Origin of the sequence: Robiginitalea sp. SC105 (assembly GCF_014243345.1) — a bacterium.
Taxonomy (GTDB): domain Bacteria; phylum Bacteroidota; class Bacteroidia; order Flavobacteriales; family Flavobacteriaceae; genus Robiginitalea.
Genome location: NZ_JACLZF010000002.1, coordinates 1,431,266 through 1,487,181, shown reverse-complemented (window position 1 = coordinate 1,487,181; position 55,916 = coordinate 1,431,266). Strand labels below are relative to the sequence as shown.

General features: G+C 55.0%; 59 protein-coding genes and 1 other RNA gene (2 of these 60 running past the window's edge). 30 read left to right on the top strand and 30 right to left on the bottom strand.

All coding sequences use genetic code 11. The features are described 5' to 3' along the window. Together mltG and H7F20_RS15700 are read left to right on the top strand one after the other, a co-directional pair. Positions 1–830: the 3' portion of an endolytic transglycosylase MltG gene (gene mltG, locus H7F20_RS15705; protein ID WP_185787110.1), read on the top strand. 214 nt of this gene lie to the left of the window's left edge; the window shows 830 of its 1,044 coding nt (coding positions 215–1,044); its start codon lies off the left edge, out of view; it ends in the stop codon at positions 828–830. Positions 831–1,017: 187 nt separating this feature from the next. Continuing rightward, entirely contained in the window at positions 1,018–1,623 is a 606-nt protein-coding gene (locus H7F20_RS15700; RefSeq protein WP_255444129.1) for a hypothetical protein, read from the top strand. A gap of 72 nt (positions 1,624–1,695) precedes the next feature. On the opposite strand, the gene H7F20_RS15695 is transcribed toward H7F20_RS15700, so the two are convergent. From H7F20_RS15695 to dnaA, 3 genes are read right to left on the bottom strand one after another with little or no spacing between them, the layout of a single operon-like run. Continuing rightward, positions 1,696–2,421 carry an SAM-dependent methyltransferase gene (locus tag H7F20_RS15695; RefSeq protein WP_185787108.1) on the bottom strand — a complete coding sequence of 242 codons (726 nt, stop codon included), beginning with the start codon at positions 2,419–2,421 and terminating at the stop codon, positions 1,696–1,698. A 5-nt stretch (positions 2,422–2,426) separates the two neighbouring features. Continuing rightward, complete coding sequence (locus H7F20_RS15690) at positions 2,427–2,882, bottom strand: low molecular weight protein-tyrosine-phosphatase (protein ID WP_185787107.1); 456 nt, start codon at positions 2,880–2,882, stop codon at positions 2,427–2,429. Positions 2,883–2,887: 5 nt separating this feature from the next. After that, positions 2,888–4,312 carry a chromosomal replication initiator protein DnaA gene (gene dnaA / locus H7F20_RS15685; protein ID WP_185787106.1) on the bottom strand — a complete coding sequence of 475 codons (1,425 nt, stop codon included), beginning with the start codon at positions 4,310–4,312 and terminating at the stop codon, positions 2,888–2,890. A gap of 202 nt (positions 4,313–4,514) precedes the next feature. On the opposite strand from dnaA, the gene H7F20_RS15680 reads away from it, so the two are divergent. Beyond that, a complete protein-coding gene (locus tag H7F20_RS15680) occupies positions 4,515–4,910 on the top strand; it encodes a thioesterase family protein (RefSeq protein WP_185787105.1) in 396 nt (131 codons plus the stop codon). A 13-nt stretch (positions 4,911–4,923) separates the two neighbouring features. Here the strand turns inward: H7F20_RS15680 and H7F20_RS15675 are convergent, their stop codons facing one another. From H7F20_RS15675 to ribD, 4 genes are read right to left on the bottom strand one after another with little or no spacing between them, the layout of a single operon-like run. Continuing rightward, positions 4,924–5,538, bottom strand: coding sequence for a YigZ family protein (locus H7F20_RS15675; RefSeq protein ID WP_185787104.1), 615 nt, complete (start codon positions 5,536–5,538; stop codon positions 4,924–4,926). A 3-nt stretch (positions 5,539–5,541) separates the two neighbouring features. Next, positions 5,542–6,402, bottom strand: coding sequence for a DMT family transporter (locus tag H7F20_RS15670; RefSeq protein ID WP_185787103.1), 861 nt, complete (start codon positions 6,400–6,402; stop codon positions 5,542–5,544). A gap of 1 nt (position 6,403) precedes the next feature. Further along, positions 6,404–7,006 carry an HAD family phosphatase gene (locus H7F20_RS15665; protein WP_185787102.1) on the bottom strand — a complete coding sequence of 201 codons (603 nt, stop codon included), beginning with the start codon at positions 7,004–7,006 and terminating at the stop codon, positions 6,404–6,406. Continuing rightward, on the bottom strand, positions 6,999–8,069 hold the full coding sequence (gene ribD, locus H7F20_RS15660; protein ID WP_221898788.1) for a bifunctional diaminohydroxyphosphoribosylaminopyrimidine deaminase/5-amino-6-(5-phosphoribosylamino)uracil reductase RibD: 1,071 nt from the start codon (positions 8,067–8,069) through the stop codon (positions 6,999–7,001). Before ribD ends, H7F20_RS15665 begins: the two co-directional genes overlap by 8 nt. Before the next feature lie 5 nt (positions 8,070–8,074). Between ribD and H7F20_RS15655 the strand changes: the two genes are divergently transcribed. From H7F20_RS15655 to H7F20_RS15630, 6 genes are all read left to right on the top strand, one after another. Next, positions 8,075–8,566 (top strand): GNAT family N-acetyltransferase, encoded by a 492-nt coding sequence (locus H7F20_RS15655; RefSeq protein WP_185787101.1) that lies wholly within the window; start codon positions 8,075–8,077, stop codon positions 8,564–8,566. A 4-nt stretch (positions 8,567–8,570) separates the two neighbouring features. Next, the gene (gene prmC / locus H7F20_RS15650) at positions 8,571–9,434 is read left to right on the top strand and encodes a peptide chain release factor N(5)-glutamine methyltransferase (RefSeq protein WP_185787100.1); all 864 of its coding nucleotides are present in this window, start codon (positions 8,571–8,573) and stop codon (positions 9,432–9,434) included. After that, a complete protein-coding gene (gene ligA, locus H7F20_RS15645; RefSeq protein ID WP_185787099.1) occupies positions 9,431–11,434 on the top strand; it encodes an NAD-dependent DNA ligase LigA in 2,004 nt (667 codons plus the stop codon). The genes prmC and ligA overlap by 4 nt, the downstream gene beginning before the upstream one ends. A 49-nt stretch (positions 11,435–11,483) precedes the next feature. Continuing rightward, the gene (locus tag H7F20_RS15640) at positions 11,484–11,786 is read left to right on the top strand and encodes a hypothetical protein (protein ID WP_185787098.1); all 303 of its coding nucleotides are present in this window, start codon (positions 11,484–11,486) and stop codon (positions 11,784–11,786) included. A 169-nt stretch (positions 11,787–11,955) separates the two neighbouring features. Then, the gene (locus tag H7F20_RS15635; RefSeq protein ID WP_185787097.1) at positions 11,956–13,554 is read left to right on the top strand and encodes a solute:sodium symporter family transporter; all 1,599 of its coding nucleotides are present in this window, start codon (positions 11,956–11,958) and stop codon (positions 13,552–13,554) included. A 1-nt stretch (position 13,555) separates the two neighbouring features. After that, positions 13,556–14,365, top strand: a complete 810-nt coding sequence (locus H7F20_RS15630) for an inositol oxygenase (protein WP_255444127.1) — start codon at positions 13,556–13,558, stop codon at positions 14,363–14,365. 105 nt (positions 14,366–14,470) lie between these two features. Here the strand turns inward: H7F20_RS15630 and H7F20_RS15625 are convergent, their stop codons facing one another. Both H7F20_RS15625 and H7F20_RS15620 read right to left on the bottom strand, forming a co-directional pair. Beyond that, positions 14,471–15,382, bottom strand: a complete 912-nt coding sequence (locus tag H7F20_RS15625) for a bifunctional UDP-sugar hydrolase/5'-nucleotidase (RefSeq protein WP_185787095.1) — start codon at positions 15,380–15,382, stop codon at positions 14,471–14,473. After that, positions 15,379–16,137: a 5'-nucleotidase C-terminal domain-containing protein gene (locus H7F20_RS15620; protein ID WP_255444126.1), complete on the bottom strand. Its 759-nt coding sequence runs from the start codon at positions 16,135–16,137 to the stop codon at positions 15,379–15,381. Before H7F20_RS15620 ends, H7F20_RS15625 begins: the two co-directional genes overlap by 4 nt. 121 nt (positions 16,138–16,258) lie before the next feature. Here H7F20_RS15620 and H7F20_RS15615 point away from each other — a divergent pair, with 121 nt between their 5' ends. From H7F20_RS15615 to H7F20_RS15555, 13 genes are all read left to right on the top strand, one after another. Next, positions 16,259–16,750 carry a hypothetical protein gene (locus H7F20_RS15615; RefSeq protein ID WP_370588520.1) on the top strand — a complete coding sequence of 164 codons (492 nt, stop codon included), beginning with the start codon at positions 16,259–16,261 and terminating at the stop codon, positions 16,748–16,750. Beyond that, the gene (gene dapA / locus H7F20_RS15610; protein ID WP_185787093.1) at positions 16,747–17,640 is read left to right on the top strand and encodes a 4-hydroxy-tetrahydrodipicolinate synthase; all 894 of its coding nucleotides are present in this window, start codon (positions 16,747–16,749) and stop codon (positions 17,638–17,640) included. The genes H7F20_RS15615 and dapA overlap by 4 nt, the downstream gene beginning before the upstream one ends. Positions 17,641–17,741: 101 nt before the next feature. After that, positions 17,742–18,584: an outer membrane protein assembly factor BamD gene (locus H7F20_RS15605; RefSeq protein WP_185787092.1), complete on the top strand. Its 843-nt coding sequence runs from the start codon at positions 17,742–17,744 to the stop codon at positions 18,582–18,584. 2 nt (positions 18,585–18,586) lie between these two features. Beyond that, positions 18,587–18,916, top strand: coding sequence for a DNA-directed RNA polymerase subunit omega (locus H7F20_RS15600; RefSeq protein WP_255444125.1), 330 nt, complete (start codon positions 18,587–18,589; stop codon positions 18,914–18,916). Position 18,917: 1 nt separating this feature from the next. Further along, entirely contained in the window at positions 18,918–20,123 is a 1,206-nt protein-coding gene (gene coaBC, locus H7F20_RS15595) for a bifunctional phosphopantothenoylcysteine decarboxylase/phosphopantothenate--cysteine ligase CoaBC (protein WP_185787090.1), read from the top strand. Then, on the top strand, positions 20,101–21,009 hold the full coding sequence (locus H7F20_RS15590; protein ID WP_370588519.1) for a DUF4835 family protein: 909 nt from the start codon (positions 20,101–20,103) through the stop codon (positions 21,007–21,009). Before coaBC ends, H7F20_RS15590 begins: the two co-directional genes overlap by 23 nt. 56 nt (positions 21,010–21,065) lie before the next feature. Beyond that, positions 21,066–22,721, top strand: coding sequence for a DNA repair protein RecN (recN, locus tag H7F20_RS15585; protein WP_185787088.1), 1,656 nt, complete (start codon positions 21,066–21,068; stop codon positions 22,719–22,721). 101 nt (positions 22,722–22,822) lie between these two features. Then, on the top strand, positions 22,823–23,635 hold the full coding sequence (locus H7F20_RS15580) for an enoyl-ACP reductase (protein ID WP_185787087.1): 813 nt from the start codon (positions 22,823–22,825) through the stop codon (positions 23,633–23,635). Between the two features lie 61 nt (positions 23,636–23,696). After that, positions 23,697–24,713 carry a glycosyltransferase family 2 protein gene (locus tag H7F20_RS15575; protein WP_185787086.1) on the top strand — a complete coding sequence of 339 codons (1,017 nt, stop codon included), beginning with the start codon at positions 23,697–23,699 and terminating at the stop codon, positions 24,711–24,713. A 3-nt stretch (positions 24,714–24,716) separates the two neighbouring features. Continuing rightward, on the top strand, positions 24,717–25,670 hold the full coding sequence (locus H7F20_RS15570; RefSeq protein ID WP_185787085.1) for a CdaR family protein: 954 nt from the start codon (positions 24,717–24,719) through the stop codon (positions 25,668–25,670). Next, positions 25,667–26,269, top strand: a complete 603-nt coding sequence (gene coaE / locus H7F20_RS15565; RefSeq protein WP_185787084.1) for a dephospho-CoA kinase — start codon at positions 25,667–25,669, stop codon at positions 26,267–26,269. Before H7F20_RS15570 ends, coaE begins: the two co-directional genes overlap by 4 nt. 61 nt (positions 26,270–26,330) lie before the next feature. Next, entirely contained in the window at positions 26,331–27,911 is a 1,581-nt protein-coding gene (locus H7F20_RS15560; protein WP_185787083.1) for a sensor histidine kinase KdpD, read from the top strand. A gap of 7 nt (positions 27,912–27,918) precedes the next feature. After that, positions 27,919–28,641, top strand: coding sequence for a response regulator transcription factor (locus H7F20_RS15555; protein ID WP_015755157.1), 723 nt, complete (start codon positions 27,919–27,921; stop codon positions 28,639–28,641). A 31-nt stretch (positions 28,642–28,672) separates the two neighbouring features. Here the strand turns inward: H7F20_RS15555 and H7F20_RS15550 are convergent, their stop codons facing one another. From H7F20_RS15550 to H7F20_RS15515, 8 genes are read right to left on the bottom strand one after another with little or no spacing between them, the layout of a single operon-like run. After that, positions 28,673–29,182, bottom strand: coding sequence for a gluconokinase (locus H7F20_RS15550; protein ID WP_185787082.1), 510 nt, complete (start codon positions 29,180–29,182; stop codon positions 28,673–28,675). Then, positions 29,172–30,095: a tRNA (adenosine(37)-N6)-dimethylallyltransferase MiaA gene (gene miaA / locus H7F20_RS15545; RefSeq protein WP_185787081.1), complete on the bottom strand. Its 924-nt coding sequence runs from the start codon at positions 30,093–30,095 to the stop codon at positions 29,172–29,174. The genes H7F20_RS15550 and miaA overlap by 11 nt, the downstream gene beginning before the upstream one ends. After that, positions 30,095–30,949: an ion transporter gene (locus H7F20_RS15540; RefSeq protein WP_185787080.1), complete on the bottom strand. Its 855-nt coding sequence runs from the start codon at positions 30,947–30,949 to the stop codon at positions 30,095–30,097. The genes miaA and H7F20_RS15540 overlap by 1 nt, the downstream gene beginning before the upstream one ends. Continuing rightward, the gene (locus H7F20_RS15535; RefSeq protein ID WP_185787079.1) at positions 30,946–32,070 is read right to left on the bottom strand and encodes an exonuclease domain-containing protein; all 1,125 of its coding nucleotides are present in this window, start codon (positions 32,068–32,070) and stop codon (positions 30,946–30,948) included. Before H7F20_RS15535 ends, H7F20_RS15540 begins: the two co-directional genes overlap by 4 nt. Positions 32,071–32,092: 22 nt before the next feature. Continuing rightward, complete coding sequence (locus tag H7F20_RS15530) at positions 32,093–32,746, bottom strand: YggS family pyridoxal phosphate-dependent enzyme (RefSeq protein WP_185787078.1); 654 nt, start codon at positions 32,744–32,746, stop codon at positions 32,093–32,095. 22 nt (positions 32,747–32,768) lie between these two features. Beyond that, complete coding sequence (locus tag H7F20_RS15525; protein WP_185787077.1) at positions 32,769–34,004, bottom strand: DUF1015 domain-containing protein; 1,236 nt, start codon at positions 34,002–34,004, stop codon at positions 32,769–32,771. Between the two features lie 5 nt (positions 34,005–34,009). Continuing rightward, a complete protein-coding gene (locus tag H7F20_RS15520) occupies positions 34,010–34,897 on the bottom strand; it encodes a 3-hydroxyacyl-CoA dehydrogenase family protein (protein ID WP_185787076.1) in 888 nt (295 codons plus the stop codon). 20 nt (positions 34,898–34,917) lie between these two features. Next, positions 34,918–35,895: a Gfo/Idh/MocA family protein gene (locus tag H7F20_RS15515; RefSeq protein WP_185787075.1), complete on the bottom strand. Its 978-nt coding sequence runs from the start codon at positions 35,893–35,895 to the stop codon at positions 34,918–34,920. Between the two features lie 89 nt (positions 35,896–35,984). Here H7F20_RS15515 and H7F20_RS15510 point away from each other — a divergent pair, with 89 nt between their 5' ends. After that, positions 35,985–36,626 (top strand): protein-L-isoaspartate(D-aspartate) O-methyltransferase, encoded by a 642-nt coding sequence (locus H7F20_RS15510; protein WP_185787074.1) that lies wholly within the window; start codon positions 35,985–35,987, stop codon positions 36,624–36,626. Here the strand turns inward: H7F20_RS15510 and smpB are convergent, their stop codons facing one another. Next, positions 36,627–37,088 carry an SsrA-binding protein SmpB gene (gene smpB / locus H7F20_RS15505; RefSeq protein WP_185787073.1) on the bottom strand — a complete coding sequence of 154 codons (462 nt, stop codon included), beginning with the start codon at positions 37,086–37,088 and terminating at the stop codon, positions 36,627–36,629. Between the two features lie 106 nt (positions 37,089–37,194). Between smpB and H7F20_RS15500 the strand changes: the two genes are divergently transcribed. Continuing rightward, a complete protein-coding gene (locus H7F20_RS15500) occupies positions 37,195–37,947 on the top strand; it encodes a DUF6503 family protein (RefSeq protein ID WP_185787072.1) in 753 nt (250 codons plus the stop codon). Here the strand turns inward: H7F20_RS15500 and H7F20_RS15495 are convergent. Then, positions 37,925–38,473: a histidine phosphatase family protein gene (locus H7F20_RS15495; RefSeq protein ID WP_185787071.1), complete on the bottom strand. Its 549-nt coding sequence runs from the start codon at positions 38,471–38,473 to the stop codon at positions 37,925–37,927. The two genes, H7F20_RS15500 and H7F20_RS15495, sit on opposite strands and share 23 nt — an antisense overlap. A 92-nt stretch (positions 38,474–38,565) precedes the next feature. On the opposite strand from H7F20_RS15495, the gene H7F20_RS15490 reads away from it, so the two are divergent. After that, positions 38,566–40,059 carry a PorP/SprF family type IX secretion system membrane protein gene (locus H7F20_RS15490; RefSeq protein ID WP_185787070.1) on the top strand — a complete coding sequence of 498 codons (1,494 nt, stop codon included), beginning with the start codon at positions 38,566–38,568 and terminating at the stop codon, positions 40,057–40,059. A 90-nt stretch (positions 40,060–40,149) separates the two neighbouring features. On the opposite strand, the gene H7F20_RS15485 is transcribed toward H7F20_RS15490, so the two are convergent. Further along, positions 40,150–40,746, bottom strand: coding sequence for a TetR/AcrR family transcriptional regulator (locus H7F20_RS15485; protein WP_185787069.1), 597 nt, complete (start codon positions 40,744–40,746; stop codon positions 40,150–40,152). Between the two features lie 115 nt (positions 40,747–40,861). Further along, positions 40,862–43,462 (bottom strand): ATP-dependent chaperone ClpB, encoded by a 2,601-nt coding sequence (gene clpB, locus H7F20_RS15480; RefSeq protein ID WP_185787068.1) that lies wholly within the window; start codon positions 43,460–43,462, stop codon positions 40,862–40,864. A gap of 110 nt (positions 43,463–43,572) precedes the next feature. Here clpB and ytxJ point away from each other — a divergent pair, with 110 nt between their 5' ends. Next, positions 43,573–43,974: a bacillithiol system redox-active protein YtxJ gene (gene ytxJ / locus H7F20_RS15475; protein WP_185787067.1), complete on the top strand. Its 402-nt coding sequence runs from the start codon at positions 43,573–43,575 to the stop codon at positions 43,972–43,974. Between the two features lie 46 nt (positions 43,975–44,020). Here the strand turns inward: ytxJ and H7F20_RS15470 are convergent, their stop codons facing one another. Together H7F20_RS15470 and fahA are read right to left on the bottom strand one after the other, a co-directional pair. Next, entirely contained in the window at positions 44,021–45,208 is a 1,188-nt protein-coding gene (locus H7F20_RS15470; RefSeq protein ID WP_185787066.1) for a hypothetical protein, read from the bottom strand. Positions 45,209–45,317: 109 nt separating this feature from the next. Next, positions 45,318–46,607 carry a fumarylacetoacetase gene (fahA, locus tag H7F20_RS15465; RefSeq protein WP_185787065.1) on the bottom strand — a complete coding sequence of 430 codons (1,290 nt, stop codon included), beginning with the start codon at positions 46,605–46,607 and terminating at the stop codon, positions 45,318–45,320. A gap of 190 nt (positions 46,608–46,797) precedes the next feature. Here fahA and glyA point away from each other — a divergent pair, with 190 nt between their 5' ends. After that, on the top strand, positions 46,798–48,072 hold the full coding sequence (gene glyA, locus H7F20_RS15460) for a serine hydroxymethyltransferase (protein ID WP_185787064.1): 1,275 nt from the start codon (positions 46,798–46,800) through the stop codon (positions 48,070–48,072). 54 nt (positions 48,073–48,126) lie between these two features. Here the strand turns inward: glyA and H7F20_RS15455 are convergent, their stop codons facing one another. From H7F20_RS15455 to H7F20_RS15425, 7 genes are all read right to left on the bottom strand, one after another. Then, positions 48,127–48,741, bottom strand: coding sequence for a hypothetical protein (locus tag H7F20_RS15455; protein WP_185787063.1), 615 nt, complete (start codon positions 48,739–48,741; stop codon positions 48,127–48,129). A gap of 186 nt (positions 48,742–48,927) precedes the next feature. Continuing rightward, positions 48,928–49,596 carry a response regulator transcription factor gene (locus H7F20_RS15450; RefSeq protein WP_185787062.1) on the bottom strand — a complete coding sequence of 223 codons (669 nt, stop codon included), beginning with the start codon at positions 49,594–49,596 and terminating at the stop codon, positions 48,928–48,930. A 30-nt stretch (positions 49,597–49,626) separates the two neighbouring features. Beyond that, entirely contained in the window at positions 49,627–51,522 is a 1,896-nt protein-coding gene (locus H7F20_RS15445; RefSeq protein WP_221898787.1) for an ATP-binding protein, read from the bottom strand. A gap of 284 nt (positions 51,523–51,806) precedes the next feature. Then, complete coding sequence (locus tag H7F20_RS15440) at positions 51,807–52,070, bottom strand: hypothetical protein (RefSeq protein WP_185787060.1); 264 nt, start codon at positions 52,068–52,070, stop codon at positions 51,807–51,809. Positions 52,071–52,211: 141 nt separating this feature from the next. Next, positions 52,212–52,943: a LytTR family DNA-binding domain-containing protein gene (locus tag H7F20_RS15435; RefSeq protein ID WP_185787059.1), complete on the bottom strand. Its 732-nt coding sequence runs from the start codon at positions 52,941–52,943 to the stop codon at positions 52,212–52,214. Between the two features lie 208 nt (positions 52,944–53,151). Further along, positions 53,152–53,538 (bottom strand): thioesterase family protein, encoded by a 387-nt coding sequence (locus H7F20_RS15430; RefSeq protein ID WP_185787058.1) that lies wholly within the window; start codon positions 53,536–53,538, stop codon positions 53,152–53,154. Continuing rightward, positions 53,535–54,578, bottom strand: a complete 1,044-nt coding sequence (locus H7F20_RS15425; protein ID WP_255444124.1) for a glutaminyl-peptide cyclotransferase — start codon at positions 54,576–54,578, stop codon at positions 53,535–53,537. Before H7F20_RS15425 ends, H7F20_RS15430 begins: the two co-directional genes overlap by 4 nt. Before the next feature lie 104 nt (positions 54,579–54,682). Between H7F20_RS15425 and ffs the strand changes: the two genes are divergently transcribed. From ffs to fsa, 3 genes are all read left to right on the top strand, one after another. After that, positions 54,683–54,781: signal recognition particle sRNA small type (gene ffs, locus H7F20_RS15420), an RNA gene on the top strand. Positions 54,782–54,855: 74 nt separating this feature from the next. After that, positions 54,856–55,668 carry an SDR family oxidoreductase gene (locus H7F20_RS15415; protein WP_185787056.1) on the top strand — a complete coding sequence of 271 codons (813 nt, stop codon included), beginning with the start codon at positions 54,856–54,858 and terminating at the stop codon, positions 55,666–55,668. Between the two features lie 48 nt (positions 55,669–55,716). After that, positions 55,717–55,916: the start of a fructose-6-phosphate aldolase gene (gene fsa / locus H7F20_RS15410; protein ID WP_185787055.1), read on the top strand. It continues 460 nt past the right edge of the window; only the first 200 of its 660 coding nucleotides appear in the window; the start codon lies at positions 55,717–55,719; its stop codon lies off the right edge, out of view.

Sequence of the window (55,916 nt, the reverse complement as noted above, 5' to 3'; positions counted from 1 at the left end):
CCCGCCAGAAAAAATACCCCGGAAATATCCGCCCGGGAAAATATCCCGTCCGAAAAGGGATGAACAACAATGAAATTGTCAATTCGCTACGATCCGCCAATACCCCGGTGCGCGTATCCTTCAACAACCAGGAAACCCCGGCCTCCCTGGCGGGGCGCATAGCGGACCAGATCGAAGCCGACAGCGCCGGGCTCCTCGCCGCTTTTACGGACCCGTCCTTTCTCGGGGCCCATGGCTGGACCCAGGACCAGGCCCTCCTGCCGTATATACCGAACAGTTATGAGTTTTTCTGGAATACCGGGGCAGAGGAATTCAGGCAGCGGATGCTGCAGGAATACGAGCGATTCTGGAGTGCGGAACGGCTTGCCAAAGCCAGGGAAATTGGGCTGGAACCAGAAGAGGTTATCGCCCTGGCATCCATCGTCCACAAGGAAACGGCCAAACCGGAGGAGCGGCCCCGGGTTGCCGGTCTCTACCTCAACCGGCTCCGTCAGGGTATGGCCCTGCAGGCGGACCCCACGGTGATCTATGCCATCAAGAAGACCAGCGGCAACTTCGATACGATTATCAAGAGGGTATTGTACCGGGACCTGGAACTGGATTCCCCCTACAACACCTACAAATACGGCGGTGTGCCCCCGGGGCCAATTTTCATGCCGGATATTTCCGCCATCGACGCTGTCCTCAACCCGGAGTCCCATGAATATCTCTACATGGTGGCCGACACCGAGAACTTTGGCTACCACCAGTTTGCGAAAACTCTTGCACAACACAACCGAAATAAAGAGCAGTACATCCGCTGGATCAATTCGATGAATATCCGCCGGTAGGTCATTCCCCGATCTTTTTAAACGTTTTAACCAGTTTTTGGCTCATTTTATGAAAATCTTGGGTTGTGGCTGGGGTGCCGGGCGTATCTTTGCCTAGAGAAATTTAAGCAGGAACCCATGCTGGTTCCGGAAGTCTTAAGAAAGCACTAGTATGAAAAGATGGATTGGTTTCATTAGTCCTCTTGTCATGATCTTTGTTTTAGCGAGTTTTGATGCGGATTCAGCCAGTGAGGACGTCCGCGTACCGGAATCCCTGGTGGTGACCGAATCAGAACCGTTCAGCTACCCGGAACAGGAAGTATCGATTCCGGCCCTATACCCTCGAATCCCCTATGCAGGCACCAGTTTTATAGGCTTCAGGGAGGCGCTTGCCTTTAAGGAGTCCGGAGGGGATTACTTCACCACCAACACCCTTGGCTATCTAGGAAAGTATCAGTTCGGCATCGGCACCCTGCAGCTCATGGGGGTATACAATGCCACCAAATTCCTGGAAACGCCGGAATTGCAGGAGAAGGCCTTTGCCACCAACCTCGCCCGCAACAAGTGGATCCTTCGCAGGGATATCCCCAGGTTTGTCGGAAAACGGATCAATGGGGTGGAGGTAACCGAATCGGGGATCCTCGCCGCCGCGCACCTTGCAGGAGCAGGAAACGTCAAGAAATACCTGCGGAGCTGGGGATCCATGGATGTCGTGGATGCCTATGGCACCAGCATCACCTACTACCTCCGCAAATTCAAGGGCTACGATATGTCGGAAATCCTGGCCGAACAGAACCCCAAGGTCCTTTTCTGAGCCCATTCAAAAGAGTTTGGCGCGCTGCATAGCGCAAATTTCCTTCTCCAGGATAGGGTGTTCAGGGTGTGACTATGCCGCGTGGATACCGAAAATTGCCGGCCTTTTGTTGAGTTCAGGCAAATGCCCTTTCCAGTCTGCGACCCGGCACGTCTTCACGAATTCGCTGCCCAGGGTCAGATCGGCGGCAATGCATAACCGCGTGTCCCCGCGGAGGGTCCTGAGCAAGTCTTCCACAAGTTTTTCATTCCGGTAGGGGGTTTCCATGAAAAACTGGGACTGCCCCAGCTCTGCCGACCTTTTTTCAAGGGCCTTCAGGGCCCGGCGCCTTTCTGCCGGATCTATAGGCAAATACCCGTTAAACGAAAAGTTCTGGCCATTCAGGCCGCTGGCCATCAACGCCAGCAGGATGGAGGAAGGCCCCACCAGGGGAACTACCTGAATCCCCTTGTCGTGGGCCAGGGATACAATTTCAGACCCCGGGTCGGCAATGGCCGGGCACCCGGCCTCGGAGAGGAGCCCCATGGGGACCCCCTGCAGGCAGGGTTCCAGGTACTGCGGGATGGCGGCCGGTTCCGTGTATTTGTTGAGCGGATAAATTTTGAGGGAATCCTGGGATTTACGGGGGGTGATTTTTTTGATAAACCTCCGGGCTGACCGTTCGTTCTCCACGATAAAATGGCTCAGCTGTTCCACCGTTTGTTTCACGGTCAGCGGCAACACCACCAGGGGCTCGTTATCGCCCAGCAGGGTGGGGATAAGGTAGAGTTTTCCGTATGGTGTTTGGTCCGTTTCCAATTTGGTCAGGTAAGGTATTCCCTAAGGATGTGATCACAGGCGGTATCGATCATCCGGTAGACTTTTTCAAATCCGTCCTTCCCGCCGTAATAAGGGTCGGGAACTTCCCGTTTTCCCTGTCCTCCCGCCTGGAGCAACAGGCTCACTTTTGCCAGATCCCGATCGTCCCGCGCCAGATTGCGGATGTTTGCCAGGTTTTCAAGGTCCATGGCAAATATATGGTCAAAATAGTCAAAATCGTCAACCGTAAAGCGCCGGCAGCGCTGTCCGCTGATGTCGATCCCATGGCGGGCCGCAACTTCCACGGACCGCGGATCAGGGGGGTTGCCCACGTGATAACCGGCGGTGCCGGCGGAATCTACCTTAAAATGTGTGGGGGATGCCTTGGACGCGAAGATCCCTTCGGCCAGGGGGGACCGGCAGATATTGCCCAGGCAGACCATCAGTATCCGGGCCGGCATGGCGGTCAGGAGAATTTCTTGGTGAGGTCTTCGATGTATTTGCGGAACTGCTTATCGGTTTCCGCCAGGTTATCGACCGTTTTGCAGGCGTGCAATACGGTGGCGTGGTCACGTTTTCCAATTTGGGAACCGATACTGGCCAGGGAAGCCTTGGTGAATTTCTTGGCAAAGAACATGGCAAGTTGCCGGGCCTGTACAATATGGCGCTTCCGTGTTTTGGACTGCAGCGTGGCAACATCCATCTCAAAGTAATCCGAAACGACCTTCTGTATATAATCGATGGACACTTCCCGTTTGGTGTTCTTGACAAACTTCTCGACGACTTGCTGGGCCAGGTCAAGGGTCACTTCCTTCTTGTTAAAGGAAGACTGGGCAATCAGGGAGATGATGGCGCCTTCCAGTTCCCGGATGTTCGTTTTGATGTGCTTGGCGACGTAATCCACGATTTCCTCGGGCATTTCCACCCCGTCCCGGTATAATTTGTTCTTCAGGATACATACCCGGGTTTCATAGTCGGGACTCTGCAATTCCGCAGATAAGCCCCATTTGAACCGGGACAGCAAACGCTGCTCGATGTCCTGCATGTCTACCGGTGCCTTGTCCGAGGTAAGGATAACCTGTTTGCCGTTCTGATGCAGGTGGTTGAAAATATGGAAAAAGACATCCTGCGTACCGGATTTACCGGAAAGGAACTGCACGTCATCGATGATCAGCACATCGATCAGCTGATAGAAATGGATGAAATCGTTCCGGGTATTTTTTTTGACGGACTCGATGTATTGCTGGGTAAATTTTTCGGCCGAGATGTAGAGTACGGTCCGCTCCGGGTATTTATCCTTGATTTCGACCCCTATGGCATGTGCCAGGTGGGTTTTTCCCAGACCCACCCCCCCGAAAACGAGCAACGGGTTGAACGAGGTCCCCCCCGGTTTGTTGGCAACCGCCATGCCCGCAGACCGCGCAAGCCGGTTGGAATCTCCTTCCAGGAAATTCTCAAAGTTGTAGCTCGGGTTCAGCTGGGACTCGATTTTGATATTCCGGATACCTGGAATCACGAAGGGATTCTTCAATTCCGGGTTCTTGGATTTTATCGGCACGTCCATCTCCTGGGGCGTCATTTGTCCTCTGTTGGCGCTGGGTATTTTTTCGGTGAATGGCTCCCGGTTCCCATAGGTATTCTCCATTCGGATCACATAGACCAGTTTGGCGCCCTCCCCCAGTTCCCGGGTCAGGGCTACCTTAAGCAGTTTGACGTAGTGCTCCTCGAGCCATTCGTAGAAAAATTTACTGGGTACCTGGATGCTCAGGGCCTTCTCGGAGAGCTTGACCGGCTTGATCGGAACAAACCAGGTTTTGAATGCCTGCGGTTGGATGTTGTCTTCTATGAAAGCCAAACAATTCTTCCATACGGAATTCGCAGTAACACTCATTGTTAAGGTTGTCTTAAGCCGGTTAGATGCTGGTTAGTTGGTACGAAAAAGGACAGCGTTCCTGCCCTTCAAGAATGAGACAAATATGTGAACAAAAAACCTAAAAAAAAAATGGCATGTGCCTTGAATTTAATGTTTTTTTTTCGCAAGTTCTCACCCCTTCAGGCACCCTTTTAAATATATAATTTTTCACCGGACTTTTATGCAGGAACACCAGATTTCTTTCCGCGTCCGATATGGCGAAACCGATCAGATGGGAATCGTCTATCACGGGAATTACCCGCAATATATGGAAATGGGACGGGTTGAGTGGCTGAGGTCCCTAGGAATTTCTTACAAGGACATGGAAAAAAACGGCTGTATGTTGCCGGTAATTTCCCTAGCGGTCAAATATAAAAAACCGGCCGTTTATGACGATCTCATTACGGTGGTAACCAGACTGAAAAATATACCTACCGTTCGTATCCATTTTGAGTACGAAATCCGTTCCGAAAAGGGGGAAATTCTGGCCCTTGCCGAGACCGAATTGGCCTTCCTCGATACCGCTACCCGAAAACCTATCCGTTGTCCGGCCTACCTGATGGAAAAACTCGTCTGACCTGCCCTTTTGTTTAACCTTTGTCATTGATGGTCACCCCGGGAACCGGACCAAAGGCATTCCGCACCCTTTCCGTCTCTTCCACGGGGACCTCCAGGTCGATCCGGCAACTGAGGGCCATTTCCCTGCGGACTACGTTGAACCGGTTCTGGTCAATGATGCGGAGCACGGCATCCAGATCTGCATAGGTAAAACCGAGGCTGAGGACCGCTTTCGGTATCCTGGTGACAATCCGCCCGTGCTCCAGACACCTCCTGGCAGCATCCCGGTACGCCTGGATCAGGCCGCCAACCCCCAGCTTGGTGCCCCCATAGTACCGGATAACGCAAACCAATACATCCATGAGATCAAAGGATTCTATCTGCCCAAAAATAGGTGCACCGGCCGAATGGGAGGGTTCCCCGTCGTCATTCATGCGGATTTCGGGCAGGTCGGACCCGATCCGGTAGGCATAGCAGATGTGCGTGGCATCCGGGAATTCCTGCCACAAGGCGGCAACCTGTTCGCGGGCCTGTTCCGTACTGTCCACCGGATAGGCAACCCCCAGGAACTTGCTCTTCCGCTCCCTGAATTCCACGGGCCCTGAAGGCGCTGTCAGTGTCCGGAACGTTTTTCCCCCGCTTTCCATGGGTTACAAACTGATGATCGCGATGCTTACCACGGCCAGGATGACTCCCAGCCAGTTCCGGGCAGCGAGTTTCTCTTCAAAAAGGGCAATGCCGAGCAGGGTTGTGAGCAGTACGATCCCCACATTGTTCAGGGTAAAAATGGATGCGCTGTTCAGTCCCGGGAACTGCAGCGCCCTGAGAAGGAAGAACACCGAAAAAAAATTGGGGATGCCCAGCGCCACTCCACCCAGGAGGTTCTTCGGGCGCCAGGCAAAGAGCGCCTGCGGGGTCCGGAACAACGTGATCACCGCACCTGTGGTCCCTGCTGCGCCAAAAACACAGGCCGAAAACAGGGGGTATTCCGAATCGGGGATATGGTTTTCCTCCAGGTATTTAATGCTGGTATCGATGATCCCTGACCCCAGGAACACCAGGCCAGGCAGGTAGAGAAGGCGCGGGTTCCAGGACACCCGGTGCGCCTTTACAGAAGCCAGGTAAACGGCGACCAGCGCCAGGGCAATGCCGAAAACCCGGAATGCACCAAGTTTTTCGCCGTACAAAACCATCCCGGCAATTACCGGGATTACCAGGGACATTTTAGTGGCCACCGATGCGACGGAAACACCCAGCTGCTGGGACGTCCGCGCCATCAGGTTGAAAATCAGAATAAACAGCAGCCCGAGGGATACCGCCGGAAGGAACCAGGGCTTCGCCGGCAGCTGGGCGAGGGGTACGCTCCTCGGGAAAAACAGTATGCCCACCAAAAATGCGGTAAAGTAATTTCCGATGATGGCATAAAAGGTTGCCACCCGGAAGCGGCTGTACAACTTAAAAACCACAAAGATCAGGCTGGAGGACGCTACACTGCCTATCAGATCCCACATATCAGATGCGATTAAGGAGTTCCCTTACATCCTCTTTGCCCGGCTGCAGGTGCCAGGTGGCAATCCCCGTAGAGGCAGCCCCCAGGGTATGTTCCAGGGTGTCATCGATAAACAGGGTTTCGGTGGGCTGCAGCCTGTTTTCCCGAAGGACATATTCAAATATTTCTGGGTCCGGTTTCCGCAGGCCCAGTTCGTAGGAGAGGTAAAAGCCTTCGAAACAGGCTTTGAGCCTATTGTACCCCGCCGGGCCGAGTTCCCGGGCGACAAATTCCATATGGAGCGCATTTGTATTGCTCAGCAGGAACATCCGGTAGCGATTCGAATCCCTGAGTTGTTCCAGGAACTCCAGGCGCCCTTCTGGCAACGGCCCGATCAGGGAATTCCAGTGCCGGGTGATGGTTTCCCGGTCTGTATTGCCAAACAATTGCGACAGGCGTAACAGAAAAGTGTCGGTATCGATCTGCCCGGTTTCATATTCCCGGCTGGCCGCCCGCAAGGCGGGATGCTCAGGGGAAATCCCGTAGGCGCTGATCGCCCCGTAAATGGCCTTCCAGTTCAGGTCGATGACGACATCCCCGAAATCGAATATCAGATTTTTAACCATTTCTCCAGATGTCGAGCCGGTCCCCGCCGGATTTGGTCGATTCCATGAGTCTCCCGGTTATTTGAGGCGCCCGCAGGCCATCTCCGAGCGGTGCCGGACCAGTAAATACCCGGGCTTCGTCCCAGAGGCCTTCGTCCAGGAAGGAATTCAGGGTATGGGCCCCTCCCTCGACGATCAGGCTCAGTACCCCCCGGTTGAAGAGTTCCTTGCTCAACCTTCCGAGGAACCTGTCCCCGGGTGCAATCACCAGGTATTCCACTGCAGGAACCGGATCTGCCGAAGGGGCTTCATTCACTACCCTTAGAGTAGGCACCTTCCCATCCAGCAGGTGGGAGGCAGGAGGTGTTTTTTTTCCCGGATCCAGCAGGATCCGAAGCGGGTTCTGGCCTGCCCATGAGCGGCTGGTGAGCCGTGGGTTGTCGGCTGCGGCAGTCCGCCAACCCACCAGGATGGCAGCTTCCTGGGTACGCCATTTGTGGACCAGCTGGCGGGATTCCCGCCCGGTGATCCAATGGGGGGAGGGGGATGCCGCCCGGACAGCCGGGACCGGGGCGAGGAATCCATCCGGGCTCTGGGCCCATTTGAGGATCAGGTAGGGGCGTTTTTTTTCATGGAAAGTGAGGAACCGCCGGTGGTGTTCCCGGCAGGCCGCCTCCCCGGGGCCGAGAATTACTTCGCAGCCGGCCTCCCGCAAACGGGCGATGCCCTTTCCACCGACTTTGTCATGCGGGTCAGGTATGCCCACCACTACCCTGGGGATGCCGGATTCGAGAATGAGGTCGGTGCAGGGTGGTGTTTTCCCATGGTGGCAACAGGGCTCAAGGGTAACATAGAGGGTCGAATCCCGGAGCTGGCCGGGGTCCCGGACACTGCGGATGGCGTTGACCTCCGCATGTGGTCCGCCGAAAGGGCTCGTATAACCCGCCCCGATGACCCGGCCATGGTACACGATCAGGGCCCCGACCATTGGGTTCGGGGCAGCCCGGCCCAGGGCGTTTTTCGCAATCTGGATACAACGCAAAATGTATTTTTCCTGTATCTTCACCCGACAAAAATAGCACATTGGAAATGAATAAAGAGGCCCTGCAAATACGGAGGATACAGCCGGGTGACGATGCCCAGCTGGCGGCCCTTATCCGGGAGGTGCTCCCGGGTACCGGAGCCCCCTGTGAGGGTACCGCCCTGGCCGATCCGTCTCTGGACCGGATGTTCCTGACCTACCAGCGACCCGACAGCGCTTTCTGGGTGGTCGCGGACCAGGAACAGGTCTGGGGAGGCGGGGGGATTGCGCCACTGCAGGGAGGGGATGCCGGGACCTGCGAGTTGCAGAAGATGTACTTCCGGGAGGAATTGCGCGGCATGGGTTACGGAAGGGCCCTGTTGAAACTGGCGCTGGAGACGGCCCGGGAATTGGGCTATACCTCCTGTTACCTGGAAACCATGCCCTATATGGAAGCCGCCCTTGCCCTCTACCGGAGTTATGGGTTTGCGGACCTGGAACGCCCCGTGGGGTGTACCGGGCATACGGCCTGCCAGGTATGGATGCGCAAAACCCTCTGAGTCCATGCTGCTCCGCGACATACGCGACCTCTTCAGGAAGGAGCTCGAACCCCGGTATCCGGTGGAGGAAATCGACGCCCTGTTCTACCGGTTGCTCGACCATTACCTGCAGATCCCCCGGTTTATCCTTGGCCTGGAACCCCGGAAACAACTCACCCAGGAGGAAGAACAGCCGTTGTTCCATGCACTTTCCGAGCTGGTTGGGGGAAAACCCCTGCAGTACATTACCGGAACGGTTTCCTTTATGGGTATGGACCTGTCGGTGGACCCCGGCGTGCTCATCCCCCGTCCTGAAACGGAAGAACTGGTCCGGTGGATCCTGGAACGGCATGCAGGAGACCTGGATGGCGGCAGGGTGCTGGATATCGGGACCGGCAGCGGCTGTATTGCCCTGGGGCTGGCCAGAAACCTCCCCGGCACCTCGGTTACCGGTATCGATATTTCGGCGGAGGCACTCAAAACCGCCGGGGAGAATGTGGAGCGACTCGGGCTGCAGGTAGCCTTTCGCAGGGAGAATATACTGGCACCCAAAGGTGATTGGCCCCTTTACGACCTGATGGTATCCAACCCGCCCTACATTCCCCGGAGCCATGCCGCAGGCTTGCATGCACATGTCCGCGACCAGGAACCCCATGAGGCCTTGTTTGCCCCGGATGCCGACCCCCTGATCTTCTATCGCCGGATCGCAGCATTCGGCCAAAGGTATTTAACGGCAGGGGGCTGGTTGTATGTGGAAATTCACGAAGCATTCGGGCAGGAAACGGAAACTCTCTTCTGCAAGGCGGGCTATGAAGCCGTTTTATTGAAAAAGGATATTTTTGGCAAGGACCGGTTTATCTGCGGTCGCAAACCCATACCGAAACCATGAGTGAGGCAGAAAAGCGAATACGGGACCTCCGGGAGGAACTCCGGGACCACAATTACCGGTATTATGTGCTGGACCAGCCCGTGATCAGCGATTACGAGTTCGACATGAAACTGAAGCAGCTCCAGCAGCTCGAGCGGGAGTACCCGGAATTTTACGACCCGACCTCGCCAACGCTCAGGGTGGGCGGGGAGGTAACCAAGAATTTTGAAACCGTTGCCCACGACTTCCCGATGTATTCCCTGGATAACTCCTACTCTGTGGACGAACTGCGGGATTGGGAAAAACGGATCCAGCGGTTGCTCGGGGATGTCCCCGTTGCCTTTACCTGCGAGCTGAAATACGATGGGGCCTCCATCAGCCTGACCTACCAGGACGGGATCCTGGCCCGGGCGGTAACCCGGGGCGACGGCACCCACGGAGATGACGTGACAGCCAATGTGAAAACCATCCGTTCCGTTCCGCTCCGGCTGCAGGGGGATTATCCGGACCGGTTTGATATCCGCGGGGAAATCATCCTGCCCCTCGAAGGTTTTGCCCGGATGAACCGGGAACGGATCGAGAATGGGGATGACCCTTATATGAACCCCCGGAATACGGCTTCGGGCAGCCTGAAGCTGCAGGACAGCAGCCTGGTGGCCGAACGGCCGCTGGATTGCCTGCTCTATGGAATGGTGGGGAAGGGCCTGGGGGCCGAAACCCATTTTGAATTGCTTGCCAGGGCCCGTAAAATGGGGTTCAAGGTGCCGGAAACCGCACGTCTCTGCCAGAATATCGACCAGGTGCTGGAATTCCTGGAATACTGGGACACCCATCGCCTGGACCTGCCCTATGAAACGGACGGGGTGGTGGTGAAGGTGAACAGCCTGCAACAGCAGGAGGAACTTGGGTACACGGCCAAATCCCCCCGATGGGCCATGGCCTACAAGTTCAAATCGGAACAGGCCGTCACCAGGCTGAACAAGATAACTTACCAGGTCGGGCGGACCGGGGCCATCACCCCGGTTGCCAACCTGGAGCCTGTATTGCTGGCAGGGACCACCGTCAAACGGGCTTCCCTCCACAATGCCGACCAGATTGCCAAGCTGGACGTGCGGAAGGGGGATATGGTCTTTGTGGAAAAGGGAGGGGAAATCATCCCGAAAATTACCGGGGTGGACTTCACCCAGCGGCCCGGGGACAGCGAGCCTACCCGGTATATCGATGCCTGCCCCGAATGCGGGACGCCCCTGGTTCGCAAACCCGGAGAGGCCCAGCATTTCTGCCCGAACGATACGGGTTGCCCGCCCCAGATCACCGGGAGGATCCAGCATTTCATATCCCGGAAGGCCATGGATATCGAAGGTCTGGGCAGCGAAACGGTTGAACTGCTGTTCCAGCAGGGCCTGATCGGGAATTACGCCGACCTCTACACGCTGACCCGGGAAGACCTGCTTCCCCTGGAGCGAATGGCCGAAAAGTCGGCATCCAACCTGGTGGCCGGGGTGGCTGCCTCCCGGGAAGTCCCTTTCGAAAGGGTCCTTTTTGCGCTGGGGATCCGTTATGTGGGGGAGACGGTGGCCAAAAAACTGGCCAGGGCCTACAAAAACATCGATGCGCTGATGGCAGCCGGCAAGGAGCAGCTTCAGGAAGTGGACGAGATCGGGGAGCGAATAGCCGAAAGCGTGACCGATTTTTTCGCCAACCCGGTAAACCGCGAACTGGTGGAGCGTTTACGGGGTTACGGTTTGCAGTTCTCCCTGAGCGAGGAGCAACTCGAAGGACAAACGGACCTTTTCAAAGGGAAGACGTTCGTAGTATCCGGGGTGTTTGAAAGCCTTGGCCGAAACGAGCTGAAAAAACTGATAGAGGATAACGGCGGTAAGGTAACCTCCTCCGTATCCGCCAAGACCACGTATCTGGTAGCCGGCGACAACATGGGGCCGAGCAAACGCGAAAAAGCGGAAAAAAACGGGGTGGCGATTATTTCTGAAACGACGTTTTTAAACCTGTTGGGGAAATGACCCGTAACCCTAGGCGAACAAAAAGGCAATAATCCCTAAAAATCACCGCATGCACCTTCCTGAAAACCATGAAAACTTTGTGGCAACATTTGAACTGGACGCACCTGATCCGGGCTGGCCGGAAGGACTCAAGGCGCTTTGGCACGAAGGGCGTGGAGACTGGCAGGCTTCCCACGATATCGCAGAGGGGCTGGAAACCCCACTGGGTTACTGGATCCACGCCTACCTGCACCGCAGGGAAGGGGACCAGTGGAATGCGGGCTACTGGTACAAGCGCGCCGGCCGGCCTTTTCCCGAAAAGTCCCTGGAAATCGAATTCCGTGAAATCGTCGACCATGTCCTCGAGGGCTGAGGCCGGGCCACCCGGCAGAAAATGACCAGCCTGCGGAACCACGGGTTTGAGCCGATGACGAGCTGGTTTAGCGGGTAGGCCCGCAGGCTTTAAGAGCGGCTCACCCGGCGATACCGCGCTCCTCCATACCGGTTCCCGGCGTTCCCGCCAAATCCTTAAATTAGCCCAGATGACGCTGCTGAGCTTTTTGCTGTTTACGGGTTTTGTGGCCTTCTTTGCCACCTGGCGCCTGCGCAAGGACACCCTGAACACCCAGGATGGTTATTTCCTGGGGGGGCGGTCCCTGACCGGGGTGGTCATTGCGGGATCCCTGCTGCTGACCAATATATCCACTGAACACCTGGTGGGGATGAACGGTTCCTCCTATAAGAACGGGGCCATCATCATCGCCTGGGAGGTTACCTCCGCCCTAGCGCTGGTGGCAGCGGCCCTCTATTTTGTGCCCCGTTACCTGAAAATGGGGCTGACCACCATCCCGGAATTCCTGGAAAAGCGCTTCGACGGACTGACGCGCACCCTGGTGGCCCTGCTCCTGATCCTCTCCTTTGTGGCAACCCTGTTGCCCATCGTGTTATATACCGGGGCACTGAACCTGGAAGCCCTGTTCGATTTGTCTTCCCTTATGGGGGTGAGCCGGGAACAGGGGGTATGGATCAGTATCCTCGCCGTGGGCGGGCTGGGGGCCGCCTATGCCGTTTTCGGGGGGCTGAAAATGGTTGCCTATACGGATACCATCAACGGTTTCGGCCTGCTGGTAGCGGGCCTGCTGGTGCCCATCCTGGCCCTGGTGAGTATTGGCGGGGGCGACCCGGTTGCGGGCCTGGAGGCCGTTTTTGAGCACGCCCCTTCCAAATTCAACGTCATCAGCGACGAGCCGGGTTTCGGGCCGGGTTCCCGATCGGCCATCCTGCCCTTTGAGGTCCTTTTCACGGGGTTGATTATCAACCAGCTGTATTTCTGGACCATGCACCAGTCCATCGTGCAGCGGGCCCTGGGGGCCGTCAGCCTGAAAGAAGCCCAGAAAGGGTTGTTGTTTACCGGGCTCTTGAAAATACTGATCCCCATCGTGATTGTCCTGCCGGGTTTGATCGGCTTCTATTATTTCGGGGAGACATTCTTTGACCAGCCGGACCGGGTATACCCCGAACTCGTGAAGAAAGTATTGCCCCCCTGGCTGACCGGGTTCTTTGTGGCGGTAATGATGGGGGCCGTCCTCACAACATTCAACAGTGCGCTCAACAGTGCGGCTACCTTGTTCAGCCTCGGGATCTACAAGCGGTACTTCAACCGGCAGGCCCCCGAAAAGCGCCTGGTAAGGATGGGCAGGATGACCTCCGCCCTGCTTGCGGTATTTGCCATTGGGATCGCGCCTTATGTGGGGGATGCACCTGAAGGCCTCTACCAGCTCCTGCAGCAGCTCAACGGCATCTTCTTTATCCCCATAGCCAGCGTGATCCTGGCGGGTTTCCTGTTGCCGCGCGTTTCGGCGGCCGGGGCCAAGGCCGGACTCGGCTTCGGCCTGTTGTTTTATATCCTGGTGTATTTTGTCTTCGAGGCCGACCTGCACTTTGTACACATCTGGGGGATTGAGTTTGTCCTGAACATGGGGGTGATGCTCCTGGTATCCGCTTACAGGAAACCCCGGCACACCTTCGTCATGGCCGACGCGGGGAAGGTATCCCTGGCACCCTGGAAGTACGCGCGCCCGTTCAGCATCTTCCTGGTAACATTTACCATTATTTTGTACCTTTTGCTTGGAAATGTCTGAGATGGAAAAAGTATTTAGAAATTACGATGCAGCGGATGTCAAGGCGGCCGTTAGGGAGCATTACCGGAAAATGCGCGCCAACCAAACCTACGAATATGTGGGGCGGATGCAGCGCAAGTACCTGACTTACGACAAGCCCCTGGGGCTCTGGGAGGCCATGGCATCCCTGGACGACCTGATAGATGTCAGCGATCCGGACCTGGACCTGCCCAACGTCCAGCACCTGATCCAGAGCGCGGAAGCGATCCGGGAGGATGGCCGCCCCGACTGGATGCAGCTCGTGGGGCTGATCCACGACCTCGGAAAGGTCCTTTACCTTTGGGGGAGCGATGCTGACGGGACCAGCCAGGACGAGCAGTGGGGGATGGTAGGGGATGTCTTTGCTGTGGGGTGCGCCCTGCCCGACACCTGCGTCTACCCGGAATTCAACCGGCTGAACCCGGATATGGAAAACCCGGAATACAACACGGAAACGGGAATCTACAGCGAAGAGTGCGGCCTGGATGCCCTTATGCTGGCCTGGGGCCATGACGAATACCTCTTTCAGGTACTTTCCAACCACGCGACAAACCGGATTCCCGAAGCCGGGATGGTGATGATCCGGTACCACTCCTTTTACCCCTGGCATACCGGGGGCAGCTATAGCCGGTTGCTGGCACCCCGAGACCAGCAGTACCTGGAATGGATCCGCGATTTCAACAAATACGACCTCTATACCAAGAGCACCAAAACCTATTCCCTGGAGGAGATCCGGGAGCACTATGAGCCCATTGCCGAAAAGTACCTGGGCAGCGGCCCGATCTATTTTTAATTTCCGTCTGCAAAACCGGGTGAAATGCCCTTTTTAGGTGGATGCGGGCAGTGGATACAGGCAAGGGGAATCCAAAATAAAATAGAAAGTTGTGCCCGGAACGCGCTAAACGGAAATCGAAACGCCGGAGCCCTCTTTGGCGCCGCCAGGCTCCAGGAAGAAGTCGACGCGCCCTAGGTTGATCCCAAAGCACCCCACCTGGTTGATGAGTACCTTGCCACCCGCCCGGTTGGTAAGGGCCTGGGCAGTTTCCATAAAGGTGTGCGTATGCCCGCCGATTATCAGGTCGATCCCCTCGGTCCTGCGCGCCAGGACCACATCGCTGACCCGGGTTGGGTCTTCATACCGGTAGCCCAGGTGCGACAGGCACACCACCAGGTTGCATGCCGCTTCCTCCCGCAGGATTCGCGCCGTGTCCAGCGCCTGTTCCACCGGGTCCAGGTACCTGGTTTCCCCGTACAGGTCGGGCAGGACCAGGCCTTCCAGTTCAATCCCAAGCCCGAAGATACCCACGCGGATCCCATCCACCTCATGGATCATATACGGGTCGACATAACCGTGGAGGTCCGTATTCCTGAAATCATAGTTGGCCGAAACAAACCGGAAGTCCGCATAGGGCAGCTGGGCCATCAGGCCCCCAATCCCGTTGTCGAAATCGTGGTTGCCCAGGGTGGCCGCCTGGTAGTTCATCCGGCTCATCAGCCGGAATTCCAGCTCGCCCCCGTAAAAGTTGAAATACGGGGTGCCCTGGAAGATATCCCCGGCATCCAGCAAGAGGGTATTGGGGTTTTCCTCCCGGATGGATGCGATCAGGCCGGCCCGCCTGGCCGCACCTCCCAGGTTTGGGAATGCCGCATGGTTTGGGGGGAAAGGGTCGATATGGCTGTGGACGTCGTTGGTATGGAGGATGGTAATTTGTTTGCGTCCGAATGAGCTACAGGACGCCAGGTTCAATCCCGCCAGCCCCAGCGCAGCACCCGCCGAGGCGCCGGTTTTCAGGAAATTTCTTCGTTTCATCTTTCGGGCATTTGAAAAAAGCGGTCATCCGCCGAGGACCGCAACGTGTCGATTCGCCGGAAATAGTCCACCATGGCATTGCGGATCTTATACCGCGTATCTTCCGGGGTTCCGCCATGCCGGAAAAAAGCCATGTCGTCCCCGCCTTCGTACAGGTAGTTGGAGGTGGCGATATAATAGGTCCGTTCCTCGTCAAAAGGTTGCCCGCCAATATTCACCGACGCCAGGGAGCCGTCAGGGGCAAGGACGATTTCCAGACCCGCTATGGGATGGGGCTTGCGATTGGCGGTGAGGAAGGAAATCAACTCGCGGACTGGTGCGCCCTGCATGGGGACGATAAAGATGGTGTTTTCAAAGGGCATTACCTCGTAAGCGGTCCGCTGGCTTACCGGCCCGCGGGAGATGATGTTCCGGATGCCTCCCGCATTGAGCACCACGGCATCCACAGGGGGATTGCCCTGCAGCACGCGCAGGGAATCGGTTTGTTCCAGGACCAGGTCGGCAAGGAGGTTCCCGAGGCTTGAGGTAAGGGTGCCATCGTTTTTGCGCAGCGTCTCCGGGGCATATGCCAGGGGCGCATTCAGCTCGGCTTCCAGGTGGTCCCGATAGGGGGCGATAAAGAGGTCGAGGGAATCGTCGACGGACAGACTGCTGTCTATAACGGTCTGAGAAGCACGAATTCCCGAAAGGTGTACGGGTCCCTGCCGGCAGGAAGCCAGCAGGCTAATTGTTACAATTAAAACAAATTGTTTCATTTTTAAACAGACGGGACCCCGTAACTTTGCGCTGTGCAAGCGGGTATATTCCCTACCTTTGCGGAAAGCGTAAAGGTACATGTTTAAAGGTCTCAAAGACAAATTTAAATACAAATCCGGCGTGAAATACCTCCGGCAGGAATTGTCCCGTTCGCGGCCGGCCCCGAAGCGCAAATCCGGGGTCAACGCCATAGCTGTGATCGTGGATCTCGACCAGTTCGACAAGGCGGAGGTGTTTTTTGAATTGATTGACGCTTTTGGACTGCGGCCGAATGCAATCAAGGTGATTGGATACAGGCGGTATTACGACAAGAATTCCCCTTATGCCACCCCGGTGTTTTCGGACAAGGACCTTGGGTGGAACGGTGAAATTGAAAACAGCTATGCCCTGGAATTCCTGAGCCGTGAATACGACATCCTGATCAATTATTTCAAGGAAGAGAACCTGTTGATGCAATTGATGAGTGTGAGGACGCAGGCGCGGATGCGCATCGGATTTGCGGAACTGGACCCGGCTTATAACGATTTGATTTTTGACTGTGACCTGGCGGATTTCGGTTTGTTCAGGAAGGAAACGAAAAAATATCTGGAAGTATTGAACGAATTGGTATGATTAGCGAACTGAAAGGAACCGGCGTGGCTTTGGTGACCCCATTCCGTGAAGATCTCAGCCTCGATGTACCGGCACTCCGGAAACTGGTCCGGCACGTTACCGGAGGGGGCTGTGATTACCTGGTCGTGCTGGGGACCACGGCCGAATCCGTTACGCTATCCCCCCTTGAGAAGGAAGAAATCCTCCGGGTAGTGGCAGAGGAGAATGCCGGCCGGCTCCCACTGGTGGCCGGGATTGGAGGGAATAATACGCTGGCCGTAGCCCGGGAGATGCATACGTCCAACCTAGAGGGCTATGACGCCATCCTTTCCGTTTCCCCTTATTACAACAGGCCCACCCAGGAGGGTATTTACCAGCATTTTAAATTCCTGGCAGCCCAAACCCCCCTGCCACTTATCCTCTATAATGTGCCAGCCCGGACAGGAAGCAATATGCTGCCTGCCACGGTTGCCCGTCTGGCTCGTGATTGTGATAGGATAGCAGGTATCAAGGAAGCCTGTGGGGAGGAGGCGCAAATTCGTGAGCTCCTCCAGGTGGTGCCGGGTGATTTCCTGGTGATCTCAGGGGATGACCTTACCGCCGTGCCCACCGTTAACTGGGGTGGGGCGGGAGTGATATCCGTACTGGGCCAGGCCCTTCCCGAGGTATTTTCCGGGATGATCCGTCAGGCGCTGGAGGGAAACGCCCAACAGGCGACGGGCCTGTCGGAAAGCTTGCGGCCCCTGGTGGAACTGATTTTCCGGGAAGGCAACCCCGCCGGGGTGAAAGCCTTGCTGGCGCAGCACGGTATATGCGAACCCCATGTCCGCCTGCCACTGGTGCCGGCCAGTGCGGAATTGGTCCGGGACCTCGGGGCCTTCATGAAGACCTTCAGGCGGGAGCAGGTGTGAGGCGTTAAAATTTGCCTAAATCCAACAGGCCCTGCAAACCAGGGCAATTTATGCTGTAATTTTCGGTTTTCTATGTCGTGGAAAATCGCTAATTTTGCCAAATGTTTTTGAAAACCAGAAGTTTCGGAATTCTTTTGCTGGCCGGGCTGTTGCTGGTCTCCTGCAGCGAGTACCAGAAAGTGCTGAAGGACCCGGACATCAACCGGAAGTACGAAATGGCAGAGCGCCTGTACCAGGAGGGTTCCTTTAAAAAGGCCAACCGCCTGCTGGAACAGATCGCCCCCCAGTTTGTGGGGAAACCCCAGGGCGAAAGGGTCATGTTTTTCTTGGCGGACAGCTACTACAAAAAAAAGGATTACAACTTTGCGGGTTACCAGTTCGAACGTTTCCTGAAATCCTACCCGAAGAGCGACAAGGCACCGGAGGCGGCCTTCCTCGGGGCAAAGAGCTATTACATGCTTTCGCCCAAATACTCCCTGGACCAGACGGATACTGACAAGGCGCTTAGTAAGCTGCAGGTTTTCATTAACAGCTACCCGGAATCGGAATTCATGGAAGAGGCGAATGCCATGGCCCAGGAGCTGACCCGGAAGAAGCAGAAAAAGGCCTTTGAAATTGCCAAGCAGTTTGTAAAACTGGGCAAATACTATACCCTGGATTACAATATCTCGGCCATCGCCACCCTCGATAATTTCATCTCCGACCACCCGGGCTCCATTTACCGGGAAGAAGCCTTCTTCCTCAAGTTGCGGGCGGCATCTACCCTGGCAAAGAACAGTACGTTTTCCAAGAAGAAAGAGCGTCTGGACAATGCGGTATCGGCCTATAACGCATTTATGCGCTATTATTCCGACAGCCAGTACGCCGAGGATGCGCGGGAACTGTACGAGGACCTGCAGGAGGAAATTACCGACATACAAGAGTTAGAAACTTTATCCAAATGAATATGAACGACCTTAAAAATTCTCAGGCCCCGGTTACTACCGTCACCATCAACCGGAATGAGTTTGACGATAAAACCGACAATATCTACGAAGCGATTTCCATCGTGGCCAAACGAGCCATCCAGATCAATTCCGAGATCAAAAAGGAATTACTCGAAAAACTGGAAGAGTTTGCCACCTACAGCGACAGCCTCGAAGAGGTATTCGAAAACAAGGAGCAAATAGAGGTTTCCAAGTTTTACGAAAAGCTTCCCAAGCCGCATGCACTCGCTATCGAGGAGTGGCTGGAAGACAAGATCTACTACCGGAACACGGCGAAAGACGAGGAGTAGCATGCTGGCTTCCAAGCGTATCCTTTTGGGCATTACCGGGGGTATTGCGGCGTATAAGACCACCTTCCTAACCCGTTTGCTGATAAAAGCCGGCGCCGAGGTCCGTATCGTGATGACCGAAAGCGCCGGCGATTTCGTTTCCCCCCTTACCCTGGCGACCCTTTCCAGAAACCCTGTACACACTGCTTTTATCCGGGAGGAAGAAGGGACCACCGATTGGAACAACCACGTGGAACTGGGCCTCTGGGCCGACCTGATGCTGATTGCCCCGGCCACGGCCAACACGCTTTCCAAAATGGCCTCGGGCACCTGCGACAACTTGTTGCTGGGGTGTTATTTTTCCGCCAAATGCCCTGTGTTTTTTGCACCTGCCATGGATTTGGACATGTACCGCCACCCGGCAACGCGTGAATCCATCGAGAAACTTCAAGGATTTGGAAATATCCTGATCCCGGCGGCTTCAGGAGAACTCGCAAGCGGCCTGGAAGGCGAGGGGCGCATGGCCGAACCCGAAGAAATCGTCCGGCAGCTGGAGCAGGGCCTGCTGGCCCGGATGCCCTGGAAGGGGAAACACGTGCTGATCACCGCAGGGCCTACTTATGAACCGATCGACCCCGTGCGGTTTCTGGGGAACCATTCAAGCGGGAAAATGGGGTTCGAACTGGCCCGGGCCGCTGCAGAGCGGGGGGCAAAGGTCACCCTGGTCACGGGCCCCACCGGGGAGGAGATCGCACACCCGCTGGTAATCTGCATACGTGTTCGGACCGCCCGTGAAATGCTGGATGCAGCGCGCTCCCATTTTGGTGCCGCAGATGTGGTCATCGGGGCGGCTGCAGTTTCGGATTACCGGCCCGCGGAGATCCGGGACCAGAAAATCAAAAAGGCTGCAGAGGAGCTGGAGCTGAAACTCGTCCGGAACCCGGATATCATCCGGACCCTGGCCGGCGAGCGGGAACACCAGTATATTGTGGGGTTTGCCCTGGAGACCGAAAATGAAGCAGCCAATGCCCTGGAAAAACTCCGGCGGAAGAACCTGGATGCCATCGTCCTGAATTCCCTTCGGGATTCGGGAGCGGGATTCGGGGGGGACACCAATAAAGTCAGCTTTGTAGACAAGAATTCGCAGATTACGCCGTTTGAACTTAAAAGCAAGGCCGAGGCCGCACGGGACATACTCCATGAGATTGACAAACGCATTTCGAAATAACATCCTCTGCGGGCTGATCTGCCTGGGGAGTGTTTTCTGCGCGACGGCCCAGGAGCTCAATTGCACGGTCACCGTGAATTCGGACCAGGTCTCCCAGACCAACCAGCAAATATTCAGGACCCTGGAGCGATCCCTGACGGAATTCGTCAACAAGACCCAGTGGACCAACCGGGTGTATAAGGAGAATGAACGCCTGAACTGCAGGATGTTTATAACCGTTACCAATTTTGATTCGAACAGGTTCGAGGCGACTATTCAGCTCCAGTCCTCCCGACCGGTTTTCAATGCCTCCTATGAAACTCCGGTTTTCAATTACAAGGACGACCAGTTCAATTTTGAATACATCGAATTTCAGCCACTGGTTTTCAATGAGAACAACTTCAATTCCAACTTGGTGGGGGTGGTGGCTTATTACGCCTATATCATGCTGGGCCTGGATGCGGATACCTTCCAGCTGGAGGGGGGCACCGAGCTCTATAAAAGGGCACAGGCCATCGTGACCCAGGCGCAGGGCAGCAGTTTTCCAGGATGGGGGCAGACGGCTTCCGATAACCGCACCCGTTTTCAGCTGGTCGACAACCTGTTGTCCAATACCTTCAGGGAGTACCGGATTGCGCTCTACAATTACCACCGGAAAGGGCTCGATATCATGTCGGACAATAACAGTACCGGGAAACAGGTTATCGCCGGCTCCCTGAGGCTGTTCGAAACCCTGATCCAGCGGCGGCCGAATGCCTTCCTGATACAGACTTTCTTCGACGCGAAGGCGGAGGAGATCCAGAATATCTTTTCGGACGGCCCCAAAGTGGATATCGTCCAGCTCAAGGAAACCCTCAACAAGGTGGCGCCCTTCTACGCCAGCACCTGGAACCAAATTACCTATTGACCGGTAGCGGATTGCACCGATTCCTTTATCTTTACAGGCAGTAATCCAAAGATTGCATGCTTACCCAACTTTCCATAAAAAATTACGCGCTGATCGACGACTTGCGGGTTGACTTTTCCGGCGGGCTCACCACCATTACGGGCGAAACCGGTGCCGGCAAATCCATCCTGCTCGAGAGCCTCGGGCTGGTTCTGGGGAACCGGGCCGATAGGACAGCCCTGAGGGATGCCGACAAAAAGTGCGTGGTGGAGGCCGAATTTGCCATTGGTACCTACCCGGGGGTGCGGGATTTTTTTGAGGCCAACGATCTGGATTACGAAACCCAGACCCTGCTCCGGCGGGAAATCAGGCCCAATGGCAAGTCCAGGGCCTTTATCAACGACAGCCCGGTTACCCTGGATGTGATGCAGCAACTCGGGCACCGGCTGATCGACGTGCATTCCCAGCACCAGACCCTGGAGCTGACCGAGCGCGATTTTCAATTGCGGGTCGTGGACGCCCTGGCCGGCAACACGGCCCTGTTGGAAACCTACCGCGCACGTCGCTTCGCCTACCTGGAAGCGGAGAAACGGCTTGCGGACCTTCAGGGGAAGCGGGAAGTGGCTTTCAGGGAACAGGACTACAATGAATTCCTGCTCGAGGAACTCCGGCAGGTAGAACTGGAGCCCGGACTGCAGGAAGAGTTGGAGGAACAGCAGGCCACCCTGAGCAATTCAGAACAGATTATTGAGCTGCTCGGCAATGCGGACCAGCTGATGCAGGAGGAAAACTACGGATTGCTTGCCATGCAGGCCCGCCTGCGGCAGATCACGTCCCGGCTTTCGGGTTTTGGTTCCCGGTTTGGCGCCCTTCACGACCGGGTGCAATCCCTTGCCATCGAGGCGGATGACATCGCCGGGGAACTGGGGCAGCTGCTGGAGTTGCAGCAGCCCGACCCGGATGCCCTGGAAAAGGTGAATGCGAAATTGCGGCAGCTGTACGACCTTCAGAAAAAACACCATGTGAATTCCGTGGAAGCGTTGCTCGAGATCCGCGAAACCCTTTCGAAGAAAGTCCATGATACGGCCCAGATGGACACGGATATTGCGGACCTGGAAGAAAAGATGGGCCGGATGGAGGAGGAACTGGACCACCTGGCGGCCCAGCTGAACGAACGCAGGGCCGGGGTGCTCCCTGGGTTTACGGAAGACCTGCGGAAGGAATTGGTGCAACTGGGCATCCCCAATGCCTCCTTTACCTGGGAACTGCTGCCCCGGGATGCCTTTGGCCCCAGCGGCAAAGACGTGCTGGAATTGCTGTTCTCGGCCAACAAAGGGGGGAGTTTCGGCTCCCTCAAAAAAACCGCTTCAGGGGGCGAATTATCCCGGATCATGCTGGCTATCAAGGCACAACTGGCCGCCTACGAGGCACTGCCCACCATGATGTTCGACGAGATTGACACCGGGGTTTCCGGGGAAATATCAAACCGCATGGGCGACATTATGCGGCAGATGAGCCGGCATATGCAGGTATTTGCCATTACGCACCTGCCACAGGTGGCCTCCAAGGGTCACCTGCAGTACAAGGTCTACAAGGAAGATGTGGACGGGCGTACCCATACCCGGATCAAATTGCTGACCCAGGAGGAGCGCATCCTGGAACTCGCCCAGATGCTCGGCGGCAGCCAACTCACCGATACCGCGATGACCCATGCCCGGGAATTGCTCAACTGACCCTAAACCGGGGAACTCGCGCAATGTACTGGGAATACCGGGGCAACCACTTAATCCCCCATTTTAGCTATCTTTGAACGTACAAAACAAACAGACAAACCATGGCATATAATTTATTAAAAGGTAAAAGAGGTATCATATTCGGGGCACTGGATGAAAATTCCATTGCCTGGAAAACCGCTGAGCGGGTCCACGAGGAAGGCGGCACCTTTGTGCTGACAAACGCCCCGATTGCCATGCGGATGGGGCAGATCAACGAACTTGCCGAAAAAACCGGCAGCCAGATTATCCCGGCCGATGCCACCAGCGAGGAAGACCTTCAAAACCTGGTTACCCAGGCCGTGGAGATCCTTGGGGGCAAACTGGATTTTGTACTGCACTCCATCGGGATGTCCATCAATGTCCGCAAGGGAAAGCACTATACAGACCAGAAATATGAATGGACCGAGAAAGGCTGGGATGTATCCGCCCTCTCTTTCCACAAGGTCATGCAAACGCTTTACAAGGCGGAAGCCATGAACGAATGGGGGAGTATCGTCGCCCTCACGTACATGGCGGCCCAGCGCACCTTCCCCGATTACAACGACATGGCCGATAACAAGGCCTACCTGGAATCCATTGCCAGGAGCTTTGGCTACTTCTTCGGCAAGGAGAAGAAAGTCCGGGTGAACACCATTTCCCAGTCGCCCACGCCCACCACGGCGGGACAGGGGGTTAAGGGCTTCGGCGGCTTTATCTCCTATGCCGAAAAGATGTCGCCCCTGGGCAATGCCTCGGCCCAGGATTGTGCGGATTATACGGTGAGCCTGTTTTCGGACCTCACCCGCAAGGTGACCATGCAGAACCTGTTCCACGACGGCGGTTTCTCGAGTACGGGGGTCAGCCAGGAAATTATCGACCAGTTTTCTGAATAGTCCTGCGGGACGATCGGGCCATCCCGGATTCGGGGAGGAGCCCTCTGTTAACCCGTCCTCCATGGAGTTGCGTTTTTCTTTTGTCGTCCCCGTCTACAACCGGCCGGAAGAACTGGATGAGTTGCTGGAAAGCATCCGCCGCCAGGAGTTCGGCAAACCCTTCGAGGTGGTGATCGTGGAGGATGGCTCCTCCCGGGATGCGGGGGAAGTGGTACATAAATACGCCCCCCACCTGGATATCCGCTATTTCAAAAAGCCCAATACGGGTCCCGGGGATTCGAGGAATTACGGGATGCAACGTGCCAGTGGAGACTATTTCCTGCTTGTGGATTCCGATTGTATCCTGCCCGATGACTATCTCGCCACCTTGCAGGCAACCCTCGAACAAAACCCCGCCGACTGTTTTGGGGGGCGGGATGCGGCCGACCCTTCCTTTAATGCGCTCCAGAAGGCCATCAGCTATACCATGACAGCCCCGCTGACAACCGGGGGCCTGAGGGGGGGCAGCGGGAAACAGGCCAATTTCCAGCCGCGGAGTTTCAATATGGGCTTGTCCCGCCGGGCATTCGAAGCCAGTGGCGGTTTTGGCAACATCCACCCGGGTGAAGATCCCGACCTGAGCCTACGGCTGTCCCGGAACGGGTTTAAAATTTTGTTTATCCCGGAAGCAATAGTCTATCACAAACGGCGCATCGACTTCCGTTCCTTTTTCCGTCAGGTATATAAATTCGGGCTGGCGCGGCCCATCCTCAACCGCTGGCATCCCGGCAGCGCCCGGCCGACGTATTGGTTCCCCACCCTGTTTTCGCTCGGTCTCCTGTCCGCGCTTGCGCTACCGTTTTTTTTGCCCACACCCCTGGGCATCCTCCCGCTTGCCGGCTACCTCCTGTACTTCCTGGGCGTTTGGTTCGGGGCATGGGCCACCACCCGGAATTTCCGGGCATCCCTGCTGGCAGTACCGGCCCTGTTGGTACAATTCGCAGGCTATGGCTGGGGCTTTTTCAAGTCCACCATCTTGCTTACCTTTAGTAAACAGAAACCGGAGTCTCTCTTTCCGGGCCTGTTTTTCAACAACTGACAATTGATCAAAAAATTAAAATCCGGCATTGCATCCCCCAGGGCGAAAATCTTCCTCCTGTTCCTGTTGTGCTCTTTCCTGGCCTGGCTGATTATCCGCCTGGCGCAGACCTACAACCATACCCTGGCCTTCCGGATGGAGTACCAGCAAGTACCGGACAGCCTGGTTTTGTTGAGCCCGCCCCCTGCAGATTTAAGGGTCCGGGTCAGGGCCAGCGGCTTTCAGTTGATGCGCTATCAGATAAGCCCCAAAAAAGTGGCCATTGACCTGGGTGCTTCGCAACACAAGGGGCGGAGATATTTTATTGTTCCCGATGTCTACCGGCGGCAGGTGGCCAACCAGTTGGGGGATGACATCAGCCTGCTGGAAGTTGCGGAGGACACCATCTTCCTCGATTTCCAGAAACTCCGCTCCCGTACGGTCCCGGTACGGCCGGCCCTGCGGATTGAGCTCGCGAGCAACTACGCGATCGACGGGCCCATCCTGGCAGACCCGCCCAGTGTCCACCTGCTGGGTCCCCCGGGGGAGATCGACACGATCCGGGCCCTGGAGACAGAATCCCTTCTGTTGACAGGGGTAAAGGACTCGGTGAGCCGCGTGTTGCGCCTGCCCGCCGCAGACCGGTTGCCGAACACCCGTTTTTCGACGGAGCAGGTAACGGTGAAGGCCCGTGTTTATCGGTTCTCGGAATCGGTGGTGGATGTGCCCGTGGAAGTGATCAATTTGCCGGGAACCGAGGAAGTACGGACTTTCCCGGCCAGTGTGGGGGTCCTCTGCAAGGGGCGGATAGAGGCACTGAAGGATTTGTCTCCTTCGGATTTCCGCATTGTGGCCGACTTTGAAACCCCCGACCCTGAAACAAACCGCCTGCAACTGCGGATCGAAGAACAACCCCCGGGGATACAAAGCGTGTTGTTGCTGGAGACTTCCGTGGAATTCATCGTCCGCAACGAATGATGCGCATAGGCCTGACCGGGGGCATCGGAAGCGGTAAAAGCACAGTTGCCGGCATGTTTGCCGAACTTGGGGTACCCATCTATAATTCGGATACCGCGGCGCGCCGGCTCATGGAGGAGAAACCGGCACTGCGTGCGGAAATAACGGCACTCCTCGGACCGAGGTCCTATCAGGGAGGTTCCCTGAACCGCACCTATATCGCCTCGCGCGTCTTTTCTGACCCTGAATTGCTGCAGGCGTTGAATGCCCTGGTACACCCGGCGGTGGCATCCGATTTCAACGCCTGGTCCCAGGTGCAGCGTGCACCCTATGTCCTGCAGGAAGCCGCCATCCTTTTTGAGAATGGGGGGTATCGCAAGCTGGACCGGATGATCCTCGTAACGGCCCCCGAAAAAGAACGGGTTCGGCGCGTCGCCTCCAGGGACGAAACCACCGCGGCCGAAATCCGCAAGCGGATGCAACACCAGTGGCCGGAACAGGAGAAAATACCACTCGCGGACTATGTGATCCCCAATGTCGACCTGGACCAAACCCGGAAAACCGTGACCCGGATTCACCGGGAACTACTGGATTTATCGGGTCCCGCCGACCCTGCTTAGTGTTAAGGTTTGGTTAAACCGACCCGCCTCTAAATGTTAAATTTTTACTTTTACTTAGACGATGAATAGGAGAATTTTTGTGCTGCTCGTCATTCTGATGAGTCTTTCGCTCATAGGGATTATTGCAGTTCAGCTATACTGGATTAAAAGTTCGGTAGAGGATAAGGAGGAGCAGTTCTCGAATGTGGTCACCGAGGTTCTCTCCCAGGTGACCGATCAGATCGAGCAGCGGGAGATTAAGGATTATTCGGACCGCTTCCTGACCCTGAAGGATAGCATTGGCGAATTAAAAAGCGCCCACTGGAGCAATATCTTCTTTATTGACCGCGATCTCAATTCCAACGAGATCACCTTTTATTCTCATGGCATCCTGGAGGAGGATTACGACATTGCCTCCACGTTCTTTGACAGTGGTACAATGACCGATACCACCACCATTAAAAGCTATACCAGCAGGCGTACCCGCGCGGTTTTTAAAGAGGAATACGGCCTGGATGGAAAAGCTTATCGGTACAACCCCATTGAAAAGTGGGAAAAGGTTGGGGGTATACCCATACTCGACAAGGTGGCATTCGACGATATATACCGGGAATATGCGGAAAAGGTGCCCATACACGAACGGGTGAGCCGTCAGGAAATAGAACTGTTGCTGGACCGCGAACTCCAGGACAGGAACCTGGACATCGATTACGAATACGGGGTTTACAGCCGCGGATTGCCCACCAAGGTTCGCTCGAGGAAATACAAATACGACAAGGATAATTATTACAAGGCGCCCCTTTTCAGGGATATCGAGGGGAATACGGATTATGCCCTGCTGTTGTCCTTCCCCAGGAAAAAGAAGTTCCTGCTCAATTCCGTGTTGAGCATGGCGGGCCTTTCGCTCCTGTTTACGCTCATCATCATGGTGGCCTATGCAAGTGCAATTTACCAGCTTATCCGGCAGAAACAGATTTCCGAGATCAAGTCGGATTTCATCAACAATATGACGCACGAGTTCAAAACGCCCATCGCCACGATCAACCTGGCTGTCGAGGCGATCAAGAACCCGAAGATCATGCAGGACCATGAAAAGGTAGGCCGGTACCTGCAGATGATCCGCGATGAAAACAAGAGGATGCACGCGCAGGTGGAAAATGTGCTGCGGATATCGAAACTGGAGAAAAACCAGTTGGATATCAGCAAGGAACGGGTGGATGTCCACGACCTGATCCGGCAGGCCATCACCCATGTGGAGCTGATCGTTCTCGACAGGGGCGGGTATATCAAAACCCACCTCGAAGCTGAACGCTCCGAGATACTGGCCAATGAAATGCACTTCGGGAATGTCGTCGTCAACATCCTGGACAATGCGGTGAAATATTCACCGGAAGCGCCGAAAATAGACGTGTATACGGAAGTGGCCAACAATGCCATCATCATCCGGATCCAGGACCAGGGGGCCGGGATGTCCAAGGCCGTCCTGAAGCGGATTTTTGAAAAATTCTACCGGGAACACACCGGGGACATACACAATGTAAAGGGACATGGGCTGGGACTGGCCTACGTCAAAAAAATAGTAGAGGATCACCAGGGAGAGGTCTATGCGGAAAGTGAGAAAGGAAAAGGAAGCACTTTTTATATCAAACTCCCTCTAATATAAGAGAAGTATGGAAACAGAAAACAAGAAGATTCTTTTGGTTGAGGACGACCCCAACTTCGGGATCGTGCTCAAGGATTACCTGTCGATGAATGATTTCGACGTAACCCTCGCAAAGAACGGTATGGAAGGGTTTGAGAAATTCAAGAAGGAACCTTTCGATGTGTGTATCCTGGATGTGATGATGCCCTATAAGGACGGGTTCACCCTGGCCAAGGAGATTCGTGAGAAGAACGACCATATCCCCATCATTTTCCTGACGGCCAAAACCATGAAGGAAGATGTGTTAAAAGGGTATAAAGCGGGTGCGGACGATTACCTGAACAAACCGTTCGATTCCGAGGTACTGCTGGTCAAACTCAAGGCCATTTTACAGCGCAAGGCTTCCAACAGCCTGGCAGACAGCAAGCAATTTGAATTTGATTTCGGGGATTTCCACCTGAACTCCAAACTGCGTTTCCTGAAGTACAAGGATGAGGAGCCCACCAAGTTGTCGCCCAAGGAAAATGAACTGCTCCGCCTGCTGGCACTGCACGAAAACGATCTGATGCCCCGGGAACTCGCCCTGACAAAGATCTGGCGGGACGATAACTACTTTACCTCCCGGAGTATGGACGTTTATATTGCCAAGCTCCGCAAGTACCTCAAAAAGGATGACAGCGTGGAAATCCTCAACATCCACGGGGAAGGGTTCCGCCTGGTCGTCAAAACGGATTCCGAAAAGTCCGAGTAGGGGCGCGAATCCAGGACCATGGGGAACCGGTTCAGTTTTTGAGCCGGGCCCTTACCCGGGCGACCATTTCGGGGATTTCCAGGCCGCAGGCAGGCAGATGAATGCCATACTGCGGCACTTCGAGGTCAGCGAACTGGCTTTGAAGCAGCGAAGGCGGCATATAGTGGCCGGTGCGTTTGCGGATACGTTCCCCGATGTCCTCGATACTACCTGTGAGAACAACCCATTCCACCTCCTTGGGGGCTAGTCCCCTGACCAGCCTTTGCCGGTATTTTTCCTTCAGTGCAGAGCAGGTTATTACTGCGCCATTTTTGTTGCACTCGGCGCGTGCCAGCGCATTCAGGGAGTCCAGCCAACCTTTGCGGTCCGAATCGTCCAGGGGATGTCCCGCACTCATTTTTTCGATATTTGCCGGGGGATGAAAATCGTCGGCATCGAAATAGGGCCTGCCGAGATCAGCGGCAAGTGCTTCTGCCAGGGTGCTTTTCCCGCTGGCGGAAACCCCCATCACGAACAGGATTTTCGGTAGTTTAATTCCCATCTTCCAGGCTTTTCATTCGCTCATCGATATACCGGGTAGCTACCTCCGTGGCTGCATCATAGGGTATCCAGTGAATATCCGGATCCCTGCGAAACCAGGTGCCCTGCCTCTTGGCATACCGCCGTGTATTTTTGACGATTTCCCGGATGGCAGTATCCCGGTCGAGGTCGCCGTCAAAATAGGAAAAAAACTCCTGGTAGCCCACGGTCTGGAGCGCATTGCATTCGCGAAAAGGGTAGAGGGCGCGGGCTTCTTCCTCAAGGCCGGCCTGCACCATCGCGAGCACCCGCTTCTCGATCCGGTCGTATACCACCTCCCTCGGGGCATCGATCCCCAGGCGAAGGGTAGTGAAGAACCCGGGCGACTGCCGGTTCCCGAGGTAGGAACTGTAAGGCTTGCCGGAACCCAGGCAGACCTCCAGGGCCCGTATCAGGCGTCGCGGGTTCTCCCGGTCAACCCGGTCAAAATACGCTGGATCCTTTTCCTGCAGTAAAACCTGTAGCGCCCCCAACCCCTGTTCTACCAACAGCCGTTCCAGGTCTTCCCGGATCCCGGGGTCGACTTCGGGAAACTCATCCAGCCCCCGGGTCACCGCATCCAGGTACAACCCGCTGCCGCCTGCCAGGATCAGCAGGTCGTATTTGCCAAAAAGCGTTTCCAGCCGCTCCAGGGCATCCCGGCGGAAATCTCCTACCGTGTAGTCGTTTTCTATGGAAAGGTGCCCTACAAAGTGGTGGGGGGCCTGTGCGAGCTCCTCAGGGGTCGGCCGGGCCGTGCCAATGCGCATTTCGCGATAAAACTGCCGGGAGTCGGCCGAGAGGATCTCCGTCCGGTAGTGCCTGGCCAGGCGGATGGCCCAGGAAGTCTTGCCAATCCCCGTTGGCCCGCCTATGGTAACCAACAGCTTTTCCATCACAGGGGGGAACCGCAGTTAAAGCAGAATTGTGCCCCGTCCCGGTGCCCCCCCACGGAACAATTCTCGCAGGACTGGGTATTCAGGTGGATGGTGGGGCCTTCCTCGGTTTTCCCGTCCTTGCCGTCCTTCTCCTGACGCGCGTATTCCACGGTTACAATGCCGGTTGGCACCGCGATGATGCCGTAACCCAGCACCATGATGATCGTGGCGATAAACTGCCCGATGTTGGTCTGGGGTGCAATATCGCCGTATCCCACCGTGGTCAGGGTGACAATGGTCCAGTAAATGCTCCTCGGGATACTGGTAAAACCCGCCTCATCCCCCTCGATAAGGTACATGATGGTCCCCATGATCACCGACAGGATGAGCACCGCATAGACAAAGACAAAAATCTTGGCCCGGCTGGCCCGGAGGGCCGTTTTTAACTGGGATGCCTCCCCGATAAACTGCACCAGCTTCAGGATCCTGAAAATCCTCAGCAACCGGAGGGCGCGGACGGCCAGGAACACCTGTGAGCCGGCAAAAATATAGGACAGGTACAGCGGGATGGTCGACAAAAAGTCGATGATGCCGTAGAAACTGAAGATATAGTGGGACGGTTTGCGGATACAGATGATCCGTGCGATATATTCAACCGTGAAGAAGATGGTGACCGCCCATTCCAGCACCAGTAACTCCCCATGGTACTTCGCATCGAATTCCGAGACGCTTTCCAGCATGACCAGGATCACGCTGAGCACAATCACCGCAAAAAGGATCAGGTCAAACCATTTTCCTTCTGGTGTGTCGGCTTCATAAATGATTTCATGGAGCCAGCTTTTCCACGTGCTTTGGCTGTTGTTCTTTTTCAAGTGGACTTATTGAGTTCCAGGATCCGAAGGACCTTTTTTTCCCTCAGGTAAGCAGCGGCGACACCCAGGCCGCCTTTCGGATCGGCTATGGGAGTCAACAGTGTTTCCAAGATAGGGATATTATTAATTTGGTGGTTCAGGCCAAAATACCCCATGCCACGGATACCTTCCCCGCCAATCCGGATGGCAGCGCGTTCCCCGTCGGACCGGCCCGCATCGATCAGCAGCAGGTCCGCACCCTCCAGTTCGAACGAATCCCCGTTAACCCGGAGGGAATTCCCGGGTTTCATTTTCCGACCTTTGATCTTCGGGCGGTAGGCCGGTTTGTTTTCCAGCAGCTCGGTATGGGCCTTCAGGCGGGCAAAAAGCTCGCTTCCCGTCTTTTCGAAACGCACTTCCCGGGTCATCTTCCTCAGGGAGCGGGAATGGGCGCTTTCACCTGTAAAATGGCTGTTCAGGCTTCGCTTCATATCCCTGCTGGAGTCCAGGAAAAGCAGGGACCCCTCCTTGTCGTACAGATAGTAGACCCCGGTTTCATCCGGTACGGTTTCCACCATCCGGAGTTGCCGGTTCGAGAGTTCCCCGAGGGTTTCGGCCCGGATCACTTCGGCGGTAATCGTTTTGCCCGAATCCCTGTCCAGAAGGATCTGCAGCAGCTTCAGGGTTGCCAGGGCATCCCCGTTGGCCCGGTGGCGGTTGCTGACCGGGATACCCAGAGACCGCACCAATTTTCCGAGGCTGTGGGATTCCGCCTCCGGGATGAGCCGTTGGGAGAGGTCCACGGTGCAGAGGGTCTTCCGCTCGTAATTGTACCCGAGCCTCCGGAATTCGGTCCGGAGAATCCGGTAGTCGAACTGGGCATTATGGGCAACCAGGACACTGCCTTCCGTTATCTCAACGATGCGCTTGGCCACCTGGTGGAATTTTGGGGCGCTCCGCACCATATTGGTATCGATGCCCGTCAGTTTCTGGACGTAGGGCTGTATCGGTCGCTCGGGATTCACCAGGCTGATAAAGGTATCCACCACCTCGTGCCCGTCGAACAGGTGGATCGCGATTTCCGTAATCCCCTCTTCGTCAAATTTCCCGCCGGTAGTTTCTATATCCAGTACCGCGTACATCGGCTCGTTGCTTTTTCCTGCATTAATTCCTTTCCCCAAAGATACTGCTTCCAATCCGGACCATGTTGCTGCCTTCCTCAATGGCCAGCTCATAATCCCCGCTCATCCCCATGGAAAGGATGTCCGCCCCTGGGTCTGCCTCGAGCCACCGGTCGTAAAGGGTTTTCAGGTTCCGGAATTCCCGGCGGACCTGTTCCTGGTCGTCCGTAAAGGTCGCCATCCCCATCAGCCCCCGGATCCGCACATGGGGGAGCTCCCCGGGGAGGTCCCCGGAAAGCAGTTCCTCGAGTTCCTCCCGGCTGAATCCAAATTTGCTGTCTTCTTCGGCGATATGGACCTGCAACAGGCAGTCGATCCTGCGGTCGGCCTGCCGTCCCCGCTTGTCGATCTCCCGCAGGAGCCTCGGGCTGTCCACGCCCTGGATCAGGCTTACAAAAGGCACCAGGTATTTCACCTTGTTCCGCTGCAGGTGGCCAATCATGTGCCATTCGATGTCCCGGGGCAGCCGTTCGTACTTGGCCGTCAGTTCCTGCACCTTGTTTTCGCCGAAGATGCGCTGCCCGGCCTCATAGGCTTCCATGATGGCCGCATCCCCCTTGGTTTTGGATACGGCAACCAGGGTTACGCCCCCGGGTAAGGATTTCCGTACTTCCTCTAATCTTTTCGCTATTTCCATGGATCCATTTGCTTCTTCAGGTTCAAATATCATAAATAGTCAGCCCACTGCGCAATTTCGGCTCCAGAAACGTGCTTTTGGGGGGCATTGTTTCCCCACTGTCGGCCACCTGGCGGATTTCCTCCATGGTGGCGGGTACCATCCCGAAGCCCGCAGCGAAACGCCCGCTGTCTACCTCGGCCTTGAGTTCATGGGCCGGGTTTTCCCAGTACCGGTAAGCCAGGCGCTGGTCGCGCCTCGGATCCGTGATCCCAAAAACCGGTTTCAGTACCCGGTCATTCAGGATATGCACATCCAGGCGATTCCGGAAGGAATCCCCGCCCTGGGATTCCTTCCGGAGCCTCAGTTCGTAATACGCACCGTCCATATACATGGAAAAGGTGTGCTTTTCTGCGGGCTCAAAAGGTTTTGCCCCCAGGGGCTTTATCCTGAAATGGGCATCGAGCTGCATCAGGATGGACGCGGGGTCCATACCCCCGAGCTCCCTGAGCAGGCGGTGAAAGGACCGGATTCGCACCTGGGACTCCGGGATCAGGTAACTCATAAAATAGTTGTAGGGTTCCTTCCCGCTATGTGAAGGGTTGGCCTCCTGCAGCCGCCGGGCCAGGAGGTCCGAAGAGGCACTTCGATGATGGCCGTCAGCGATATAAAGGGCCGGGATTTCCCGGAAGGCGTCCCGGATCGCGGCCACCGTTTTTGTTTCGCTCACGATCCAGAGCTTGTGCTCCACCCGGTCCGGGGTGGTAAAATGATACTCCGGCGGGTTGTCCAGGGCGGCGGAGATGCTTCCGGCAACCCCGGGGTGGTCCGGATACGTCAGCAGGACCGGTTCCGCATTGAATCGGACCTGCTCCAGGTAATCTGCGAAAAGCTCCTCCCGGCGGCGTATGGTGTCCTCGTGGGGACGGATGAGCCCCTGTCGGTATGAGTTGGTGGAAGTCGCGCAAAAAATACCCCGGCAGGTAAATCCCGGCCGGGAGCTCTGGTAGATGTAAAAGCTGGGCCGGTCCTCTTTGACCAGGATGCCCTCTTCCAGGAATTCCAGGTACCGATTCCTGACCAATTTATGACGCTTAACGCCGGACAGGGCCGTGTTGAATTTAAACCCGGGATCGATGATATGCAGGAAGGAAAACGGATTGGCCCGCATTTCCGCATTCCGGTCCCTGGGCAGGTAGTCGTCCCAGGAACGGGAGACCACAAAAGGGGCCTTGTCCACGGCAGGCCGTATGGCGGCAAAGGGGAGGATTTCTGCCATACCGCTTAGCTGAACTGGGCGGAGATGCGTTCGGCTTTCCTGGATTCGGAATAATCGTAGAACCCTTCCCCGGATTTGACCCCGAGTTTCCCTGCAGTGACCATCTTGCGCAGCAACGGGCAAGGGGCGTATTTCGGATTCCTGAACCCCTCGTTGAGTACCTCCAGGATCGACAGGCATACATCCAGGCCGATAAAGTCGGCCAGCTGCAGCGGCCCCATGGGGTGTCCCATCCCGAGCTTCATGACCGTATCGATTTCCCCGACACCGGCAACGCCGTGGTATAGGGTTTCAATGGCTTCATTGATCATGGGCATCAGGATCCGGTTGGCTACGAACCCCGGGTAATCGTTGACTTCCGTCGGCGTTTTGCCCAGTTTTTCGGAGAGCTCCAGGATGGTCGTGGTCACCGAGTCGCTGGTGCTGTACCCCCGGATTACCTCGACCAGTTGCATCAGGGGGACCGGGTTCATGAAATGCATCCCGATGACCTGCTGGGGCCGGCTGGTTGCTGCCGCGATTTGCGTGATGGAGATGGACGAGGTGTTGCTGGCAAGGATGGCTTCGGGGGGTGCGGCCTGGTCCAGCTCCCGGAAGATGTCCATTTTGAGCTTTGCGTTTTCAGTAGCCGCTTCCACTATCAGGTCGGCCTCGGCCACCCCCTTGGCGATAGAGCTGCCTGCCTGTATATTGTCAAGGGTGGCTGCCACCCGGGAAGCTTCCAGGGTGCCCTTCGCTACCATCCGCTGCAGGTTCTTTTCGATGGTGGCCAGCCCCTTTTTCAGGCTTTGTTCGTCGATGTCAATGAGTTGGACGCGGTAATCGTGCTGGGCGAATACATGGGCAATTCCATTGCCCATCGTTCCGGCGCCGATTACGGATATATGCTTCATGATGCGTTTCAGGTTAAAGGTTAAGAATGCGTTTGCGTTTCGAAGGCCCCGATGATCCGTAGTGCCACGTCGAGCGCCCGGGCGCCATCCCCCAGGGAAACCACAGGGGTACTTCCGGTTTCGATGGAAGTCGCAAAGTGTTCAAGTTCGTCCAGGATGGCATTGTTGGTCTTTATTTCGGGATTTTCGAAATAGATCTGTTTCTTCTCCCCTTCGGCATTCTGCAGGATCATATCGAACTCCCCCGGGGTCGCAGGGGCATCCTTCATTTTGACGACCTCCACTTTCCGTTCCAGGAAATCCACCGATATATAGGCGTCGCGCTGGAAAAACCGGGATTTCCGCATGTTCTTGAGCGAGATGCGGCTGGCCGTCAGGTTCGCGACACAACCGTTCTCAAAGGCGATACGAGCATTCGCAATATCAGGCGATTTGCTGATCACGGACACCCCGCTGGCGCGGATATCCCGGACCGGAGACTTGACTACGCTCAGGATGATGTCGATGTCGTGGATCATCAGGTCCAGTACCACCGGGACATCTGTCCCGCGCGGGTTGAATTCGGCCAGGCGGTGGGTCTCAATAAACATGGGGGAATCCAGCATGGGGGCCACGGCTGTGAATGCCGGGTTAAACCGTTCCACATGGCCCACCTGTGCCTGAACGCCTTTTTTTTCGACCTGAGCCATCAGATCCCGGGCTTCTTCGTAGGTATGCGTAACCGGTTTTTCGATGAAAATATGTTTGCCCGTACCTACGGCGCGGGTGGCACAGTCGTAGTGGGATAGCGTGGGGGTGACGATGTCCACCATGTCCACCGCTTCGATCAACTGGCCCATATTGTCAAAATAAGGGATGCCGAATTCTTCAGAGACCTTTTTCCCCTGAACCAGGTCCGGGTCAAAGAACCCCACGAGTTCGTACCTGGGGGATTCTTTCAAAAGGCGCAGGTGGATTTTACCAAGGTGTCCTGCCCCTAGTACGCCGGCTCGTATCATAATGGATTCTGTTTTCCCCAAAAATAAACATACTTTGCCAGACCGGGGGCATGCGCAATATTTTCTAACTTAGCGAAAAACCACCACACTTGAGGGATACCTTAAAACACCGCGGGAAAAGGAACCAGCTGGCAGACACCATTGCCTCCAAGGGGGTAACGGATAAAGCCGTCCTGGATGCCATCCGGTCGGTTCCCCGCCACTTGTTCATGGACAGCAGTTTTGAGGATCACGCCTACCAGGACAAGGCCTTTCCCATTGCCGCAGAGCAGACCATTTCCCAGCCGTACACCGTGGCGTATCAAACTGCGCTTCTCGGGATTAAACCGGGTGATAAGGTATTGGAAATAGGTACGGGCAGCGGTTACCAGACTGCAGTGCTCCTGCATCTCAAGGCACGGGTCTATACGGTGGAGCGCCAACTGGAGCTCTTCAAGAAAACCAACCTGTTTTTCCGGCGGATGGGATACCGGCCCAAAAAATTTGTGTTTGGCGACGGATATAAAGGACTGCCGGATGAGGCACCATTCGATGCGATCATCGTCACTGCCGGGGCGCCATGGGTGCCCCGGCCCCTGATGTCACAGCTTGCCATCGGAGGCCGTATGGTGATCCCGGTTGGGGAGGAGGACCAGACCATGATGTTGATCCGCCGCGCTTCGGAAACGGAGTTTGAACGGCAGGCCGGCGGGGCCTTCCGCTTCGTGCCCCTGCTGGAGGACAAGGGTTAGTCAGGAGTTGAACGCCTTCTTCACCCGGTCGAGTTGCCGCTTCGATTCCCGGCTCCGGATCGTTTCCCGCTTGTCGTATTGCTTCTTCCCTTTGGCCAGGGCGATTTTGAGCTTGGCCAGCCCCCGGTCGTTGATAAAAAGGTTGAGCGGGACGATCGTGTTCCCGGTGGTTTTCACGGCCTTGTGAAGTTTGGCCAGTTCCTGCTTGTTCAGCAATAATTTCCGGGCCGCCTTGGGTTGGTGGTTGAAATGCGAGCCGTGGCTGTATTCGTCCACCTGCATATTGATCACAAACAATTCGCCCCCGGGGTTGAATTCACAGAAGCCTTCGGCAATGGAAGCCTTCCCCTCCCGGATCGATTTGATTTCGGTGCCGGAAAGGACAATCCCGGCCACGTAGGTGTCGATTAATTCGTAATCGAACCGGGCGCGGCGGTTTTTAATGTTGATCTGCTTCTGCATACCGGGCAAAATTAAGGGAAAAAATGGGGCATTTCGGTTATTTTAGGCGTAAAACTGCGACTATCCGGCATAAATGGCGAAATTTGCAATCCAAAATCGCATACTGATGAAATATCTTTTTCTGCTATTGCTTCCAGCCTTGATTACCGGTTGCCGGGAAGACAAAAAGCCTGCAGCCCTCACCGCTCAGGAAATTGTGGACCGGGCCATTGAGGTATCCGGGGGTAGCCGCTATGTGGAAAGTACCATACAATTCGGGTTCCGGGACCGCAACTACGTGGCCTTCCGGGAGAACGGGCGCGAGGTCCTGAGGCGGATTACCACCACCGACACCGCGGTGATCACTGACAGCAAGATTGGCAATGAATTTGAGCGCCTGGTCAATGATTCCCCGGTAGTGCTTGCGGACACCACGGCAAACAAACTGGCAAATTCGGTAAATTCCGTGCACTACTTTGCCTTTCTGCCCCACGGGCTCAATGACCGGGCGGTCAATAAGGAATTGGTGGGGGTCGTCCCGCTGGAAGGTTCCGAATACTATAAAATCCGGGTAACCTTTGACCAGGAAGGCGGGGGCAAGGACTACGAGGATGTATTCCTGTACTGGTTCAACACGGAGACCTTCCGGCCGGACTACCTGGCCTATGAGTACCATACCGACGGGGGCGGACAGCGCTTTCGCGTGGCGTATAACGACCGGGAAGTAGGCGGTATCCGGTTCCAGGATTACAGGAACTACAAACCGGCCGCAAAAATACCCCTGCCAACAATCGACAGCCTGTATGCTGCAGGCGAACTCGAGGAGTTATCCGTCATTGAACTGACGAATATCGAGGTCAGTCCGGGCAATTACAATTGAAGATCAGGCGGGTTGCCGTCGCCCGGGAACCTACCAGCTGGACGATAAAAAGGGAGCCGTTGTCGCTGTCGTCCATGGCGGGATACCGCGTTTCACCCAGCAGGCGGTTGACCAGTTCCGGAGTTGTATTGCTGTGGCCCACCACAAGGACATTGCCACCCCTGTTCTCCGTTTTGAAGGCTTCGACATCCAGGGTTTGGGGGTCGTAGTACTGGACGGTGATATCCTGTTTCACTGCCGCGGGCGCTGCCGTCATGGATGTGCGTTCAAAATCCGTGGTGTAAATCGCGTCAAGCGGTACGTCATTGAGGATTTCTGCCCAGTGCATGGCCCTTCCCAGGCCTTTCTGGGTAAGTTCCGGGTCGATGTCCTCCGGGTTGCTCCGGTCTTTTTCCGCATGCCGGATCAGGTAGAAAGTGGTTACTTCTGCGGGTCCGGGATCCAGATCCTGAAGCGGGGCATCGTCTTTGCAGGAAAGCCCGAGAAACAGGATGCACAGCAGGATAAGGCAGTTATTTATTTTCATAATGAAGCGGTTTGTTTAACTTTGTGGTCCCCACAGAATTTAACTGTATTTCACCAAATATAGTATAACGATCCTTTTAATCGGTTTGTGCTATGGCAAAAAGTATATCGGCCCTGATGCTTTTAATGGCCGTCATTCCCATTTTCGGCCAGGAGGTACCCCTCCCAGCCGATTTCCGCCAGCACAACCTCCTGTCGATCAATTCCAGCCTGTTCAACCCGGTGTTTTCCCTTCGACAGGACCCCCGGCACCGCATCGGACTCTGGACCAGATGGCAATGGCAGACCATCGATGGGGACCCGACCACCCTGTTGTTGAACTATACCGGGAAATTTGATGGCTTTGCCCTCGGGGGCGGCCTTTTCCAGAACAATAACCGCCTGTTCCAGCACACGGGGGGCATGGTGAATTTCGCCTACGATTTCCGCATTACGGACGAATTTTCAGTGGCGGCTGGTTTCAATGCCTTTGCCTACCGGCAGGAGCTTACGGACAACCGCTTCATCATCCAGGAACCCATACTGCCTTTCCCGGAGGACAACCAGGATTTTATCATTCAGGTAGCCCCGGCCATTGAGTTGAAATACAACGATCTGGGAGTGGGATTTGTCTTTGAAAACCTTTTTGATTACAGCTTCGATTACCAGGAGGCGGTAAGCCGGTCGGACGAAAAGATCGTTATCGGCATGGCCCGGTATGATTTCGAAACGGGAGGGGGGAGCGCAGCTTCCCCGGACCGGTTCACCCCGATGGTTTATTTCAAGAAAATACCCGGGTTTGACACGCAAATCGGCCTAAACGGCATATTCAACGCATCCCGGTATTGGATTCAGGGCGGATACAACAGCTTTTACGGTCCGTCACTCGGGGCAGGGGGACGGTTTTTACAACACCTTTCCATTGGGGGAGTCGTGGAATTCGCTTCGGACAATGCCCCTGAAACAGATGGGCTTTCCTACGAATTGGTCCTGGCCTATGATTTCGGGAAAACGGACCACAGGAAAAAAGTGGTGGGCTTCGATGTGGAAGAGGACCTGAAACGGGAGGCGGAACTCCTGGCCGCCAGGGAACAGGCCGAAGAAGCGGCCCGCCGCCAGGAGCGGGATTCCCTTGCTGCGGCCCGTGAAGCCGAGGCTGCCGGGGTTGCGGCCGCACGCGAAGCCGAGGCTGCGCGAATGGCAGCCGCACGCAGGGACTCCATCGAAACGGCGCGCCGGCAGGAAGAATTGCTCGCCCAGCAACGCCGCCGGGATTCGATCAGTGAGGCCGAACGTGCCCTGGCGCTTCAGGAGGAGGATGTCACCCCGGAGGCAGGGGAGAAATACCAGGAAATCACCCGGGAAGGCCAATTGGAGCCTGGTTATTATCTGATCGCGAATGTTTTCGGGACCAAGCGCTACTATGACGCCTTTATGGAAAAACTTCGCGGGCAGGGGCTCGAACCCCAGTCCTTCTACCGTAGCCGGAACAAATACAACTACGTTTACCTGAGGCGGTATGACAACATCTCCGAGGCCCGTCAGGCCAGGGACAGCAAATTCTCGGGCAGGTATGAAGGAGACCTCTGGATCCTCAGGATCCGCTAGATGGCTCCCGGTATCGAATAACCAGATGCCCCCTTTGCGGTTAACCCATCGGACGCCAGGGTTGCTGAATGCTATTTAAAATTCTGGTAATTATTTGCCGAGTTCCTTGCGGATCAGGATATCGAGGTAGGCAATGGTATTGTGGAGGTACTTGCGGTCGCTGGTAATGGTGGCCATGGTCACGGCCCCCTGTATCATGGTAAACAATTGCCGTGCGAACATCAGGGGCGGGACCACGAGGTGCAGCTCCCGGCTGCGAACCCCATCTTCCAGCACAACGGCGATTTTTCCTTCGATGACCCGTGCCGTTTCCCTTGCAGCGGCCGCCAGGGTGCGGTGGTTGTATTGGGCGTCCACCCCGACGTTGAGGATGGGGCATCCTCCCATGGACCGGGTGAAAACATCGTAGTTCCTGTAGAATCCCAACAGGCGGCCCAGTTTTTCCATGGCCCCGCCTTCACCGCCCAGTTCCGCTTCCAGGGCATCGAGCAGGCGCCGGCTGTTGAATTCAAATGCCGCAAGGGCCAGGGCATCCTTATTCTCAAAGTTTCCGTAGAGTGCGCCTTTGGTCAGTCCTGTCGCTTCGGTAAGGTCGCTCATGCTGGTGCCCACATAACCCTGCCTGTTAAAAATAGGGGCCACGGTTTCGATGATATAGGCTGTGGTCCTTTCGGCTTTGGTGGTCATGAAGCAGGCGGTTATAGATTGCTAATATAAAAATTAGATACGGTATGGTATAAATGTAACCAAAAATAAAACCCCTGACCGGGGGCCAGGGGTTCATCTCATCTATTTTATTGGTTCATTCGACCAATTGGTCCTGATTTCGGAAAACCAGTTCGTCCTCAAAACTATCGATCAACACCGCGCTGTTTGCGTGGATATTGCCACTGAGCAACTCCTTGGACAATTTGTTGAGGACCTCCCGCTGGATTACCCGTTTTATGGGCCGGGCCCCGTACTGGGGGTCAAAGCCCTTCTCCGCGAGGTATTGGATGGCTTCCTCAGTCGCATCGATCTCGATGTGCTGGGCCGCCAGCATTTTCCGGACGTTGTCGAGCTGCAGCCGCACCACCTGCCGGATATCTTCCCTGCTTAGCGGGGTAAACATGATGATATCGTCGATCCGGTTCAGAAACTCCGGGCGTATGGTCTTCCGCAGGAGTCCGAGGACTTCTACCCTGGCTGCTTCCGTGGCGCTGAACAGGTCCGGGTTGTCTTCAAAGGTTTCCTGGATGATATGGCTGCCCATGTTGCTGGTCATAATAATGATGGTGTTCCGGAAGTCGGCCACGCGCCCCTTGTTATCCGTAAGCCGTCCCTCGTCCAGTACCTGCAGCAAAATATTGAAGGTATCCGGGTGGGCCTTTTCGATTTCGTCGAGCAGCACTACGGAATAGGGCCTTCTGCGAACAGCCTCGGTAAGCTGACCGCCTTCGTCGTAACCCACGTAACCGGGGGGCGCCCCGACGAGCCGGCTTACCGCATGGCGTTCCTGGTATTCGGACATATCTATCCGGGTCATGGCATTTTCATCGTCAAAGAGATAGGCCGCCAGGGTTTTGGCCAGTTCCGTTTTTCCCACCCCGGTGGTACCCAGGAACAGAAAGGAACCAATGGGCCGTTTGGCATCCTGCAGGCCCGCCCGGCTGCGCCGGATGGCATCCGAAACCGCTTCGATCGCCTCATCCTGTCCGACCACCCGACGGTGCAGTACTTCCTCCAGTTTCAGGAGTTTTTCCCGTTCACTCTGCAGCATCTTGTTTACCGGGATACCGGTCCATTTGGCGACTACTTCGGCAATGTCCTCACGGGTAACCTCTTCCTTGATCAGCGTGCCAGCCTCCTGTTGCCGGTCCAGTTCTTCCTGCAGCCGGTCCAGTTCGGCCTGTGCCTCCTTGATCTTACCATAGCGCAGTTCGGCGACACGTCCGTATTCGCCGTTGCGCTCGGCCCGTTCGGCCTCGTTCTTAAACTCCTCGATGGATTGTTTGGTTTTCTGTATGGCATCCACCACGCTGCGCTCGCTTTCCCATTTGGCAAAAAGTTCGTTCCGGTCCTCCTTGTAATTGGCCAGGTCGGCGTTCAGGGCTTTGAGCTTGTCCGGGTCGTTCTCCCGTTTGATGGCCTCGATCTCAATTTCCAACTGCATGATTTTCCGGTCGAGCGCGTCGAGTTCCTCGGGTTTGGAATTGATTTCCATCCGCAGCTTGGAGGCCGCCTCGTCCATCAGGTCAATGGCCTTGTCCGGTAAAAACCGGTTGGTGATGTAGCGCTCGGAGAGCTCCACGGCGGCAATGACGGCCTCATCCCGTACGCGTACCTTGTGGTGGGTCTCATATTTTTCCTTCAACCCACGCAGGATGGATATGGCTGCCTCCGTGTCCGGCTCCTCCACGGTAACCCTCTGGAAACGACGCTCCAGCGCCTTGTCTTTTTCGAAATACTTTTGGTATTCATCCAGGGTGGTAGCCCCGATGGCGCGCAATTCCCCCCGTGCCAGGGCCGGCTTGAGGATGTTCGCTGCATCCATGGCGCCCTGTCCGCCGCCGGCGCCTACCAGCGTATGGATCTCGTCTATGAACAGGACGATATTCCCATCCGAGGAGGTGACCTCCTTGATCACGGATTTGAGCCTCTCTTCAAATTCCCCCTTGTATTTTGCACCGGCGATCAATGCACCCATATCCAGGGAATAGATCACCTTATCCTTCAGGTTTTCAGGCACATCCCCCTGAACAATGCGGTGCGCAAGCCCCTCGGCAATGGCCGTCTTGCCGGTTCCCGGCTCCCCGACCAGCATCGGGTTGTTTTTGGTCCGGCGTGAAAGTATCTGCAGGATCCGGCGGATTTCCTCATCCCGGCCAATCACGGGGTCCAGCTTCCCGCGGTCTGCCAGATCGTTCAGGTTCCGGGCATACTTATCCAGGGCGTTGTAGGTTTCTTCCGCACTCTGGGAGGTCACCCGGCCGCCCTTGCGAAGCTCTTCAATGGCTTTGCCCAGGTCCTTTTCGGTGACGCCCTGGTCCTTCAGGATCCGGGCCACCTTGGATTTAGACCTGAGAATTGCCAGCATGAGGTGTTCTACCGAAACGTATTCGTCTTTCTCTTTTTTTGCAATATTGCTCGCTTCATTCAGGGTTCTCCCGGCCTCGGCAGAAAAGATAAGGTCGCCCCCGGAGACCTTGGGGAAGGTTTGCAACTCCTTGTCGACAATCTGCCCTACCAGTACATCATTCACCTGCAGTTTCTTGAGCAGGAACGGCAGGACATTTTCATCCACGGCGGCAATGGCCTTGTACAGGTGCTCATTTTCGACCTGCTGGTGGCCCATCTCCTGTGCAAGCTGCTGGGCCTGCTGGATCGCCTCCTGGGATTTTATGGTAAAATTATTTATGTTCATCGCTGTGATTCTTATGTTTACACGGATGGATGTCAAGAATCCTACCAAGTGATCACAGCGGCCATTCTGGCAGCAAAAAAGCAATTAAACAAGACAATAAGACAGTAACCATGGGTATTTCAAAGGTTTTCGGCAACCTTTTCGGGACAGGGGGACAAAGCGGTTCGCAGGACACGGGGCAGATCCCCTGGAAACGGCTCGCCCAGGGACCGGGGGATGTACTCTCCGGCAAGGGGCCGGATACCCCACTGCAGGTCGTATTCAAGCATTCAAACTCCTGTGGCCTGAGTCGGATCATGCTGAATCGATTTGAAAATAAATGGCCTGGAAGCGGGATTGATTATTACCTGGTGGATGTCCGGCAGGACCGGGAAATATCCCAGGCGCTGGCCAGGGAACTCGATTGTACCCACCAGTCCCCACAGGTCCTCATCCTCCGGGAGGGGCAATTGCTGGCCCATGCGTCCCATGGGGATATAGACAGACTGCAACCCGCAGCCTACCTGGAATAAAAAACCCCGGCCAACCGGCCGGGGTCCCTGGTAATTACCAGATTGATCAATTGAATTTTTGTCGCTGCAGGATATTTTTCAACCGCGCCTTCAGGTCTTCCCCGGCATCATAGACCATTTGTTCGTCGGTCGGGAAGGGCACGGCAGCCAGGTCCAGCAGGGCAACCAGGTTGTTGTCAAGCGCCCTGCGGTCCCCGTCGTAATTGGCGTAGACGTGCTCAAATATAAACTGGCTCGCCAGCGGATAGGAATTCAGCGACTGGCGCGTATGCAGGTCAATGAAATTCACATTCCCGTTCACGTGGGCCGTTTTTTGTTGGGTAAACTGGTAAAAGTTGCAGCGTACGGAGCGAAACCGGTCAACTTCGATTTTATTCCCCAGGCTGTCCTTGACCACGTTGCCCTGTTCGTCCAGCAGGAATTGTTTGCCATCCTTAATCTGGCGCTCCTGGATGAATTGTTTTTCGTTCACCCGTTCGGGTGATATTACGATGTCCCGAAAGGCTACCTGCATCTCATAGTCGTATTCGATATCCTTGAGCGGGTTGGTGTGGTAGGTAGTCCACAGGTCATCCAGCCCGTAGGTGTTGAAATTCAGCAATTCTTCCTCCAGGCGTTCCGGTACAATCTGCTGGGTATCGTTGATCATGGTGACCTTTACATAATCCAGCCCCCTGAGCCGGGCTTCTTCCATCATCTCCCGCGTATCCCCGTACCCCGGGTTAATTTCCTCCAGGTACCTGAAATCGTCGTAGGCCTGGCGGAAATCGAATTTGGTCCGGGCATCGGAAAGGAGCCGGGAGGCATTCGTATACAGGTATTCGGAAAGGTCATCCTTGGTCGCCAGGATTTCCCGGTCGTAGTTTCCGAACTTGAAACGCGCATCGCGGTTTTCGTCAAAGATGGGCAGGGGCAGGAGCGGACGGATCCGGTTCTGCATCTCTTTGAGGTTGTTATACTTTTTATAAACGGTCTCGAGGTTCGCCGGGTTTCCGTCCTGGTTGAGGAAGGAAATTTCCTGGAGTTCCCTTGTAGTATATTTTGCAAAGGCTTCCTCCAGCAGAACCACGTAGGGCTGGTTGCCTTTTTTGGTTTTGTTGTCCGCCAAATTATCGATGGCCCGGTAGATCGCCTGTTCGTAGTTTCCAGTATTGACGGCTTCCTGGGTCTTTTTTACCCCGCCACAGGCAGCGGCCAGAACCACAACAAGTCCGTAGAGTAGTGCCTTTTTCATGATGGTCTATTTTGGGTTTGGCTGGTTGAATCCAATGTTTGTGCCAAAATCAATCCTAAATAGAACGCAAATCGATGAAACTTCGTATAAACTGGGTTAAAAACCTATTTTACAAGTGTTTGAGTCCCGGGGCAGGGAGTAATTTGGTGCGCACTTCCCCAAAGCCGATACGCAACCCACCTTTATTGCAATGCCCCCGCATGACCACGGTATCCCCGTCTTCCAGGAAGACCCGGGAGATTCCTCCGGGTAGTGAAAGCGGCTTGCTGCCGGCCCAGGAGAGCTCGAGCATGGAACCAAAGGAGTCCGGGGTGGGGCCCGAAATGGTCCCGCTGCCCATCATATCCCCGCTGTTAACCTTGCACCCGTTGACTGTATGGTGGGCCAGCTGCTGGGCCATGGTCCAGTACATGTATTTGAAATTCGATTTGCTGACGGTGGCAGGGGTACCGCCGTCCGGGATCAGGTCAACCTCGAGTGCGATATCAAAACTATGTTTGCCGGACTGCCGAAGATAGGGGAGTGGCTCGGGCTGCTGGGGCGGGCTGCTTGTACGGAAAGGCTCCAGGGCATCCAGGGTGACGATCCAGGGCGAGATGGAGGAGGCAAAGTTCTTAGCCAGAAAGGGCCCCAGGGGCACATATTCCCACTTCTGTATATCCCGGGCGCTCCAGTCGTTGAAAAGGACTAGCCCGAAGATATAGTCTTCCGCCTCGGAAACGGGGATAGGTTCCCCCATCTTGTTGGCGTCCGTGGTGATGAAAGCCATTTCCAGTTCAAAGTCCACCCGCCTGGAAGGTCCGAAAACGGGTTGGTCCGAATCCTGGGGCAGCGTCTGGCCGTTGGGCCGGCGTACCGGGGTACCGCTGGGAACAATCGTGGAGCTGCGCCCATGGTAGCCCACCGGAATGTGCAGCCAGTTGGGCAACAAGGCGTTATCCGGGTCCCGGAACATACTGCCCACATTGGTCGCGTGCTCCTTGCTCGAATAGAAATCCGTGTAGTCCCCGATTTGTACCGGCAGCTGCATTTCGATTTCATCCATTGAAAACAGGACCGTTTTGCGGTGTTCTTCCTGCTGTTGCAATTCGGGATTCCGCTTGTCGAAAACCTCGGCAATCCGGTTTCGCACCAGCCGCCAGGTCTTCTTCCCGTCCGAGATGAAATCATTCAGGCTGTCCTGCAGGAAAATATCGTCCGTCAGCGGGATGTCCCTGAAATACCCCAGTTGGTGCATGGCGCCCAGGTCGATAGCCGTATCCCCGATCCGCGTACCGATGGTGATGACGTCGTCCCGGGTCAGGAACACCCCGAAAGGGATATTCTGTATCGGGAAATCGGAATCTTCGGAAACGGGTAACCAGGATTGCCTGCTGGGGTCATTTGCTTTTATGGACATGCGGAATTGTTAATTTTTGTTTGATAAATACCTGACCAAATATATCATTTTATCTGGTTTAACCCCTTTCCTTTTGTACTTTTACGCAGCCTAAAAAAGTTGGCGGGAAGGGCTTGCCGATTGACCTAAAAAAGGAGTCCGGTAGCCGGTAACCGCCTAATGGGGCGCCACCTAAAACGAATATGCCAAAATGCAACGAGACCAACAAATTTTTGACCTGATCCGTGCCGAAGAGCGCAGACAAATAAATGGGATAGAGCTGATAGCATCCGAAAATTTCGCGAGTCCCCAGGTGCGGGAGGCGGCCGGGTCGGTCCTGACCAACAAATATGCAGAGGGGTACCCTGGAAAACGCTATTATGGAGGGTGTGAGGTGGTGGACCAGGTAGAACAACTCGCAATTGACCGGGCCAGGGAATTATTTGGTGCCGCCTATGCGAATGTACAACCGCACTCCGGGTCCCAGGCCAATGCCGCCGTCTACCAGGCCTGCCTCAAACCTGGGGATACCATCCTGGGTTTTGACCTTTCCCACGGGGGGCACCTCACCCACGGGTCACCGGTCAATTTCTCGGGGAAACTTTACCGCCCCGTGTTTTACGGGGTAGAAAAGGAAACCGGGCGCCTGGATTACGACAAGATCCAGGAAATTGCCGAAAAGGAAAAGCCCAGGATGATCATTGCCGGGGCTTCCGCCTATTCCAGGGACATGGACTTCAAGCGCTTCCGGGAAATAGCAGACAGTGTCGGGGCCCTTTTGCTGGCCGATATCGCTCATCCGGCCGGACTGATTGCCAAGGGGCTCCTGAGTGATCCGATACCTCATTGCCATTTTGTTACCACAACGACACACAAGACGCTGAGGGGGCCCCGGGGCGGGATGATCCTGATGGGGGAGGATTTTGAAAACCCCTTTGGTATCCGTCTTAAAAACGGAAACCTCCGTTCGATGTCTTCACTGATCGATCTGGCCGTATTCCCCGGTAACCAGGGGGGGCCTCTGGAACACATCATAGCAGCCAAGGCGGTAGCCTATGGGGAAGCGCTATCCGATGCGTTCCTCCACTACGCCATCCAGGTCCAGAAAAATGCAGATGCCATGGCTAAGGCTTTTGTTGCAAGGGATTACCACCTGATATCCGGGGGCACGGACAACCACATGATGCTCATTGACCTGCGCAACAAGCAAATCACGGGTAAGGACGCTGAGAAACTTCTGGTGACGGCCGATATCACAGCCAATAAAAATATGGTTCCCTTTGACGACCAGTCGCCTTTTGTAACCTCCGGCATCCGCTTCGGAACCGCCGCCATAACCACCCGCGGCCTGGTGGAATCGGATATGGAAACCGTGGTTTCCCTCATCGACCGCGTGATCAGCGACCCGGAGTCGGAAAAAACGGCGCGGGAAGTCCGCAGGGAAGTCAATGAAATGATGGGTGACCGGCCCTTGTTTGTGGGCTAATCCGCCCCTGTTTGTAGGCTGACCGGCCTTGCTCCTTAAAATTGTACGAGGGAATTACTCCGAATCGGAGTAGTACAGATCCTCAGCCAGCAACTGGCGTTGCTTCAGGCTGTAAATGCGGGCATCGGTATCGCTTTCATAATAAACCGCCCAATAATCGTAAAACTTGTGAAACGGGTTTTCTTCACCCGGCAGGACAGGGGCCGTGGGTGCGGTTTCGATAACGGGGATATAGATCTCGTAGGGCATGGCGGCTAGCCCCTGGGTGTAGTGCACATAATGTTTGCCCAGGGCCGTAAAGATATTTTCCAGTTCCAGCGCAATGCTGTTTGGCCCGATACTCCGGATCACAATCAGCATGTCATCGAGTTCCAGGTTGATTTCCTCCAGATCGATGGTCTTGCTGTTCTGGTTTTGCAGGTGCTGCAACAATACGGTCAGGTGGTCGGTCTCCCCGCCGGGGCAGGTATCCGGGGAGGTATATCCCCAGGTGCCCTGTCGGTAGTGGTAAAGGACATCGAGGATCCCGAGACGGCAACGGAGATTCAGGATGAGCTGGTTCTCGCCATTTTTTCCTGCAACCAGTTTGACATCCGATTCTGCGAAAAATACGCGCTCAAGGGATCTAAGGAAATCTTCCAGCCCCGGCAGGGAGGGGTTGGAATCCATTTTCAGGGTTAAGTCGTATGGAAAATTCGTCCGCATCCTTTCGTCATTTCGATCCAAAGCAATGTCCTGTGACAAAAGTAGGTGGATGTTCGCAGACGGGGTTGTATAAAAACCATACATTATCGATGGTTTTTATAGGCCCTTAAAAAAATGCAGGGGGGAGTAGTCCCGGTTTCCGGCAGGGGTTCAGATAAAGCCCCGTTCCCTGGCTTCGGAGATCAGGGCCTGATCATTCTGTTTTTCGATACCAAAAAGTGACTTTATATGCCGCTTCCGGTTTTCGATGGTTGGGAGGGAGAGGGATATATGGTTCACCATATCCTTGGTCTTTGTCCCGATGGAAAGATGGTACAGGATTTTCTTGTCATTCTCATCCAGGTTGATCGAGTTGGCCATTTTTTTCCGGATGGCTGCCAGCGCTTTCTGGGTGTAATAGGGCGGATTGGTAGTAACCGTGTTTACCATGGCCCGGAGGGAGGCCTCATCGATCTCGGATTTGACCATGTACCCTTCCGGGTCGACCGTCTGCATGATGCTGTTGATCCGGTAGTTATCGCTGAAAGACGACATAAACACAATCTTTGATTCGGGACTGACTTCCCGGGCGAGGATGCCCACATCCTCACCGGTTTTTCCCCTGTGCTCCGTGTTACTGGAAAGCTGGATGTCCAGCAGGAGTATGTGATAGGGGAGGCGTTTGACTGATTGCCGGATTTTTTCGGAAGCTTCTTCAAAGGTCTTGGCCGAATCCACGTGGACCTTGAAGCCATCAAATTCACTGTCCTCCAGGATAAATTTGTATCCCAGGGTCGTCATTTCATGGTCGTCTACGGCCAGTATGCGCACGATATTCATAGCGATCTTTTTTGTTTATGCCGAACGGGATTAAACCGATCCTTCCAGTACCTCCGGTGGGGTATCCACAAGGGTTTGGCGCCTGGGGAACTGCACCCAGATTTCAGTCCCCGACCCCGGGGCGGATTCAATTTCCCATTTCCCTCCGAGCCTTTGTACCCGGGAGGTGATATTCTTTTGTCCGATCCCGCGTTTTCCACGGCGCTTCTGAAAACCCCGACCGTTATCCCGTATCCGGGCCTCAAGGGATTCGCAGGTAGCCCCAAGCTCTACTGTTACACGGGTGGCCCGGGCGTGTTTGATGGTATTTTGAAGGCATTCCTGTATAATCCGGTACAGGTTGATCTTCAACTCCCCGGAAACACCATCCCAATCGGCTTCCTGATCGTATTCCAGGTCATACTCCAGGTTGGCCGCCCCGGCCGTATTCTGCAGCAGGTCTTCAATGGATACGATAAAGTTAGAGAATTTCTGATAGGCGGCATGGCTGAGGGCGTGTGAAATCCCGCGGATTTCCTCCTGTACATTCTTCAGCTTTTCAATGGCCTGTGCCCGCAGGGCCACGGAATTTTCATCTTCCTTGCCATTCAGGCCCAGCAGGACCATCCGGATTCCATTCATTTCGCCCAGCACCCCATCGTGAAGCTCTTCCGAGATCCGTTTTTGCTCTTCCTGTTTGCCTTCCTCGATTTTCTCGTTCTGGGTGAGCATCAGGTTGAAGATTTCCTGATTGGCCTCCTGCTGCTGCTGGAGGAAACGGAGTTTCTGGTTGCGTATCTGCTGGTCGATGATAATAAAAAGGGCGACCCCCAGGAGCAACACCCCTATGGCAATCCAGATCCAGATCATCCGCTGCCGGGAGAGGAATTGGTTTTCGGCAATATACTGGTCCGTTTGGTAACGGACCCTGGCAAACTTGTCCCGCAGACTGCGCTCCTCCTGTATCAGGCTGTCCTTGAGTTCACTGAGTTCCAGGCCGTATTGGGCGCCGTTATCACGGTCGACCAGCATCTGGAGCTTCAGGATATCCTGGAGCCCATCGAGCTCTTCGGTTTCGAGGGCAATTTCCTTACCTTTTTTTAAGAAGTCCTTTGCCTGGGAGGTATCCTGCCGGGACCAGAAATATTCGGCCAGGTAGTAATAGCTCCGGGGCAGGTTGCGTGTTTCATTCAACGCTTCCCTGATTTCAAGGGCTTCCCGGTAGTCTTCCTCCACGGCTTCCAGGTTGCCGAGTGCAAAATTAGCCCGCCCCCGGTTTAGGATCGCCATCGCATACAGGTGGGGGTTGTCTTCCTTTAACTGGGTATTGCCTGCTACTTTTTCCAAAGAATTCAAGGCGTCTTTATAGGCTCCTGCTTCGATCTGGGTATTCCCCAGGTTGTTCATTATTTGGTAATATGCCCTGCTATCCATTTCGTCTGGTGAAAGATATTCCAGGGCTGTTTCCCGATATTCAATGGCACGATCAAAGGCATTGAGTTTTGAGGCAATGGAACCCAGCAGATTATAGGTGGCAATGAAGCGGGGTGCCTTATTCTCGTTTGTGGACGCTTCCAGGGAAGTCAAAGAATTGATCGCGGTTTGTTCCGCTTGCAAATAATCGCTGGCCGCAAACTGTGCAGCCGCCAAATTGTATGCACTGCGAGCAGTCAAAAACGGATCGTCTAATTCACTGAATATTCTATAGGCTCTTTCCGAGCTCAAAAATGTACTGTCGGGACTGCCCAATGTCCAGTAAAATTGGCTTAGGTCGATTAAAAAGGAACCTATGGCCATGGAATCTGAAGCCATGTCGGCCATTTTTAAGGCTTCCCGATAAGCTTCCCTTTTCAGGGCGGTATGGGTTTTGGCATCAATTTTATCAAAGAGGCTGAGGAATAAACTTCTTGGCAGCGTATCTGTGGCAGTGGCTTCCAGTTCTGTCATGATTTCAATCACCTGCCCCGATTTGTTTTCATCAGGAAGGGAATCGAGATCCAGGGCCTTTATCCTCTGTGAAAGGCCCTCTTGTTGTATCGTGTATCGCTTTGCACCCGACCTGGTCCGCTGGCAGGATGTCCCCGTCAGGAATAACAGCAGTAGGAAAACGGAAATTATTTGATACGTAATTTTCATACAACCGAATGAAGGCCTAAAAGTAAAAAAAAGAGCCCTGCTATCCGCAAGGCTCAGTTTTATTATATAGTTTGGATCAGGCAATAGGTATGGATTTAATTGTCCCCGTCCATATCGATATCATCGCAAGTCGCACATTCGGCATCCATATCAATATCGTCACAGGTCGCACATGCAGCATCCATATCGATGTCGTCGCAAGTGGCGCATTCAGAATCTCCATCCATATCGATATCATCGCAAGTGGCACACTCAGCTTCATAAAGTGCATCTACATCGGCCAGGGCGGAATCGGATTCGCAAGCGCTCAATCCAAATAGAAGTACCATTGCGGCCGCTATACTCATTACTTTTTTCATAATTCAAATAGTATTAGAAGGTTAGAGGATCTTTTATAGTTGAAAAATAGTATTACCATGGGGGACATGGTATTATTTGAGCCTGCATTTAGCCAGCAGTGGGGATCTGTTAGTATTCGGCAGGGTGGTACGAGAATTCAGTCAATTATCCCCGCTCAGGGATTTCAGGGAGAGGGCCTGTTTAAGTGCATCCACATTTTGGCGGTATCCGCGTGAGAATGGCAATTCTGCTTTTCCAAACTTCAGGGTAAACCTGCTTTTGCCGTAATTGATCCGGGAAATGTAGTCCCGGTTCAGGATGTAACTCTGGTGGACGCGTACAAAATTGGCTGGCAATTGTTGTTCGAAGCTCTTGAGCGTCTTAAAGGCGCTGACCCGGGAACCGTCTTTCAGGATGAAATCCGTGGCGTTGTTGTCGGCCTTGAGGTAGAGGATTTCATTGGTGTTGAGAAATTGGTAATCCTTGTACGACTGCAGGCAAATAACCGGTGCCGATTCGGGCTTGGGTAGACGCTTGCCGACTTTTAAGAGGGTTTTGCGGATCTCGAATTCGGAGAATGGCAGTACCCAGTAATCAAAAAACTGGTGTTTGATCGCCTCATAGGCATGGTCCCTGCTCTGGGCCATTCCGATATATACCGGGATGGATTCCAAATATTGGTGGATGTCCCGGATCATTGCAAAAATTTCGGACGCCCGCTCTTCGAGGTTGACAAAAACGATATCCGGTTTGAATTTCAGGATGCTGTTGAGGGCATCCCTGGGCTCGGCATCATGGGAAACACATTGCAACCCCTCATATTCCTCCAGGAAATGTTGCAACTGGAGGAAGGAGGCCGCATTGGGATCGACAATACCGTAGTTAAATTCCAAGCCCGAAATAATTTCTGTTAAATTAATGATTACAAGGCGCTTAGACCTATGTAAAAACCATAGAAATAGTATGGGAAACCTTGCTAAAGGCGGAAATAATTACGGATAAGTAAGATGGAACGCCGGTTTTATTAAGAAAATAGAATATAATTAATAAGAAAAACCTTATTTATATTGCACAACTTAATGAAATACAAGGCGTTAGGGGTTAAAAAGCCTGAAGCATCGCTTCCGGCATGCGAACGGGCTTCAGCCTCGATTTATCGAGTAGGCACCATTCGGTTTTACAGGTGGCCACCCGGGTATCCGTTCCGGCCAGGCGTATCTCCACGACGCGGTGTGAAAGTGCACCCCGGGCCTGGTCCACATAGGTTTCCAATTCAAGCGCATCATTTTTTACGGCCGACCGGAAATAGGAAATATGGTGGCTTTTGACCACCCAGATGAAGGACGCTTCCCAGTCCGGTCTGGTGAGGGTTGCCCAATGTTCTCCGGCTATTTGGAGCACCCACTCCAGGTAGCGGATGTTGTTGACGTGGTTGAGCTCGTCCAGGTCGGTTTCGACAACCTGAATCTGCTTCGTATACCGCCTCATGGCTCGCGTTTTACAATGCGGACCTCAAAGAGTTTGTCCCAGCGCTTGCCCGTCACAAAGAAGGACCCCCTGCCCGCGTGGTAGGCTACCCCGTTAAATACATCCAGGCGGTCGTGCTGGGTTACTTTTTTTTCCAACCCCCCGAAGTTGACCACGCCCTCAATAGCCCCGCTGGCGGCGTCAATAATCATCATGCTCGGTTTTTGCCACACGTTGGCGTAGATTTTCCCGTTGACAAATTCGAGTTCATTGGCCTTGTTGAAAACGGACTTATCGGTCACGGTTTCGATATGGCCGATTTCGCGGAGCGTCCGGGGGTCGAGTTTCCAGATCCGCTGGCTGCCATCGCTCTTGTATAGCACCTGCCCGTCGTTGCACAGCCCCCAGCCCTCTTTGCTTTCCCCATAAGCAAAGTTGCCGAGTTTTTCCAGGGTATCCGGATCGAACAGGAAGCCCGTTTTGCTCTGCCAGGTAAGCATGTAGAGCGTATCCCCGAGCAGGCTGATCCCTTCGCCGAAATAGTTGTCGGACAGGTCTGTTTGTGCCAGGATCTCCCCGGACCGGTAATCCACCTTGCGAAGGCTGGAATATCCCCTCTGTCCCGTGCTTTCATACAGCGTATCCCCCCGGAATTCCAATCCCTGCGTAAAGGCCTCCTGGTCGTGGGGATAGGTATTCAGTATCTCGTAGGTATAGATTTCGGGCGCCTTTTCGGCCAAAAGGTCAAAGTCTTTTTCGACGCGAATAAGGGTACCGCCGGCATGGATCCTGGCCTCCAGCGATTTTTCGCCCAGGGTACGGGATGCCAGCACCGCCCTGCCATCCTGCAGGGCCAGAGGGCTTCCGTCCAGGAAATACCGGACCGAGTCCACTTCAAGCCCGGACGTGTTCCGGAGCCCGATGGATACCTCCTGGTTATGCGTGAATTTCTTACCGCCCTCACCGAGTTCGATGGCAAAATCCCTGGAGGGGTCGTTCCCGCCACATCCCAGGAAGAGTCCGAGCAGTAGCCCGGATAAGCTTATTTTCCAATACGTCATAATCATTTCTTGCAAATAAAAATATGGGCAGGCCGCCCGGATCAGTTGCTAAATTACGGATGCATTTCCATTGTCCCAAAAACAAAAGATCGTATATTTGCGCGCGGCAAGTCCTACACGACCAGCTCCTGCAGAATCCCCCAGGGCGGGAACGCAGCAAGGGTATGCGGTCGTAGCGGTGCGATGTAGGTAGCTTGCCGTTTTTTTTATGCCCGAAATTCTGGGCTGCCGGTGCTCCGGGCTGCAAAATCCATCGTTTTATCCGTAATTTGGAAACATGAAAAATAAGGGAGTCGTACTCATTACCGGAGCTTCCTCCGGCCTGGGTGAAGCAACTGCTAATTTTCTTGCCGGGAAGGGATATCGCGTCTATGGCACTTCCCGGAACCCCTCGCGCATTTCCGGTGCCGGGGCAGTCCGGTTCCTCCGGATGGACGTAAGGGAAGAAGCCTCCGTGCAGGAAGCGGTAGCGGAACTGCTCCGACAGGAAGGGCGCATCGACATCCTGATCAATAATGCCGGGGTGGGGATTACCGGCCCGCTCGAGGAGACTCCCCACGAGGCCTGCCTGGATGCCATGGAAACGAATTTTCACGGACCTCTCCGTGTCATCCGCAGCGTAGTGCCGGCTATGAGGAAGCAGGGGGAGGGCTTTATCGTAAACATTACTTCGATTGCAGGGTATATGGGGTTGCCGTACCGGGGCGTATACAGTGCCGGGAAGTCGGCCCTGGGTATTGCAACGGAGGCGTACCGGATGGAACTGCGGAGTTTCGGGATCCTGATGTGCACCCTGGCACCGGGGGACTATTCCACCAATATAGCTGCAGGTCGCTTCCACAGCCCGCTTAGGGAAAATTCCCCTTATCGGGAGACGTATGGGAACAGCCTGGACCTCATGAATGACCATGTCGATTCGGGAAATGACCCCATGGAGGTAGCCCGGAAGATCCATGGAATCCTGCAAAAGAAAAATCCGAAGGTGCACTATGCGGTTGGCAGCCCCATGCAGCGTTTTTCCCTCAGCCTCAAGCGGCTCCTGCCGGATAAAATATTCGAGCGCTTGCTCCTAAAGCATTATAAATTGTAGTTTTGTACGGTGCGTTTTGCACCGGGAAATCTTAAAGAAGACATACGTATGAAATTTTTTATCGATACCGCCAACCTGGACCAGATTCGCGAAGCGCAGGCCCTTGGCGTACTGGACGGGGTCACCACCAATCCCTCGCTGATGGCCAAAGAGGGGATTACCGGCAAGGACAACATCTTCAAACACTATATCGATATCTGCAACATCGTGGATGGCGGGGATGTTTCGGCCGAGGTGATTGCCACCAC

Bases quoted from the DNA above. Each gene is read 5' to 3' on its own strand.
- H7F20_RS15700 (WP_255444129.1), top strand. From the start codon at position 1,018: ATGATCTTTGTTTTAGCGAGTTTTGATGCGGATTCAGCCAGTGAGGAC.
- H7F20_RS15690 (WP_185787107.1), bottom strand. From the start codon at position 2,882: ATGCCGGCCCGGATACTGATGGTCTGCCTGGGCAATATCTGCCGGTCC.
- dnaA (WP_185787106.1), bottom strand. From the start codon at position 4,312: ATGAGTGTTACTGCGAATTCCGTATGGAAGAATTGTTTGGCTTTCATA.
- H7F20_RS15680 (WP_185787105.1), top strand. From the start codon at position 4,515: ATGCAGGAACACCAGATTTCTTTCCGCGTCCGATATGGCGAAACCGAT.
- H7F20_RS15675 (WP_185787104.1), bottom strand. From the start codon at position 5,538: ATGGAAAGCGGGGGAAAAACGTTCCGGACACTGACAGCGCCTTCAGGG.
- H7F20_RS15670 (WP_185787103.1), bottom strand. From the start codon at position 6,402: ATGTGGGATCTGATAGGCAGTGTAGCGTCCTCCAGCCTGATCTTTGTG.
- H7F20_RS15665 (WP_185787102.1), bottom strand. From the start codon at position 7,006: ATGGTTAAAAATCTGATATTCGATTTCGGGGATGTCGTCATCGACCTG.
- ribD (WP_221898788.1), bottom strand. From the start codon at position 8,069: ATGTGCTATTTTTGTCGGGTGAAGATACAGGAAAAATACATTTTGCGT.
- H7F20_RS15655 (WP_185787101.1), top strand. From the start codon at position 8,075: ATGAATAAAGAGGCCCTGCAAATACGGAGGATACAGCCGGGTGACGAT.
- prmC (WP_185787100.1), top strand. From the start codon at position 8,571: ATGCTGCTCCGCGACATACGCGACCTCTTCAGGAAGGAGCTCGAACCC.
- ligA (WP_185787099.1), top strand. From the start codon at position 9,431: ATGAGTGAGGCAGAAAAGCGAATACGGGACCTCCGGGAGGAACTCCGG.
- H7F20_RS15640 (WP_185787098.1), top strand. From the start codon at position 11,484: ATGCACCTTCCTGAAAACCATGAAAACTTTGTGGCAACATTTGAACTG.
- H7F20_RS15635 (WP_185787097.1), top strand. From the start codon at position 11,956: ATGACGCTGCTGAGCTTTTTGCTGTTTACGGGTTTTGTGGCCTTCTTT.
- H7F20_RS15630 (WP_255444127.1), top strand. From the start codon at position 13,556: ATGGAAAAAGTATTTAGAAATTACGATGCAGCGGATGTCAAGGCGGCC.
- H7F20_RS15625 (WP_185787095.1), bottom strand. From the start codon at position 15,382: ATGAAACGAAGAAATTTCCTGAAAACCGGCGCCTCGGCGGGTGCTGCG.
- H7F20_RS15620 (WP_255444126.1), bottom strand. From the start codon at position 16,137: ATGAAACAATTTGTTTTAATTGTAACAATTAGCCTGCTGGCTTCCTGC.
- dapA (WP_185787093.1), top strand. From the start codon at position 16,747: ATGATTAGCGAACTGAAAGGAACCGGCGTGGCTTTGGTGACCCCATTC.
- H7F20_RS15605 (WP_185787092.1), top strand. From the start codon at position 17,742: ATGTTTTTGAAAACCAGAAGTTTCGGAATTCTTTTGCTGGCCGGGCTG.
- H7F20_RS15600 (WP_255444125.1), top strand. From the start codon at position 18,587: ATGAACGACCTTAAAAATTCTCAGGCCCCGGTTACTACCGTCACCATC.
- coaBC (WP_185787090.1), top strand. From the start codon at position 18,918: ATGCTGGCTTCCAAGCGTATCCTTTTGGGCATTACCGGGGGTATTGCG.
- recN (WP_185787088.1), top strand. From the start codon at position 21,066: ATGCTTACCCAACTTTCCATAAAAAATTACGCGCTGATCGACGACTTG.
- H7F20_RS15580 (WP_185787087.1), top strand. From the start codon at position 22,823: ATGGCATATAATTTATTAAAAGGTAAAAGAGGTATCATATTCGGGGCA.
- H7F20_RS15575 (WP_185787086.1), top strand. From the start codon at position 23,697: ATGGAGTTGCGTTTTTCTTTTGTCGTCCCCGTCTACAACCGGCCGGAA.
- coaE (WP_185787084.1), top strand. From the start codon at position 25,667: ATGATGCGCATAGGCCTGACCGGGGGCATCGGAAGCGGTAAAAGCACA.
- H7F20_RS15560 (WP_185787083.1), top strand. From the start codon at position 26,331: ATGAATAGGAGAATTTTTGTGCTGCTCGTCATTCTGATGAGTCTTTCG.
- H7F20_RS15555 (WP_015755157.1), top strand. From the start codon at position 27,919: ATGGAAACAGAAAACAAGAAGATTCTTTTGGTTGAGGACGACCCCAAC.
- H7F20_RS15550 (WP_185787082.1), bottom strand. From the start codon at position 29,182: ATGGGAATTAAACTACCGAAAATCCTGTTCGTGATGGGGGTTTCCGCC.
- miaA (WP_185787081.1), bottom strand. From the start codon at position 30,095: ATGGAAAAGCTGTTGGTTACCATAGGCGGGCCAACGGGGATTGGCAAG.
- H7F20_RS15535 (WP_185787079.1), bottom strand. From the start codon at position 32,070: ATGTACGCGGTACTGGATATAGAAACTACCGGCGGGAAATTTGACGAA.
- H7F20_RS15530 (WP_185787078.1), bottom strand. From the start codon at position 32,746: ATGGAAATAGCGAAAAGATTAGAGGAAGTACGGAAATCCTTACCCGGG.
- H7F20_RS15525 (WP_185787077.1), bottom strand. From the start codon at position 34,004: ATGGCAGAAATCCTCCCCTTTGCCGCCATACGGCCTGCCGTGGACAAG.
- H7F20_RS15520 (WP_185787076.1), bottom strand. From the start codon at position 34,897: ATGAAGCATATATCCGTAATCGGCGCCGGAACGATGGGCAATGGAATT.
- H7F20_RS15515 (WP_185787075.1), bottom strand. From the start codon at position 35,895: ATGATACGAGCCGGCGTACTAGGGGCAGGACACCTTGGTAAAATCCAC.
- smpB (WP_185787073.1), bottom strand. From the start codon at position 37,088: ATGCAGAAGCAGATCAACATTAAAAACCGCCGCGCCCGGTTCGATTAC.
- H7F20_RS15500 (WP_185787072.1), top strand. From the start codon at position 37,195: ATGAAATATCTTTTTCTGCTATTGCTTCCAGCCTTGATTACCGGTTGC.
- H7F20_RS15495 (WP_185787071.1), bottom strand. From the start codon at position 38,473: ATGAAAATAAATAACTGCCTTATCCTGCTGTGCATCCTGTTTCTCGGG.
- H7F20_RS15490 (WP_185787070.1), top strand. From the start codon at position 38,566: ATGGCAAAAAGTATATCGGCCCTGATGCTTTTAATGGCCGTCATTCCC.
- H7F20_RS15485 (WP_185787069.1), bottom strand. From the start codon at position 40,746: ATGACCACCAAAGCCGAAAGGACCACAGCCTATATCATCGAAACCGTG.
- clpB (WP_185787068.1), bottom strand. From the start codon at position 43,462: ATGAACATAAATAATTTTACCATAAAATCCCAGGAGGCGATCCAGCAG.
- ytxJ (WP_185787067.1), top strand. From the start codon at position 43,573: ATGGGTATTTCAAAGGTTTTCGGCAACCTTTTCGGGACAGGGGGACAA.
- H7F20_RS15470 (WP_185787066.1), bottom strand. From the start codon at position 45,208: ATGAAAAAGGCACTACTCTACGGACTTGTTGTGGTTCTGGCCGCTGCC.
- fahA (WP_185787065.1), bottom strand. From the start codon at position 46,607: ATGTCCATAAAAGCAAATGACCCCAGCAGGCAATCCTGGTTACCCGTT.
- glyA (WP_185787064.1), top strand. From the start codon at position 46,798: ATGCAACGAGACCAACAAATTTTTGACCTGATCCGTGCCGAAGAGCGC.
- H7F20_RS15455 (WP_185787063.1), bottom strand. From the start codon at position 48,741: ATGGATTCCAACCCCTCCCTGCCGGGGCTGGAAGATTTCCTTAGATCC.
- H7F20_RS15450 (WP_185787062.1), bottom strand. From the start codon at position 49,596: ATGAATATCGTGCGCATACTGGCCGTAGACGACCATGAAATGACGACC.
- H7F20_RS15445 (WP_221898787.1), bottom strand. From the start codon at position 51,522: ATGACAGAACTGGAAGCCACTGCCACAGATACGCTGCCAAGAAGTTTA.
- H7F20_RS15440 (WP_185787060.1), bottom strand. From the start codon at position 52,070: ATGAAAAAAGTAATGAGTATAGCGGCCGCAATGGTACTTCTATTTGGA.
- H7F20_RS15430 (WP_185787058.1), bottom strand. From the start codon at position 53,538: ATGAGGCGGTATACGAAGCAGATTCAGGTTGTCGAAACCGACCTGGAC.
- H7F20_RS15425 (WP_255444124.1), bottom strand. From the start codon at position 54,578: ATGACGTATTGGAAAATAAGCTTATCCGGGCTACTGCTCGGACTCTTC.
- H7F20_RS15415 (WP_185787056.1), top strand. From the start codon at position 54,856: ATGAAAAATAAGGGAGTCGTACTCATTACCGGAGCTTCCTCCGGCCTG.